The sequence below is a fragment of the Fulvivirga imtechensis AK7 genome, from assembly GCF_000331535.1.
Taxonomy (GTDB): Bacteria; Bacteroidota; Bacteroidia; order Cytophagales; family Cyclobacteriaceae; genus Fulvivirga; species Fulvivirga imtechensis.
Window position 1 is genome coordinate 1 of the sequence record NZ_AMZN01000068.1, and the last position, 57,671, is coordinate 57,671.

A 57,671-nucleotide genomic window follows, 5' to 3' on the forward strand; every position below is an offset into this window, starting at 1 on the left:
CCAATATTGCATCCCTACCGGGATGCTTAAGTTAACGGCTATGGTGGCGGGCCCGGGACAGGCGCGATGACGGCTAGAGTTTTCTTACAAACACTGATTAATTGTCATCCCAATCGAAGTAGTCATCTTCGTTGAGTTCAATGGTTTCGGATTCTTCTTTGCCCTTGTTTTTAAATGCTTCTTTTAATTCTTTTACCTCTTTTTTCAAATCACTGATCACCTTTTCTTTAACGCTTTCTTTGTCATAGAGTACTCGATAGTCGGAGGTTGTCCCTATTATTTTCAGGTATAACATCGTGCGCCCGCGGGCATCTTCTTGGATGGCCCCAAAGGCTTCATCTTTATCAATCTTTCTCCGGCTGCGAAGGGGAGCCACCACTTTGTAATCTATCCTTTGATCAAAAGTATGGGTACCGCTGATCCTGATATCTGTAACGTTACTGCTAACCTCCATTTCGGGCAGGTAGATGGTGCGGTTCTTTATGTGTATGTCATTTTTAAGCTCTGAGAACTGCAGGCGGTCCAGTTTGTCTTCGTCCAGGTACCGTGCTAACTGCTGCATAGGTTCGAAATTGTTCAACTGCCCTCCTTTAATGGTAGTGCTGATGCTGCTGGTGAGCGTATTGGCATAGAGGTGCAGGTTGTCGTTGAAGGTCATTTCGGCATCTACACTCGCGTATATCTTTCCTTTCAGGTGCCTGCCTTCAAGGAATGTCTGGTTAAAATTTTCGAATACATAGAAAATACTGTCGATGTTGATGTTTCTAAGATTAAAGCTGGTGTTCACCCTCACCAGGTCATTTTTACTGGCATCAACCAGACCGCCCAATGCTATTGACCCACCCATAGCATTAAGAGTGATATTGTCAGAAAGGGCAACCTGGTTTTTAACTTTAAGATCTCCTTTTATATTCGAAGGAGTAAACCTTCTGAACTTGAGGCGCTTTACATCGCAATCGAATTTCAGCACCAGTCTCGGTGATATTTTAAAGGAGTACTTTGTATTATCATTATTTTCCTCACTGTTGGCGGCAAGCAATTCGTCAAGATCAATAAAATTTGATTTCAGGTCCGATTCGATTCCCACTGGCTCATTCTCAAATAGCAGATAAGCAATTATATTTTTAAAGAAGCCATTAAGCAAAAAATCGCTTTTTCCAAGCTCTCCCGATACATCGCTCAGCGCCAGGTCGTTGTTGTTGAATAGTAAATTGCCATGCAGGTTTTCAAGAGGAAGTGGGAAGTCAGTAAGTGCCAGAGAGATGTTTTCCAGGTCTATCTCACCGGAGGTTTTTATTTTTTGCGAGCCAGCTCTTGTTTTCAGGTCTTTCAGGTAACCTTCAAAATTAATGTTCGCATCGAATATACCCTTGCCGGATCTGATACTTTCTGCCTTGTAAAATTTAAACAAGGAATTGATATCCACCTTGCCTTCGAAGTCACACTTTACATAGGGTTCATCAAAGTTTTTGAGCAGGAGGTTGCCAGTGAACTTATTCTTTTCAAGCTGCCCTCGTACATTTACCAGTTTTAAAGTAGCGCCAGCAAGCCGTGACATGTCACTGACGCTAAAGGAACCCTCCAGGTCAGCATGTGTTATCTTCGCTTGCGCATCGGGGTGATACAGTTCACTGTCTATAAGGCCGAAATTGATATTTAGAGCAGGCGCTTTATTTTGGCTGATCTCTCCCTTCATGATCAGGTCAAAATACACATCACCTTTGCTTCGGTATTTTTTGAATTTTTCAGCGGTATTTTCCGGAAGTATGGAAAGCAATGTTTGGATATCAGTGTTTTTACCTTCCACATTGAGCTCTATCAGTTGCCGGTCATCAAACTCATAGCTTCCGTACACAATAAATTCAGAGGCTTTTACATCAAGTGTGGAGGAATTAATGGTGAGATGCTTCGTTAGATCATCGTATACCAAGTTGGATCTGGCATTCAGCTCTTTATCCTTTGCCCATGTACTGTTGCTGACCATTAGGTATCGCAGGAACATATCTCCATTTGATTTAATGTCATAGATTTTGCCTACTGCCTGCAGCTTTGCCATTGTAGATGAAGTAAACAGCTCAAGGTTAACACTCTTCAACTCGTTGGAATAAGTAAAGGTGACATCTTTCAAGGTAATTTTAGAAAGCTCCAGCTTAACTTTCTGTGCTCCGGTAGTGTCTGTTGCCTTGAAGATATCGTAGTTGATGTTGCCATTCTTGTCCATCTTCAAATGGCACCTGGCATTTTTAAGATGGATTTGCTGAATGGTATAGTTGCCTTTGAATACCGCAATGGGGTTAAATGTGAACTCCATTGTTTCGGCTTCCAGTAAAGGATAGGAGCTATTGGCAAAGCTTTCCTCTACATATACACCATCAAATAACAGGGTGACATTTGGGAAATTACTTAAAGATGAGACCGATATTTTATCGACATGGATCGGGGTGTTGATATTTTTATTGGCCTCGCGGATGAAGTGATCGATGAGCTGGTCGCGGTAAAGAAAAGTAGCGAGCACACTGGCGGTAATGACCACAGCCACTGTCAACGCTAAGTAAATAAGCGTTTTCTTTGCTATACGTTTTACGCTCAAAGGTGAAAAAATTTATATCTGCACAAACCCAACCGAAAGCTACATGTTTACTGCTTAAACATCAAACGAAAAGGTGCCACATAAATTTTAATGTTTTTATAGTTAAAATGTTTGCACAAAAAAAAATCTGTATTACATTTGCATTCCCATTCGCGAGACGCGCGATTAATTTAAAGGGAATCAAATTAAAACAGGGGCTCTTAGCTCAGTTGGTCACTGACGAAGCATAGCTTGTCAGTATGCTGACCGCAAGCGTCAGCATCAGAGCATCCCGATTATCATCGGGAGGGTCGGTTTAACGAAGTAAAGAGAACAAAATTAGAATAGGGGCTCTTAGCTCAGTTGGTTCAGAGCACCTGCCTTACAAGCAGGGGGTCGCTGGTTCGAATCCAGCAGGGCCCACAACCCCAAAAAAACCCGGCTTTGGTCGGGTTTTTTCATTTTATGTATTGTCACTTCTACATACTATATTCCCCCGTCCATAGACAAATACTACGTTGGTCATACCTGTGATGAACTTGTTGAAGGTTTGCGCAAGCACAACTCCGGTCACCAGGGTTTTACGGGTAAAGCTTAGACAGTCACGTAAGAATAAGCTTTAGATTTTCTGTATTTTCAGAATAACATTCTAAATTTATGTTCTTTAAACTAAATGTACATGGCAGAAGCCTTGGTCATAAATGCTGATAAGTGCAAAAAGCAGAAGAAGATCTTAAGAAGGTTTGTTTTTAAATGGAAAAGCAATGAGTGTGGTCCAGCCTGATGTGGCAACTATATTAAAAGATACGCCTACGGTTTTCTCCGAATTGCTAGCTAGCAGCTATTCAGAGAGTGTTAATAAGGAGCTAAAAAAAGATCGCGGCCAATTTTTCACACCACGGCAGTTAGCGACTTTTATGGCATCATTAGCGTCAATCAAACCGAACATAGATTTGATTAGAATTCTTGATCCAGGTTGTGGAACTTTGACATTGACCTGTGCTCTTGTTCAGAGAATTGTGGAGTTAAATCCTAGTATCAGAGCCATAGAGGTTGATGCTTATGATACAGATCCATCTTTATGTACCTTGATTGATGATGTGATTAGTGTGGCGGACCAATGGGGAAGAAAGCAGGATGTCGAGATTAATATCCGATACATACAAGAAGATTTTATTCTGGCCAATCGAGCGGCAATTCAAAATAATGATCAAAATGGGCGTTATGACATTGTTATTTCTAATCCCCCATATTTTAAAATAGGGAAACAAGATGCTCGTTTGGAAGTTTTTAAGGACGCTTTACACGGACAACAGAATATCTACGGGCTTTTCCTTCTTGCTTCGCTAAAGCTATTAAAAGAAGGCGGTGAACTGATATATTTAATCCCTAGAAGTTTTACCTCCGGCTTATATTTCCAAAGTTTTCGAGAACAATTTTTGTCCTTTGCAACGCTAGAACATATTCACATCTTTGGTTCAAGAGCTGAGAGTTTCAAAAAAGATAATGTACTTCAAGAAAATATTATCCTAAAAGCTTTAAAGCAGAAATCGGATGCTTCTCGGGTAGTTCGTATTTCTCATTCTGCCGGAGTCAACGAGGCTAGGGTGGATGAGGCTCGTCAGTACGATGAAGCCACTCTCATCCAAGATCATGGTCAGTCCAACATCATTCATTTACCAATTAATGATCTCGAAGAGTTTGCAATTAAAGTTTTTAGGCAATGGCATAACACCCTCGAATGTTATGGAATGAAAGTATCCACCGGGCCGGTTGTTCCTTTTCGTTCAGCTGCACTTTTAGCTTCCAAAAGAAGCCCTGGAAGCAAGCTTGTGCCTCTTATTTGGATGCATAACTGCTTAAAGATGAAGCTAGATTTATCTGTTATAAAGAAGGATAAACAGCAATGGATTTTAGATAATAGAAAGTCAAATTCAAAGACACTGGAAAACAAAAATTATGTACTCCTGAGACGATTCAGTTCCAAAGATGATGAATACAAGCTTGTTGCGACTCCAATATTTGCCAATGGACTTGGGTATTCACGTATTGGTATTGAAAATCACTTAAACTACCTGCATAAACCGGATGGCGAACTGGAAAGGGTCGAGGCTCTAGGCCTTTCTGTTTTGTACAATAGCACGTTATTTGAAGCTTACTTCAGATCATTTAGCGGTAACACTCAAATAAGTGCAACTGAATTAAACAAAACCCCAATGCCACCCCTCGAATTGATAGTGGAAATTGGTAAGGAATATCAGAGATTATCCTTAGAAGGGATTGAGGGTATAGACGATATTGTCGAAAGAGTACTGAACCTAAAACGCTACAAAGACGCTAGATGGATAAAATAGAACAGGCACAACAGATTCTTTTTGACCTTGGTTTACCAGAGGCTCAACGGGGCAAAATTGCAGCGCTAACTTTTTTGGCGTTGTGCGGGATAAGGAAAAATTCATCTTGGAAAGATGCGAAAAGACAGAGTCTAACTCTTTCTAAAGGCATAATGGATTTTGTTAATGAGAATTACGATCAAGATTACAAACCCAATACGAGAGAATCATTCAGGAAGAGTGCGCTCAACCCCTTTGTAGAACAACAAGTCATTGATCTTAATCCAGATAATCCTAATCTGCCTCCACAGAGTTCAAAGACACACTATGCAATCAAGAAACTGACATTAGAAACGGTTAGATCATACGGTTCAAGAAATTGGCAAGAGGCGAAAGAGAGGTTCAAACGGCTCCAGTTTGTTGAGAATATTGAAGAAACAGCGTTAGTCACTCATATCAACATCCTTAACTATAAATCAATTGAAAACATGGAACTTGAACTTGGAAGGTTCAATGTTTTGATCGGGGCAAATGGCTCTGGTAAGTCTAACATTCTTGAGGCCATAGCTATGCTAGGTGCTTCGAAAGGGAATGATCTTGACCTCGATGGATTGATGAGTCGCGGGGTAAGAGTCGCTAAACCAACGTTAACGTTGAGTTCTTTTTTAGGAAAGCAACTCAAAAAGCAAATTTGCATTGATGCAGAATTTACGGATGAAGGAACGCGACACCTAGTTAAATCCACCTTTCAAAGCACCAACCTGAACGACTTATATTCAAAATGGATCGAAAAGGAAACGGAAGAACATATACCGGAAGTAATATTGGATTATGTTCATAAAATAACAAATACACGTGAAAAACTGGAGTCAGATAAATTGATTGATGAGCTTAATTCTTTGATCACCCAACGCGGAGTAAATGCATCTAACAAGTATACAGAAATTCTTGCTAAGTTTCTAATTTATAATCTTTCGACACAGACGCTACGAGGATTAGATGCTTCAAGCAGAAAAGTACCACTGGGGATCTATGGTGAAGGGTTGGATGTATTAATCAGCAATTTCAACAGTTATGAGACCACTAAACTTCTGAAGTGCAAACTCTTCTTTAACTGGCTTGATAAGATTGCATTTGATAAACAGGATGAATTCAAGTTGTCTGGTTATAAATTAGGGAAGAGCACATCAACTCTATATTTTCATGATAGGTATATGCAGAAAAGCAATAACCTCTTTTCGGCTGAAAATGCTAACGAAGGGATTTTGCATGTGATATTTTATTTAGCATTGTTCATTAGTAATAAAACCCCCGATTTTTTTGCTATCGACAACATTGAAACTGCTCTCAATCCCAAGCTCTGTCGGGCCTTAATTAAAGAATTAACAAACCTTTCAAAAGAAAGGGGAAAGCAGACAATTATTACAACACACAACCCGGCAATACTTGATGGTCTAAACCTCAACGATGACTCACAACGTTTATTCGAGGTTTACAGAACAGACGAAGGAGCAACTAGAGTAAGAAGGATCAAGTTTAAGAAAGGTGCCCCCGAGAAAAATTTAAAGCTATCTGAAATGTGGATGGAGGGACTTTTAGGAGCCGTTCCACAAAGTTTCTAAAGATGAAGATTGGAATAATTTGTGAAGGACATACAGATAGAGCAGTTATCGCCAATATTCTTAAAGGGCTAAAAGGGATTGATTCGTCCCAAATTGTGCCATTAAGACCAGATAATAGTAAAGACGAAACAGACCTTTCAACCAACCCTATTGACTCGTTTGGGGGATGGCATGCTGTCAAGGAGGAATGTGAGAACCGTCAAAAAATCAGTCGATTTTTAAGTATTGAGGGCCAAGATATTATCATCGTCCAAATTGACTCAGCGGAGTCGGATGACTATGAAGTTTCAAAGCCTGTGAAAGATAACAACTATTCGACAGTGCTCCGACAAAAAATTATTGAGAAGATTAGAGCGTGGCTCAACAATGAATTTCAGGATGACTTAATTTATGCTGTTGCAATAGAAGAAATCGAGGCCTGGGTCTTGACAATCTACGATACCAAAAATTCTGCAAATAGCGCAGACCCTAAAGCAAAATTAAACAGAGTGTTAGCTGGAAGGAGAATCAAATATAACCACGATTGGGAAGGGTTCTTGAGTATCTCTGACCAGTTTTCAAAAAGGAAAAATTTCACAAAAGGCAAGTATCCGAACTATAATCAAAGTTTAGCAGATTTTTGCCAAGATGTGGAAGATAAATTATGAGCCATAGAATATATACCAAGAGCCATGTTTTTAAAATATGATCTACCAATAGCAGTAATTGAAATTATCAAATAACCAACTACCCCTGCACCAAAACCTCATACTCATACAACCTCTCCACCAGTTCTAATGTATCCCTATCACTGAGATCAAATAAGCCAGAGAGGTCTTCGCCCTCCGATTCACAAAGCGCCTGTAGCAGTGGCTCGGAGATCTCAATAGCATTGTAGGTAACTATATCAAGCAGAAAATGTTCTTGCTTGTCTTTGAATGGAATAAATCCCTTGTTGTTGAAGTGAAAAGCTTTCTCAGGCTCAAATTTGACCATTGTGTCTGTTCTGCTCCCTTTTACAATGTATTTCTGCAGGTTAAACCAGCCATCCCATTGTGCCGGATACAGTTGTACATACTTTTCGAGATTCCCATATAGCGTTTTAAGTAACCTGTCGCAATAGTCTTCGCGCTCTTCATTTTCTTCCGGCTTGATTTCCCTAAGAAAGTAAGCCACATATTTGTTGCCCACCCGGGGGATCAGCAATGGCGCAACCGGTGCTTTGGTAAGATAGCTCATGTAGGCCACTCCTTTTCTGGCTTTAAGTTCGCGATTTAGGAAATTTACATTCTGAAGGTTTTTATTATCCTCTGTAATACCATCTGTGCCTGCATTTCCATCCTGAAAAATGACGATCGAATAGCCATCTTTAACTGCCCTTATTATTTCAAAAAGTATCTTAGGGTTTTTTGCATCCAGTATCTCCATGCCATAAGGAAACTGATACTGAGCAGCCAGTATGTCGAAGTTTTGCTGATACTGAGCTTGAGAGCTTAGAATAAAACCTGTAATGGTCAATGTTTTGAATTTGATGCCATTTTTGATAAGTAGTGCATTGATCAGTCGGTAAGAGCCGAAGTGAAAAGTGACGAATATCCTGGGCGGCCTGTCACGATCAAGAGGATTGCTTCCTTCAAAGCATGTTTCGAGGCTCTCTACTATGCCAATGTCAGCTTCTTCGTAGTGGCAGCATAATGTGTTGTGATAAGCATCCATCAGGAGTTTGTCATACTGTGCCTTCGGCAGGTCAGGCATTATGTTGCTCACATTGGCATAGCAGTGTGCTTTCAAGGCTTGCATGGCCGGATCGGTAGGTAATTTTCTGGAAGTAGCCCTGAGCTCTTCCTCTACTGATGATAATTTCATATGCTTTTGGTTTAGAGTAGAAGACAGGGATGCAGAGAGGCATCCCCGCCATTATTTAGCGATCAACCGCCCGCTTTCGCAGAGCAGCACGCATTTTTCTCAAAATCAGGAGCCGGTTCATAGTTATGACGCTTCCACACTGAACCCAGGTCTTGAATACTGAATCTTTGCAAAACTGTCTTTTTCATAATAATTGGTTTTAGATTAATCCCTACTTCCGTTTTAGGTGTGTTTTCGGTTTATTCCCACCAGTAGTATAAAATTGAGTGTTTCGGGGCTGAGGGTCAATTTTTCAAGGTCTACATAAGGTCTACAGGGGTTTTGGGTTCTATAAAAAAGCCCTACCGGACTAGCCGGTAGGGCTTTTTTATATCACATTGTTTTTCCGCTAAATGCTATTGACAGGCTTTCGCGTATTTGCTTTTTGCTTTGGAGCAAAGTCAGGAAGGCCGAGGGCCTCTTTCATCCGGTTATAGTCCGAAAGGTCTAACCTGCCACTTGTGTTCCAGAAATCTCCGGGAACAATGACAACCCGTGCTATCCACTCATCGGTATCTATCGCGGTGAGGTTGTCCAGCGGAAACTGCGCATCCAAAAACAAGCGCACATCATACTTGGTGAAATCGAAATTATACTGAAGTATGCCATCGCCCGTAATAACTGTCTGAGGAAGTTGCCTCCATATTTCTACATCTTCACCGTCTATATTCTGCACATCCCAAAGTAGATAAACAACAGCTACATCTGAAGCAAGTCCTTCGAAATCAGTTGGATAGGAAAGGATCACCTCATAGTCAGGTGCGGTGAAGTTAATATTTTCGTATTCAAACACATAACCACTTTCTCCGGGAGCGCCTTGCGGTCCCTGTGGTCCTTGCGGCCCGCGGGGTCCGACAGGTCCAGGAGGTCCATCCGGCCCGATATGGCATGCACTGGTTGATAGAACAATAATTAGTGTCTGTAAGAAAACTCTAACTGACGTTTTTTTAGAGACACTACATAAACTAAGGATGGAAGTAAACGTTTTCATAGCCAACAAAATTTGGTGTTAACAACAGATAACCAAATTTTGTTCCAACTTTGGAATAAGATATAAAAATGCCCTTCTTATGTAGAAAAGAGCAGTTTTTATGGGTTATTGAAGCAATTAATTATTGCTGCCAGAGTCAGCTTCCTGTTTTTCCATCTCTTCCTTAAAAGCGTCCTCATCGCCATACTTGTCTTCATATAGAGCATCAAGTTGCTTGGCAAATTGCTGGTTGTATTGCAGCCACTGATCTATCGCACTGAAGTATACATGTGCCACATCTTTTACCCTGCTGCTGGTTTTTATACCTCCGATAGTGAAATCTTTCTTTCCCAGCTTGGCCATTTCTTCTATATTATCCTGGTACAGCGCTTCCGAATAGGCAATAGGTCCTCTGACTACCCTGGTCAGGTAGAGATTTCGGTGGTAGACACCTTCCGACTTATCCGATAAAATGGAAAAACGGGTGGCAAAATCAAAATTATTCTCTTTAGGCAAGGCATCCACCTTAAGTTCATCATTTAGCGCCTTAATGATATTGCTGGCAAACACGTCCGATTCTTCCAGATCATGGGTTACGAGCAGACGTAGCATCTCAAACCGTTGGTCAAGCCCATCCTGACCGTCAATTTCAATTCCGAGAAAAGACCCGGGAATAAAAACCATACTGTAATTTTCTGTTACCGGAGGCAGATACAGGTCTCCATATCGTTTTCCTCCTTCACTAGCATTGTAGTGGACCACAAGCGTAATGTTTGGTTTATACTCATTGATCTTCTTTGCCCTGGCCACGAAATCCATATTGCGGAATACATCATGGAACAACATAAAATCCGGAGCCTGTCCCGACATCAGGTATTCAAATTTTTCTCTGTTATACCAGTCTTCTTTATACCCGTGAATGATATCTTTCTTGTAATCCGTTTGTAGCCATTCATTGTAATTAATGCCCATGGCGCTTTTGCCATACTCATGGGTCAGCATCACATGGGCGCCTTTTTTCTCCAGCATTTCTTTCAACACCAGGCAGGTGGTATATGCCAGGTTGGATTCAAAAAACTCTATGTGTTGCTTTTGGTTGAAGTGTTTACCTTCAGCCCTGACATAGCGTTGTTCCAGCCGGGCTTCTTCAAAGTTAGAGGCAATATGACCCGGGTCTAGTGCCACCTTCAGTCCTTTGTACTCTGTTACCGGGTACTTTGCAGGGTTAACATGGGTATTATTGATGCCATAAAAGTAATGGGATCCTTTTCGGGAAAGGATATCGATGATCTCTTCTGTTTTCTTCTTATCCAGCATTTCAACGAAATGAGGCATTTCTCTCCAGTACAAAATAAACTCAGGCTTATTTACTTTTTGACTGGTAGGGTAAATGTAAAGGCCCTTGTCGTTTACAATTACATTGTCGAGGCATTCAGCCTCTTTACATAAAAATTGCAGGTTACGAGTTACTCTGTCTTTATAAAACTGTTTTACCGGGATCGGTTCTATTTTTTGTGCAACTAGTTTGTCTGAGCAAACAAAAAATATCAATCCTAAAAAAAGGGCGCTATACAACGGATTTTTCATGATGAGGTAGTTTAAAAAAATAAACATTTAAAATTTTTGCCGCATATCAAAGATATTGGTTTAAAACATCATTAGAAATACCTTTTCACCAACTTATTTTCCAAAATCAAAGGCATCATATGACAAGTAAACTGCAATGCTCAGATATATCAGAATAAATGATATCAATACAATGTCTTTTTGGCTAAAGCTCAATTGCCGCCTTACGCCTGTTGACCCATATTCCGGCTGTGTGTTGAGCACTGCTATATCCAGGATCATTTTAGGTACCGCCAGATGTTCCCGGATAAACATAGGCATGTTCATGCTTCCCTCGGCTTCATAACCAATAGCATCTACACCAAAGTACCACGACAGAAACAGTGCCCGCTGCAAGTGAAAGCCCTGACTTACGATCAGTACATTTTTCAAGCCAAACAATCTTTTTGACCGTACAATGGAATCAAGGGTTCTGAAGCCTGCGAAATCCAGTTTTATCAGATCCTTTGGAACGCCACGCTTCATCAGGCTCAGCATCATATCCCTGGGCTCATTGTAGCCTTCCCGGCTATTATCTCCGCTAATCAAAATAGTAGAAACATAGCCCTGTTCGTATAGTTCCACCACAGCATCTATCCGGTATGTATAATATAAATTCTCACTCTTTCCATCCTGCAGGTATTTATTCGTACCTAGCAGCAATACCGTATACTTTTCTTTTTCTATGTCTTTGGTATCACTGGCGATCCTGATATTAGAGTAAAAATCAACTATCAGATTAGCCATGAAAATAAAAAAAAGTGTTGTGAAAATAAGACTGAGCAACCTTTTGCTTAACCACAGCAAGCCATCCAGGTAAAAGTTTCCCGAATAGAACTTATTGAGCCGGTATAGAAATGATTGATCAATCAGGCTATGCATGATCAAAATTGAAGCTGCCAGAAACAGAAACCCCAGCAGGTTCCAGCTATCTACATGTTGAAAATACTGAAGCAGATCATTAAATACGGATGAAGCAGTTTTAGTGCCTTTATTAAGGTCTGACAACAGTGTGCTGATGTCACTGTAGTAAAAAGGGAGCATAAACAGGACTATCAGGAAAAATAGTACCCCCAGAAAGATTAAAAATTTAAGGCCTTTCATTTGATAACACATTCAGGAAATAAAAGCTTCTGTCGTGTCCGAACCAGCCTGTAGTTTCCATTTTGAATTTAGTTTCGAAATATACTAAATCATGGCTTGCTTCACTAAAAGAAACGTCAAATTGCCAGGGTAAACGGTAAATGTACAGAACTCACCAGTAGCACAGTATTTTTATCATTAAAAAATTGATAGCAGGGAAAAGCCTCCTTTACAAATTTTGCAAAGCTCGTAGCTATCGGTTTCCATATTAAATAGTATCATTATCTTTGGTAGGTATTATTTTAAAGATGTATATGAACAAACTGCTGAACTACCTGCACCAAATGGCCTGGCCTGTATTAATACTCATAACAGTGATCGCTTGCCAGTCACATGTTGAAAAACCGAAGGAAAGTAGCCTCAGTAAATTTGAGGACTCTTTGACCGTTGAAATATATGATCTACAGGACAAAAGAGACAGCCGGGGGCTAATGAGTTACTTTAATAATGAAAACGAGCGCTACAGAAAGGAGGCTGCCCTTGCTTTTGGTTCCGTACAGGATTCCGCGGCCATCCCTATGCTGGCGCTCCTGCTGAATGACCAGTCTCCCAAAGTGCGTAAAGCGGCTGCTTATGCGTTAGGTCAATCCTACGACTCCGGTGCGGTAAAACCCATTGTTCGGGCATTGAGCGCTGAAGATAGCCTGTTTGTGCGCAGGGAGCTGTATGAGGCGTTAGGGAAGGTGATTACACAACCTCAGTTGCCGTTGCTATATCAACAGCCTGACAATAACCCCGAGGAGAAGGAGGGAATGGCCTGGGGTTTGTATAGAGCTGGCCTTAGAAATGTACACGATGCCGCAGCCGTAGAATTAGCAATTTCTTATCTAAATAGCGCTAATAGCTATGATACAAGGCTTGGAGCAGCTCACTTTTTATCAAGAACGCGCGATCTCGATTTAGGAGCCCATGAAAATGTATTGATCACCTCCTCTACTGAAGATCCGTCTGCAAATGTAAGGATGGCTGCTATCATGGCACTTAGAAAAGTACCTTCTTTTCCTGCTCTAAAAACCCTGTCACATTCGGCCTTATCGGATAACGATTATCGTGTAAGGGCGAATAGCTTGCGTGGTTTAGCTACTTTTGATTTCGATGCTATTAAATTTTTTGCATTCAAAGCCCTGAGTGACAGTAATATCAATGTGGCTATTGCTGCTGCAGAACTTATTGATTCCAAAGCTATTCCCGACCCCGAAGTTTTGGAACAGGCCGAGAAACAAAATCATCCGCGCGTGAAAGCGAGTTTATATGGTACGGCCTTGAGATTGGCCGTTGATAAGGATGAGGTTATTAAAAAAATAAGACAGGAATATGAGGAAAGCGAAGACCCTTACTTCAAAGCAGGATTGTTGAGCGCTTTGGGCCATTCAATAAAATCACACGAATTTATCATTACAAAGACCTTCTCGGAAGAACATCCTGCAATAACTACTGCTGGCATTGAGGCACTGATAAACTTGCGGACAGAGGAAGATTTTCCGCCTCAGCTTAAACCTGCTTTTGCCGAGATTTTTGAGCAAGCGATGGAAACAGGCGATATTGCTATGGTGGCTACTACGGCAGGGTTGCTAAGTGATCCGAAGCTTGGCTTTAAGGAGGAATATAGTAGCACCGGGTTTTTATATCAGGCAAAATCGAGACTTTCTCTGCCAAAGGATAATGAAGCCTTACAGGTGCTGAATCGGGCCATAGCTTATTTTGAGGGGAAAGAGAAGATGCCGGAAACTAAAAATGAGTACAACAACCCAATAGATTGGAAGCTGATAAAGTCAATAGAAAAGGATCAGGTGGTGAGGGTGAATACAGAGAAGGGTGATTTCCTGATGCGACTGTTGGTAGAAGATGCACCCGGTTCCGTTGCCAATTTTGTCAGACTATCGCAAGCAGGATATTTCGATAACAAAAATTTTCATCGCGTGGTACCTAATTTTGTGGTCCAAGGAGGCTGCAGCCGTGGCGATGGCTATGGTGGAGAGGACTATAGCATAAGATCTGAGCTTACAAACCTCAGATATCAGGAGGGTTCGGTAGGAATGGCCTCAGCCGGGAAAGATACGGAGGGTACTCAATGGTTTGTTACACATTCGCCAACACCACATTTAGATGGAAGATATACTATATTTGCACAAGTTACCGAAGGTATGGATGTTGTACACCAAATAGAAGTGGGCGACAAGATACTTTCTGTTGAATTATTGAAGTAATAGCCCTTTTTTTAACGAGAAGGACAAAAGAGCGTTAATGGCAAACAAATCTATCCAAAATCAAAAACTGGGAATACTCGGAGGAGGTCAACTGGGGCGAATGCTGATACAGTCAGCCCTGGATCTCAATATTGATATCAATGTGCTTGACCCGGATGAAAATGCCCCCTGCAAACACATATCAGCAGAGTTTACAGCAGGAAAACTCACAGATTTCGATACTGTATATAAGTTCGGAAAATCATGTGATCTGCTGACGATTGAAATAGAAAATGTCAATACTCAGGCGCTTAAAAAGCTTCAGTCTGAAGGAAAGAAGGTATTTCCTCAGCCAGACGTAATTGAGCTGGTGCAGGACAAAAGGACCCAGAAGCGGTTTTATAAGGAGAATAATATTCCCACGGCTGATTTTGTGCTAACGGAAAACAAAGAAGACGTTAGAAAATATACTGATCGCCTGCCTGCCGTGCATAAGCTGGGTAGGGAAGGTTACGATGGTCGCGGGGTGCAGGTAATTAAGGATAAAGAAGCATTGGATAAGGCGTTTGATGCGCCCGGGGTGCTGGAAGATCTGGTCAATTTCAAAAAGGAGATATCGGTCATAGTGGCGCGGAATGAAAACGGAGAAGTGAAAGCTTTTCCGGTAGTAGAACTGGTATTTCATCCTGAGGCTAACCTTGTTGAATACCTTTTTGCACCGGCCGGCATTTCAGAGCGGGTGGCTTTGGAGGCAGAGCGGCTTGCTATAACGGTAATCAATACACTAGGCATGGTAGGATTGCTTGCTGTAGAGATGTTTGTAACACATGATGATCAGGTGCTGGTAAATGAAATCGCTCCACGACCGCATAATAGCGGGCATCAGACAATAGAGGCGAACTACACCTCTCAATACGAACAACACCTGCGCTCGATCTTCAACATGCCTCTGGGCGATACTTCTGCTGTTCTGCCCTCGGCCATGGTGAACCTTTTAGGCGAGGATGGGTATTCTGGCACGGCAAAGTATGAAGGACTTGAGGAAGTGCTCGGGCAGAAGGGTGTACACGTGCATTTGTATGGCAAAAAACTGACGAAGCCGTTCAGAAAAATGGGTCATGTTACCATTGTTGACGAAGATGTTGCCGTGTTAAGGCAGAAAGTAGATTTTGTAAAGAACACATTAAAAGTAATTGCATAATGAGCCAACCAAAAGTAGGCGTGATCATGGGTAGCCAGTCAGACCTTAGGATAATGAAAGAGGCCGCAGAGATACTGGAGCAGCTAAAGGTACCGTTTGAACTCACCATTGTATCTGCGCACCGTACTCCCGAGCGTATGGTAGAATACGCCACCTCTGCAAGATCCCGGGGGTTGAAGGTAATTATTGCCGGTGCTGGTGGTGCAGCACACTTGCCAGGGATGGTGGCTTCGATGACCACCCTTCCGGTGATTGGAGTGCCGGTAAAATCCAGCAATTCTATTGATGGTTGGGACTCGGTACTATCCATTTTGCAGATGCCGGGAGGAATACCAGTGGCTACTGTAGCCCTGGATGGAGCAAAGAATGCAGGTATCCTGGCTGCTGAGATCATCAGTACTTTTGATGACGAAATTGCTTCTAATCTGGAATCGTACAAAAAGGAACTGAAGGACAAAGTGCTTAAAACAGCAGATGCTGTAGAGACAAAGGGGTGGAGGGCTGAAAGCTAGTGGTATAGACCGCTCTGCGAAAAATATTTCTCGGATTTTTCAACAAAAGTGTTTACATTTTCAGTTATGAATCCTTCTCAAAAAGGCTGGCTAAGGGATTTTTTGAAAATCCGGAAGCATATGTTTGTGGAATCTGAAGAATTTAAAAAGACCCGCCAGGGCCAAAATCCTGATCAGTCGTTCTATGGTCTCATACAGCCAACAGGGATTATGTATGGTTATCCGTTTTTTATAGCGGATATAAGCGAACATAACAACTGGAGCGCAATAGACAGGATAAAAGTGATCCTTGCTGATAGTTTTATTAATATTGCTGAGCTATATAATGAAAAGCCAATCACCTCAGAAGAAGAGTTTTGGCAACTGATGCACAATACCATGGATAGCGTCAACCATTTTTACAATGGTGTGTACCCTGAGCTTTCCACACCTACCACGAGCTGGCTTGGCCAAAAGAAGGATGTACTAACCGTTACGGAAACACTTCTTGAAAAGCGGGTAAAGCACACCTTCAAGAGAGCAGGTAACTTTTGGGCAGAATTTTTTCACCATACACAGTTGTTTCTCGATATTTATATTTTTGGTCAGTGGAGCCACACTCAGCCGGACAAAGTGCTGCTTGAATTTTTTAAGGAAGAAAAAGAGGAGCTGAGTTATACGGCAGTAAAAGTAATGGCCGCAGCAGCACATGCCAATGAGCATATTGAAAGTGAAGAGGAGAAACTTTTCGAACATTTTATAGAGAATTCCGGCCTTCCGGCTGAGAAGCGCAGAGTCGCTAACGAGTATTTTGAGCATGGATTAGCCATTCAGGATATTCCTATAGAGGAGACGGACCCATGGGTGATCCGCAAATTCTTTCTGGAATTGGCGATCCTTACGGTCTGGTCTGACAAAAAAATTGAAGATGTAGAATGGACCTTTCTGTCAAATTTTTATTTATCCCTGGGGTTTTCCGAAGAAGATTTTGACAGTAGTATGATTGCGGTTGAAGGGTTTGTATTGCAAAACTGGGATCAATTGGATAACCTGAAAGAAAGAAAAGATCATCTGGTGATTGAGAAGGATTATATCAGTCGTATTTCCAAAACGGCAAACCAGTTTAAAAACAGGATACAAAAAGACATTATGGAGGATAAGAGCTTGCGAGACCTCCTTCGTAAAGGTAGTACCACCGAGCTGAACTCCGATGAGAAGGAGCTGATACGTAGCAAGTTCCTCTTGATATTAAAGACAATACCTACTTTTAGGGTCATCTCTCTTCCCGATGATTTTCTTACCTTTTCGCTTCTGCTACAGGTAATACCCAAAGAGGTTATCAATGAGGTGATTAGAGATGGTTAGAGTTTTCTTAGAGACACTAATTATTTTACGGTTTCGGCTTTAGGTATCAGCAAAGACATGATTACCGAGGCGGTCAATGTCACAATTATCACTGTAAAAGAGACTGTAATCGGGACATGAACATTGATGATCTCCAGCAGCATTTTTGCTCCAATAAAGATCAGGATGAATGAAAGGCCTTTCTGTAATAAATAAAAGCGATCAATAATACCTGCAAGTAAAAAGAACTTCGCCCTTAAACCCAGAACAGCAAATATGTTAGAAGTATAGATAATGAATTCACTTTGGGTAATGGCAAATGCTGCAGGGATTGAATCTACGGCAAATATTAGATCAGTGGTTTCAATTAATAATATAACCAGGAAGAGCGGAGTGAACATTAACCGGCCGTTGCGCTTGAGAATAAAACGGCCCCCGAAGTCACCTTTTGTGATCCGGAGGTACTTCCGGGCAAACTTTAAAACAGGGTTTTTACCCGGATCAATGTCATCGGCATCACCTTCAAAAAAGATCTTAATCCCGGAATAGACAAGAAACACTCCGAATATATAGAGTATCCAATAAAACTGGCCGATTAGATATGCGCCTACAAATATGAAAATTGCCCGGAATACAAGTGCACCAAGAATACCCCAGAAGAGAATATTGTGATAGTATTGTTCTTCTACCCTAAAATATCTCAAAATGAGAAGTATGACGAAAATATTGTCTACCGAAAGGGCATATTCGGTAAGATAAGCCGAGAAAAAAGTAAGTGATTTGGTGGCTCCCCCATCGTATAGGTAGATCAGATAGCCAAAGCTCACGGAGATTATCACCCAAAAGATGGATTGATAAAGAGCCGATTTGGTTGAGATTATGTGCGCCTTCTTATTAAAGACTCCGAGGTCAATTATTAAAAAGAGGACAATAACTACCCCAAACAGAGCGAATAATAGAGTCTCATGTGAGTTGTCAAAAAGCGCTAAAAGCATACCCTGTGATTACTGTACTTTGGGGATCAGTTTTAATGTTAACCAATGGGTAATAAGGTCATTAAATATAAAAATTATTACCAACTATATCCTCGCAAAACTACGAAATTAAATTAAAGCAAAATATTACACAAGTGGTTTATTCACCACTTAGTAAAATAGTAACCAATATAACACATTTTATTGATCACATTGATCACAAACACCCTGAATTAATAAATTTTTTTCTTTAGCCAAAAATCCGGCCGGTAGGTCTATTTCAGGTATCCTGATATTATCCAGGCACTGGGTCTGCCCACAGCTCTCACACTTAAAGTGCACATGCTCATGGTTGTGATTTTCTTTGGAGCACTCGCTGCACAAAGCATACTTTGAAACGCCCTCATCATCAAGTACTTTGTGGATCAATCCTTTATCAAGAAATGTTTTCAAAGTACGGTATACCGTTACTCTGTCAAAGGATCTATCCACTTGTTGTTCAATATCAGAATGGGATAATGCGTGCTCGTGTGTACGCAAAAGCATGAGCACTTCGGACCTACATGGTGTAGACTTCAATTTAAATTGATTAAGCAACTTTTTGTGATCCATAAGCATTAAGTAAGTTGAAACTGCAGTCTTAACAGGTAACTATATATACCCTCTTCGTATTCTGATAGTTCCTCATGTGTTCCGGTTTCTACTATTTCTCCATTTTTAATTACGAAAATATTGTCAACTTTTCTGATAGTAGCAAGTCGGTGAGCAATTATTATAGTGGTTCTGTTTTTCATCAGCTCATCAAGCGCTTGTTGAACCAATACTTCTGATTCTGCATCAAGTGAGCTGGTAGCTTCGTCCAGGATAAGTATGGCCGGATCTTTCAATATAGCACGGGCGATGGCTATACGCTGCCGCTGACCCCCGGAAAGTTTTATACCCCTGTCTCCAACTATAGTTTCGAACCCCTCGGGAAATTTCATAATGAAATCATAAGCATTAGCCTTTTTAGCAGCTTCTTCAATTTCCTGTTGAGTGGCGTTAGGCTTGGCATAGGCAATATTTTCCTTAATTGTTCCTCCAAAAAGGATCACCTCCTGAGGAACGATCCCCACGTTACTCCTGTAGGTAGACAGGTCATAGTTGTTGATATCTTGCCCATCAACACGCAAACGTCCCTGTGAGATAGCGTAAAATCTCATAAGCAACTGGATAATAGTGGATTTTCCGGCTCCGCTTGGCCCTACCAATGCTATTTTCTGACCCGGGTGAATATGAAGCGAAAGACCATTAAGTACACTTACTTTTTTTCTTGCCGGGTATGCAAAAGAAACATTGTCGAATTCAATGTTGCCTTTCAACCTAATGTTTTGCTTATAATCTCCACTAGCCTCACCTTGCTCATGTATTATTTCCAGCACCCTCTCAGAAGCTCCGATCGCCCTTTGCACTTGTCCGTAAATGTCTCCGAGCCCTGCGATCGATCCTCCAATAAAAGTAGTATAGAGCACAAACGATAGCAGATCGCCCACTGTCATAACGCCATCCTGAACCAACACTGCACCGTACCACATTACACCCACAATACCCCCAAACAAAGCAAAGATCACGAAAGAAATGAAGGCTCCCCGGTATTTAGCGGTTTTCAGTGCTATTGCTACTACTTCGTGCAGCGCTTTTCCGTACCGGCTGATCTCAAATTTTTCATTGGTAAATGCTTTTACTGTGTTTACAGATTGCAGGGTTTCTTCTACCACCACATTAGCATCTGCCAGCTTGTCTTGTGTTTTTTTAGAAAGCGTTCTTATAAAACGGCCAAAAAATAAGGCCGCTATTACCAGTACAGGGAAAGTGACCAGCATAAATACCGTTAGCTTTGGGGCAATCACAAAAATAACGGTAGTGCCAATGATCAGCGTGGCGGTTTGCCTGAACAGCTCTGCCAGGGTGACGGAAAAAGTATCCTGAAGCATCGAAACATCGGAAGTGATCCTGCTGATCAGTTCACCTACCCTTCGGCTGTCAAAAAATTTTACCGGTAAAACAACCATTTTACTATATACCGCCAGCCTAATGTCAGCCATAGAACGTTCGCTTACTTGTGCAAAAAGATATACCCGAAGAAACGAAAAGAAGCTTTGGACCAACAGAATACCAATCAAAACAAGGGCGATCTGATTGATGGTCGACAAGTATGGCCAGGGCTCACCTCCTGCTACATCCAGCAGCTTTCCGGCAAAATAGGGGAATGCCAATAGCGTAATACTGCTAAAGAAAAGACAGAGCATGCCGGCAACAAAAAGCCCCTTGTATGGCAGGACGTATTTAAACACGCCCAACAATTTTTTGAAATTGGATCTATTAAATTTCCTTTTCTCCTCGGCTCCCAAAGGATCTCTACCTCTTTTCTTTGCCATTAAAATAGTGTTAAAGTACTAGAATATTGCAGACTGCAAATCTATCCAGATAATGTATCATTGACTAATTTCATATGCACATTGTTTGTCTTCAAGGATCACTACCTGCTCTTAAGCAGTCACCATGCTAAGCCGGAAGCCCGAAAATTCATTTTCATCGAATTGAAAATTTGTCTTTAGGGTCTGTATACTTTCAGCAATTACATTTTTAATCTAACTTTAGGCAGAGCAAAACATCAGTTTGATATGTACGAGATAAAACGCGTTTTAGTAGGCCTTGATCTTTCAGATATGGACAAAACGCTTCTGGCGTATTCCTCATATATGGCAGAGGTTTTCCAGATTGAGACGATCTATTTTTTGCATGTGGCCAAATCATTAGACCTACCAAAAGAGCTTTTGGAAAAATATCCTGATTTGGTGGCTCCCTCTGATGAGGCTATAGCAAAAACAATAGATGTTGAAATTAAAAAACACTTTACCGCCAATTGCGAGTATAAAGTAGAAGTACGGGAAGGGAGCGCAGAAGAGAATATTTTGAGGTGGGCGAAAATAAAGGAGATAGATCTGGTGGTGATGGGCAGAAAAGTACACTCTAAAGGATCCGGGGTTCTTCCTGGTAAGCTTGCGCGAACCGCACCCTGTTCGATATTGTATGTTCCTGAAAATGCCAATAATAAGATATCCAAATTATTGGTACCTGTCGATTTTTCAAAGACATCGTCATTGGCTTTTGAAGAAGCATTGCTGATCAGAAAGTCATCAGGAGCTTCAATTGTTTTACACAATTCCTACGAAGTTCCATCGGGATACCATCTGAGTGGCAAGTCATTTGAGGAATTTGCCGAGATCATGAAAGGCCATGCCTATAAAGATGCTGAGAAATTTTTGCAAAGGGCAAATATCAAAGCAACAGATATTGAGATTGTACTTACTCTCGATGAAGATGATGATCCGGCCGGGCAAGCCTACAAGCTGGCCACCGAGAAGGGCACGGATTTTATCGTAATTGGTTCAAAAGGCAGAACCGGAATGGCGGCAGTCTTGTTAGGCAGTGTCGCTGATAAAATGACTCGCTATGATACTGACATACCGTTGCTGGTGGTGAAAGACAAAAAGGAAAACCTGAACTTTCTGCAGGCATTGCTGCAGATCTAAAGGTCTATTTTGCCTGTTACAGTGAACAGTACACTGTCTTTAAAGATCATCTTTTGCGAACCACGAACAGTATATTGGTGAAGTAAAGGGGCGCCTGTGTGGTCATCGAAAAGGAATTCGAGGTGGCGCTGAGAACGATAAATGGGATTGTTTTCAACATATTTTGCCTCTATCTTTCTCAGGTTAGCAGGCTTATTTAAATAGTAGATCTTTAAAAAGAGAACCTCAGCATCTTTTTCTGATGTATGGTACTCCTTTACTTTCAGGTTACTTCTAATATCATCGTATTCCTTTACGTCATATACACCTCTGAGTACGGGTTTATTGATATTTATCTTTTCAAAGATCTGAAACTCCTGATCCCAGGACACTGAGCCGTCTGGCTTGATAGTGGACTTCTCTTTGTTTCCCTGAATAGTAGCGGTTTTTAATATGCTGGCATGACGTTGCTGCAATATGTTCTTTTGCTGCTGCAAAAGGCTGTCAGTATCATAATAGTACGATACCTTTTTGTCGGGCTTAACATGACAGGCGCCTAAAGCCAAAACAAAAAGTAAAAACAGAATATACTTCATGCTATTAGTATGTCACCGGTCATGTCAGAAGGAACCTCTACTCCCATTAATTTAAGAATGGTAGGGGCGAGATCTCCCAGTTTACCATCTTTGATCTTCCCTTTATAATCCTTATCAACGATAATACAGGGGACAAGGTTAGTCGTGTGTGCAGTATTTGGTGTGCCGTCCGGGTTTATCATAATATCAGAATTTCCGTGGTCCGCTATTATAATGGTCGTATAATTATTTTCAAGGGCTGCTTTAGTTACGGCTTCTGCACACCTGTCCACCGTTTCACAGGCCTTAACGGCAGCTTCGAAAACACCGGTATGGCCCACCATGTCAGGATTGGCAAAGTTGAGACAAATGAAATCAGGCTCTTTGCTTTCCAGCTCAGGGATAATATTGTCACGTATGTCTTCTGCACTCATTTCGGGTTTTAGGTCGTAGGTAGCTACCTTGGGAGAAGGGCAGAGTATTCTCTTTTCTCCCTCAAAGACACCCTCTCTACCACCGGAAAAGAAGAAAGTGACATGCGGATATTTCTCTGTCTCTGCTATTCGGATCTGCTTCTTGTGGTTTCTTTCCAGCACCTCGCCTAAGGTGTTTTTAAGGTTGTCTTTTTCAAAAATTACTTTCACACCGGTGAAGGTATCGTCATAGGTGGTCATAGTTACATAGTGAAGGTCGAGCTTGTGCATATTCTGCTCGTGAAAATCCCTCTGAGTTAGCGCCTGGGTTATCTGCCGTCCGCGATCTGTTCTGAAGTTGAAACAAATTACCACATCGCCATTTTCAATTTTCGCCAGCGGTTCATTGGCCTCATCCACATGGACAATGGGTAGTATAAATTCATCAGTAACATCTTCAATATAGGACTCTCTTACAGCTTTGACCACATCGTTGGCTTTCTTTCCTTCCCCATGCACCAGCAGGTCATACGCCAACTTCACCCGTTCCCACCTGTTGTCCCTGTCCATGGCGTAATAGCGACCAACTACAGAGGCTACTTGTCCGGTTGTTTTTTCTGTATGCTCTACAAGGTCCTTTAGATATCGCTCTCCTGATTTAGGGTCAGTATCTCTACCATCGGTGAAAGCGTGTATAAATACTCTTTCCAGGCCTTTATCCTTGGCCAGAGAGCACAGTCCCTTCAGGTGGTTGATATGTGAATGAACACCTCCGTCAGAAACCAGACCTATAAAATGCACTTTTCTGTTTTCCTTTTTGGCATAGTCAAAAGCCTCTGTAAGTACCGGGTTACTATCAATGGTGTGCTCTTCAAAAGCCTTATTGATTTTCACCAGGTCCTGATATACCACCCTTCCTGCTCCGATGTTCATATGGCCTACTTCAGAATTGCCCATCTGTCCTTCGGGTAGCCCTACTGCCAGCCCTGAAGCTTGCAGTTTACTATTCGGATATGTGGAATACAGGGAATCCACAAAAGGAGTGTTGGCCTTGGCAATGGCCGAGATGTTGGGGTTCTCTCCCAGTCCCCAACCATCCAGGATCATGAGCAATACTTTCTTATTCATAGCAGGACGCATTTTTAATTGCTGCAAAAAACGGCAATTTTAAGAAGCTATTCAAAGGGTTGGTCAAAAACCTTATCGCCACGAAACGTCCTGTTAAAGCCATTTTTATGGAAAAAGGGCTGCCGTAAAGAGATCAATCGTTTGTGAAGAGAATTTAGTTTCTTTAAATTTTTATGGGAAGCGAGAAATATGGATTTATGTTTTGTTAAGAAATACAGCTTTCTTCAAATCCGTGGATCGTATTCCTTTAAAAAAATCTACAAACTCACTATACTTTTCAGGTCCGTATTTTCCTTTATTAAGTTTTAGCTGTCTATAATAAATGAGTTGATTCTCCTTTTTTTCCACCCTCATTTGGTATGTTCCAAATACTGATTCTAGGGTTACATCCTCAGGGATGTATTCGGCATGTAAACTTTCAGGCAGCTTAAAAATAATTGTATCCGAGGTGATCGATGAATATTTAAAATAGATTGGTGCTTTACGATCAACTGTAGTTTTGGGAATAAACTTGTTGACGCTCATCAGGTTTAAGGGGACAAATACTCTTTTTCCACTGATAGAGGCCAATTTGCGAATATGTAGGTCTGATTTAAACTGCACAGAAGGAATTTTGGTTTTCTCCTCTATGAATTCATAGTTTCCTAGTTCATAATTAGTAATAGACAAATTTTGATGTAGCCAATCTTTCCTGTCTCTGTCCGTTAAAGTAAGGTAATAATCCAGGTCGCCATATTCATAGCCCAAACCTTTAAAAGCTTTTATTAATTGAGCGTGAGCATTGCCCTGCTCATCCAGGGTCACATTAAGACTATTTGTAATCATATTGTTTTGATGATCATAAGCAGGTGTTCTCACGATCTTTCCACCGTTTTCGTTGATTACCAGTACATCCCTGTCGCCTGTGAACTTTCCCAAATAACCAAAGGGAACAGATTGGTTTGTGCATTCAAGCCAAATAGTGTCCGCTTCATTAGGTACACATAGAATAATATGATTAAATGTATCGTTTGGGAAATCTTTATAGACGGGATCAGGATTACTTCCAGCGTTTACCCAGGTGTAATAGGAAGGTATACCTGCTGCTTTTAGAAGTGACTGTGTATAATTTGTCAGCGCTTTACAATCTCCGTATCCGGTTTCATCTACCATGCTTGCTGCAAAAGGTTGAAATCCACCAATTCCTAATTGTATGCTTACATAGCGAGTTCGTTTTTGCATGTACAGGTACACTCGTTTAATCTTTTCCTCCCTTGAGGAGGCATTCGCGACTAAATTTTTAACTTCATTGATAGTTTTAACCGGGAGCACGTCCCTTCCCTCGTTTAGCGAAAGCTGCCACTTGGCTAGTCCATCCCAACTGGACATATCTCCATTATAGCCTTCATAGCTAAATTTTGAGGGAGATGCTCTTACAATTGGGGCTATGTCAAGTATCCCCTTGCTAAAAGGCTCCAGCTCTATGGCGTTAAGATTTTCAAAGACCCAATGATAACTGATCAATCCATCAGCAGCAGATTCTTGCATTTTGCCTGATCCTATATTCATTTCCTTAAATCTCGGCTTAAGATCAACAGGCGCTTTTACAACAAATTCTGATTTTTCAATGGCAATTTTTTCTCCGGGTATAACATACCAATCCGGTATACTGTATAGATATTTATACTGAATTTCATATTCATATTCTATTGTATAGGGGTACTGCTTCTGCCTCAGGTCTACTCCCTGGATGCGATTGTCCTCATAGAGAGAAAAACCAGATATATTACTTTCATCAATGATATCACTTTTCTTTAGCTTATAAAGCTCTTCACCATGTTGGTTATATACAAATGCAGAAGTAAATTTAAGCTTTCTCAACTTATCATAGCCAATTCCAACAACGGCATGACCGGCTGCCTTCTCGTTTAGTATTGTAACAACCTGATGAACTTTAAAAGTAGCCTGATCTATTTTTTCTATGGTGAACTCTCCTTTGTCTAAACGATAGACAACATTGGCATTTTCCACTAAATTGATAGGAATGGCACTAACAGGGTATTTAGGATCTTTAGCTGAGAAGGATGAGTACCCCGTACAGAATAATATGATTGCTAATAATACTATCTTCATTTTAACCATTCTTTTTAAGAACCACTTGCTCAGCTTGTTTTGCAATTACCTGAGTGTAAAACTCCCGCAAATATTGATATTCCTCTGCCGAAAATTCAATTTTTTTGATGTTGAACTTAGAGGTTACACTTATATAATCTCCAATTTGTTGAACGTTGTAGATAAAAGCACCCCCATTGTTAGGTAAACCTATTGCAAGCGGATCAGGCTTTTCGTCTATAACATATCCTTCGGGCACTTTAATTCTACAGGTAACCAGTTCTTCGATGGGAGTTCCATAGTTCACAGGATACAATCTCTCGGGTGATTTCAGTGGATTATTGACTATTCTTCCATAAAATATGGGGGTGAGATAAATTATATCACCCATAGTCTCTGCATAAGCATCTAATTCAATATCAATTTTTTCTGTCAGAGCCTCTTCTGCTATATCAATTCCCTCTATTTCATGATTATTGATCACCCATGTAGTATGGGCTTCTGAGAAAGTCTTCTTATATCCATCAACATCTTTTTTATGATCTTCTCTGAATTCAATGGCTTCGTAACCCACGCGAGACAAGCTTATTGCTCCTTTTAGAGATCCTTCCTCGCTTAGCTCAAGACTAGCAAAAACTTGCTTTTTGTTATTTGTGGAAGGATAAAGGTCCACCCATCTGAAGTTCTGAGCTGTCACTACCATTCCCCTGCCATTGAGGCAGTTCTTATCAAGGGTATTAAATGGCAGGTATTTTTTACTGGGGTCAAGCAGGTATTCGTTTTCGCCATCTTTAACAACACAAATGGTGTAGTTGAAATTCGAAGCAATCGCATAGAGCGGATGCAGCATGCCGTTGCTGCGTGTACTCAGTCTGACTGCATTGGATTCAAAACCTGCTTCATTATACATGGCGATAAGCAGCATATTTATATCCTGTGGATAACCTTTTTTCAAATTGAATATTTTTCTTAAACTCTCAGTCTGTACTTCCCGATCTACTTCAAAGTTGTCCCTGACATAGTGGTAAATAGCTTCGATTTTTGCTTTGCTGTCTGTTAAATCCGATGTGATGCGTTCTATTTCATCAGTAAGAAATTTATTTTTAGTCAGCTTTTTCCCAAACGACTCACTCTCAGCATAATTTTTACTTAATTCTTCATAGCTGTAGGGCATGTATCTTTTGGTCAGCGTACCAGGAATATTGATATTACTAAGCTCGAATTGAATTTTTGAGATATAGTCATCCTTTGTGGTCATGTAGGGTTCTTCTTTGAATGCTGGTACATTCTTAGCTACAAATTTTTGTACGGTCATGTTAAATGTACTGGACCCATAATGTCCGACTTTAGTTGAGATATCATGATCGCTAAGTATAACATAACCTGACATGATTTTCTTATAATCGAAGTACTCCGGCAGAGAGACTATATACTCGCTATGTAAAACCGGAACTGAAGTTTGAAAATACCAGGGATTCAGGCTCATCCAACTTCCATAGTTAACCTGATAGGTGTATTCAATAATTGTTCCTTCCTTGACATCCGGAAGGCTAAAACGTTTTTGCTTTACATTATCATTTACCTTTTCCTCATAAATATCTTTTTTAGACAATTTTGATTCCACAATTTTACCGTTTACCAGATTATATGTTGCAGCTTTTAATCTTTCAACACGATCATCAGTAGCATAGGGAATTTTTACAGTTGCTCTATCAAATTCGGAGCTGTTGAATATTTTAATACGTATATGGTGCTCCAAAACAATTTGAAAGTTGTGATCAAATGTGGTTTTTCCAAAGTCAAGAAGAATTAATGCTCCCGCAGATGAATCTAATGGATTCTTCATCATCTCAAGATTTTCGGTGCTTATTTCTCCGAATTTAAATGGACTTTTTTGCGCTTCAGCCAATTTTACTACACAAAGCAATAGTAAAAAGGAGCAAAACTTTAATGATTTCATGATACTTAAATAATAAAAAATTTAATAATTTCACAATATAAGATCTTTTTTATAATAGTCATAATTTACTGTATCAAAACAGCTAAAACCTCTGCTATTTTGTTCAAGTAGATATTTCTATATTTGAACCCCAATGGCCAAAACAAAAACAATTTACTTCTGTCAAAATTGTGGTTACGAATCTGCCAAATGGCTGGGAAAATGCCCGTCCTGTGCCATGTGGAATACTTTTGTAGAGGAACTAGCAAAAAGACCTTCTGCGTCAGATAAGAATGATTGGCGTAGCACCAGCGGAGGAGGAAAAAGGGCTTCTGCTCCAAAAAAAATAGAAGAGATAGCACATGAAAAAGAGCAACGGATCAACTCCAAAAACGGAGAGCTTAACCGAGTATTAGGTGGTGGAATAGTGCCAGGTTCTGTAGTACTCATTGCGGGTGAACCGGGGATAGGCAAATCAACGCTAATGCTTCAGATTGCCTTATCCGTGAATCATAAGGTGCTGTATGTCTCGGGAGAGGAGAGCGAACAACAGATAAAAATGCGGGCCGACAGGATGAGCCAGTTGCATGCTGCGGAATGCTATATACTGGCTGAGACTTCAACGCAGGAAATTTTTCAACAGGTGGAGAAATTGAACCCTGACCTCCTTATTGTTGATTCGGTGCAAACACTGTATTCGAGTAATATCGAATCTGCTGCCGGCAGTGTGTCGCAGGTAAAGCAGTGTACTGCTGAGCTGATAAAATATGCGAAAGAAACAGCTACTCCGGTATTTCTTGTTGGCCACATTACAAAGGAAGGAGCAATAGCCGGTCCTAAAGTGTTGGAGCATATGGTTGATACAGTGTTGCAATTTGAAGGCGACAGGCATCTTACTTACAGGATATTAAGAACTACAAAAAATCGCTTCGGCTCCACTTCAGAGTTAGGAATTTATGAGATGATGGGCAATGGACTAAGGGAGGTGAGCAACCCGTCAGAGATCCTGATCTCTCAGAAGGACTCGGAACTCAGTGGAGTAACCATAGGAGCTACTGTTGAAGGTAATAGGCCATTGCTGATAGAGATCCAATCTTTGGTAAGCACAGCGGCATATGGAACACCGCAGCGCAGTTCGACCGGATATGATGCCCGCAGGCTGAACATGCTACTGGCAGTACTCGAAAAACGATGTGGTTTCAGGCTGGGCTTACAGGATGTATTCCTAAATATGGCCGGAGGAATAAAGGTGGAGGATCCGGCGATAGATCTGGCAGTATGCAGCGCAGTCATTTCTTCTTTGGAAGAGATCTCTGTTTCGGATAAAGCTTGTTTCGCCGCGGAAGTAGGTCTTGGCGGAGAGCTTCGAGCTGTCAATAGATTGGATAGCAGGATCGCCGAGTCGGAAAAATTGGGATTTAAAGAGATATATGTGTCCAAATTTGGCATGAAGGGCATAGAACCAGGTAACTATAAGATCGCCATAAAGCCTTTCGCGCGACTTACCGATGTATTCGGGGACCTGTTTGGGTAAACTGTTTTAAAGCTAAACTGTTACGGTTATAATGGAACAATTTTTTGCAGAATACGGAATCGGATCAGAAACTTTCAGGATCATCATTTTACCCTTACTAATCTTTATAGCACGGATTTTAGATGTGTCGATAAATACCATCCGGATCATTTTCGTGATGAGCGGAAGGAAGTTCGTTTCTACTATTTTGGGTTTTTTCGAATCATTGATATGGCTATTGGCCATTGGTCAGATATTTCAGCATATTGACAATGTTTATTCTTACATCGCGTATCCCGCGGGGTTTGCCATGGGCATATTGGTTGGGATGCTTATTGAAGAACGATTGGCTCTTGGGAAAGTGGTGGTGAGGATCATCTCCTCGGAAGATCTTTCAGGGCTTTTGAGTGTATTGCAAAAGCAAAATGTAAGATATACAATGGTGTCGGCAGAAAGTGATAGCGGAGAAGAGAAGCTGCTTTTTACAGTGCTGATGCGCGATAATCTGCCTCTTTTTATAGAAGAGATCCAACGACACGCGCCAAAAGCGTTTTATACAATAGAATCTGTAAAAAGCGCCAGTGAAGCCGGGATTTTGGCGGAACAGCCCAGCCGTAGAGGTATTGGCGCGTGGTTGACTTCGGTGAGAAGGAAGTAGAACGGCTTGTTAAGCCGCTTAAATAGCTAGCCGGCTTTAAAAAGAGAGGTTTTTAGGTTATTTTTGGATACGAATACAATTTAATCGGTTCTACTATATCGAACTCAAGTTAAATTACATCGCCAGGCTGTGAATTTTTTGTGCGTCTCCATTATATCCTGTTTTTATTAGGTTACGAAAAATGCTCCTCCTGGTGGTTGCAGATGAGGCAAATTCCTCCTGTAAAATATTTTTTTCTTCATCTTCTCATCCCCTCCACCCCCTGCAGCCCACCCGTATGAATAGTGAGAATTTTGGTCTTCGGGGCAAACTCGCCACTTCTGATCATGTCATAAATGCCAAACATCATTTTTCCCGTGTAAATCGGGTCAAGGGGGATCTGGTGTTTTTTGTAAATTTCATCTATAAATCCAAACAGCACCGGACTTACCTTTGCATAACCACCGAAATGGTAGGATGTCTTGATGTCCCAATTGGTCAGTGGGTGTTTTTCATAAAGTTGCAATAGCTTTTGAACATCATGTTTTAGAAAGTCGCCCTTCAAAGCCGAAAAGCCCATGACTCTGCCCCTGCCGTTCATGCCTGAAATGATGCCGGCAATGGTTCCTCCTGTACCTACCGGGGTACAGACGTAATCAAATTGCCGCACTTCTTCATTTACTATTTCTGAGGCGCCTTTGATGGCCAAAAGGTTGGTCCCGCCTTCGGGGAGTAGATAAAATCGTCCATACTTTTCTGTTAAAGGGCCAATTACTTCAGTATCATGCTTTCTCCTGTAAGTAGACCGGTCCATATAGTGAAGATGCATGCCTTGCTGAGAAGCGAATGACAGTGTTGGGTTGAGCGGCAAATGCTCTTCGCCACGTATGATACCAATGGACTTAAAGCCATACTCTTTCGCAGCAGCGGCTGTGGCATAAATGTGATTGGAATAGGCGCCTCCAAATGTTAATAAAGTGGAAAAGTTCTGCTGCCTGGCATACTCCAGGTTGTACTTAAGCTTTCTCCACTTATTTCCCGATATGTATGGGTGTATTTTATCCTCCCTTTTAATGAAGAGCCTGACCTCTTTTTCGGTAGTTATTTCATCATAGACCTCTTCTATGACAGGCTCTTCGTATATCTTCAGCATCTATTTTCTCATTTGCATATAATCCAACGTAAGGTTGAGCATGGCCTTTACACCCGTAAGCATACCACTTTCATCGATATAAAAGTCAGGCGTGTGATGGCCTCCTAATGTCATTGACTTCTTCTCCGCGTCTAAGGGCTGACCACCAACAAAGAAATAGAGCCCCGGGATCTCTTTCTGGAAATATGAAAAGTCCTCAGCTCCGGTGATAGCATTTACAAGGTTAACATTTTCCTTACCTGCTGATCGTTCCAGGCTGGGAAGCATTTTTGAGGTCAGCTCAGGGTCATTGTATGTAACGGGCACCATTTTTTGAATGTGTACTTCAGCCGTTGCACCGTTGCTCTCGGCTATTTTGGTGGCCGTGAGCTTAATTTTCTCATGAATTCGGTCTTGCATACCTGTGTCGAGTGTGCGAATGGTGCCGGTCATTTCCACTTCTTCGGGTATGATGTTGAAACGAACTCCACCTTTTATTTCCCCAACGGTGATCACAGCAGCTTCTTTGGTTAGCTCTGTTTGCCTGCTGACAATGGTCTGAAGGCCATAAATGATTTGTGAGGCTGTTACCACCGGATCTACTCCAGCCCACGGAGTGGAGCCGTGCGCCTGGCTGCCTTTGACTTTAATGGTGAATCTATCGGAAGCGGCCATTGCTCCTCCGGGCTTATAGTTGATTTGCCCTATAGGTGTGCCTGCACTTATGTGTAAGCCGAATATGACCTCGGGTTTTGGATTTTCCAGTACCCCCTCCTTTATCATCAGGTCCGCTCCCCCTTCTTCACCCGGAGGCGCTCCTTCCTCAGCAGGCTGGAAGATAAACTTCACGGTACCCGGTATGTCTTTTTTCATCGAAGTCAGCACTTCCGCTACTCCCATGAGCATTGCGATGTGTGTGTCATGGCCGCATGCATGCATTACCCCGGTTTTTATACCATTATACTCCGTTACTACTTTAGAGGCAAAAGGTACTGACACCCGCTCAGTTACAGGCAAAGCATCTATATCTGCTCTTAGTGCTACAACAGGACCTTTTTTGCCGCCTTTTAAGAGACCAACCACACCAGTTTTGGCTACACCAGTTTGCACTTCAAGGCCAAGAGACTTCAGATGCCCGGCTATTTTGGCCGCAGTCTCTACTTCACGATTTGAAAGCTCGGGATGCTCGTGAAAATATCTTCGCCATTCTATTACTTTATTTTCAATTTCTTTAGCCATTTTTTCTGCCTTTTCGTTCAGGCCGTTCTGGCCTGATGCTGAGAGTGCGATCAATGCCAGAAATAGTGAATAGATGTATTTCATAGGTATAAATTTTATTTTTGAGACATTAGTATTGAGTATTGTGATGGCTCGAAGACGACAAGAGTTTTCTTAAAGACACTAGTCTAGTTACTCAGCTAAAAGTAAAAACTTATTTATACTGATCATAAAAAATGATTCAGATAATATATTTCTATGATGCTCTTTGTGGATGGTGTTATAGCTTTAGCTCTGTATGAAAAGCACAAGTAAACAGGAGATCGATCAGTTTTAAACAAGTTGCAAAGGTTGTTTAATGAACTAAGGCAGCATCCCACTACTGGGACAGGGCAACCGGAAAAGTTAAAGCATGATCTTGCAGGCTTATATTCCCGAAGGATTAACAGAAAGCACCGTCTGGTCCATTAACAAACAGGTTGTAACAGTGTATGTGGTAAGTGCCTGGTCGCATTATGAGGATAAATGACTTGCCACGCACCTTGTCCCGCATGGCTATCATGGCTATCGGGAAGCCTGCCCCGATTGCCAACACAGGGGCCTCCCCAATGCGCGCACATCAGGCACACACGAAACCGCGTGCGCTAGCGGGGGGAGGCCAAACCTTATCATTTTCTACTCATACTTCCTTAAAAAATACTTGAATATCTACGCTTACACATTTTTTAGCCATGTCTGAGCAGAAAATAACTGTAACTTACCCGATAGTTCACACTTGACCCGACACTAGAACTTACCCAGTTTAAATGATATATTGGCTGTCCAGCTAGTAAGGTCCTTGTCCTCCACCTGGTTATTTTTTAGATCAGTTCCCTGCACAAAGCGATACCCTCCACCTATTGCAAACCTGAAAAACCTGGTAACATTGACCTCGATTTGCAACGAAGGCTCTGCTACAAAATAAACAGATCTCTCTACCGTAGCTCCGCGATCATCTATAGTGTTGGCAACGTGGTGATCTACTACTTCAATACCCCCTGCACCCAGTAATAACGGAAGGGTGATATGTATTACTTCTTTGGGAGCTATTATATATCCAAAAACCAATCCTCCATATCCACTGTACAGATCAAGCTTTCTGCCAGGGATGATACCGTTGAAATCATTTCTGGTAGTCATACCATATCCTCCAATACCCAAAATAATATGTTTGTTGAGGATTACCCCACCATGGCCGCCAAGGAATAATGCCTTTTCTTCATTGAAATCGGTAAGTTTAGTGTCAAAAGAGGCAAAACCTTTTATTTCCGTATCCTTGCCAAATACCGTTTTAATATCATCATCAGCATCTTGCGCAACGGATTGCATATTAAAGGCTACAACGGCCAAAATCAACGAAAGTGAAATGTTTTTCATATTCTATAAAATCTTTAAAATACATATTTAACGGCTATAGCAGTATCCCAAAACCTTAAGTTGGCATATCTCATGCCCGCAAAATCAAGATAGGGTTTAAAATCGAGGCTAATAGTAATTGGAACGGCCAGCCAGCGGTATTCCACCCCAACCATGGCATTTACTCCCATCGTAAAAAAGGCCTCACGGTTAGTTTCATATTCCAGTTCTCCGGGCACCGTGGGTGAAAGTATTAGCCTCCTATCGTCCATAAACTTATAACCAATATGGGCGCCTGCTCCGTAATACAGGTAAAAATTGTCATTAAAGCTTACCTGCAAAGGTTGGTGTTTGAGATAAAGGGTAGTGAGTTGAAGGCCATCATCTCTCCCGCTTACCAGGAACTCAACAGCTTCCTCACCTTTAAAAAATTGTTTGTAAGTTAGGGCCGAGGTGTACCCTAATCTTAAGCCCGAGGAGTGCCTATACTGCGCGGCCAGCATGTGGGCGGCAAATAGCAGCACTGTTAAAGCCAAAATTTTTTTCATTTATATGTATTTTAGTTTTACGATATTGGTATTGACATGGCTCAAAGACCGAGTCGGAAACCGAAGTGCACAATTTATAGTCACAAATCTCCCATTGGTGCATTTTCTCTTTATCTGTTAACGGAATGTTGCATGCTTGAGAGGTCAATGGAGACTTCTCCCCCGGACGAATTAATTTGTAAGTATCCCGGATAGTTGTTTTTGGTGCCTATTGTTCCAGTCAGGCGTACATACTTCTTTTTCTCATCAACATAGCTTTTATCCAGACGGGTATTATCGGTTGGTATAGATAATGTTGCCCCAGGAGCCGTGATATTCACATCGACATAGCTGTTAGGTTGGAAATCAAGCGCCACATCGGCATATTTTGCTTCTATATTGATCTTTGAAAAACTGAATTGGACCAGCATCACCTGTATTTCTCCATAGTTTAAATTAATATCCATGGTCTTACCCAGCTCTTCTAATGTAATCTGAGAAAACATTCCCTTTCCACGAAGGTGGCTTACCCGGTTAATATAAAATCTCTTGTCGCTCCGGGAGTCTATCCGCAGGTTGTCCGCCTCTTTTATCACCACCTCAGATGAGCTGCTGTTTACATCTACATCGCCAAGCTTTAAGATCTCTCCCTTTACTGCCTTAAATAATACCCGTCCTGCTGTTATTTCTTTTATTCTCACGTCTCCATAACCGGCCTCTATTTTTGCAGGGGCCAGAAATTTATTAGCCCTCAAATTGCCGTGCATCACGCTGATGTCACTTTTCCCTTTGAGCTCCTGTAGATAAACGTCACCGAATTTATTGTCGAGGTCCAGGTTCATTGATACAGGCATGTATACTTCATAGTCGATTTCCAGCTTGTTTTTACTAAGTAATGTTTTTGAGTAGTCACTGATGTTATTCCATACCTCCTTGAAGAATCCAGACTTGCGATCGAGAATGGTTTCAATGGTCAGGTAAGGGTTTGTCTTTCTAAAATCTATATCCACGCGAGCCAGCATTTTTTCAGCATCGTTATAGTCTTTGCCATAGGCAGTGATCTTTATGCTCACCTTTACAGAATCCTTTTCCCAGGTATTGACCACTACCTGACCATACTTGTTGATGATTTCGAGGTAGCCATTTTTAGGCATAATAAAATCGCGATCAATGGTCTTTGTAAGCCTGGTATCATCGTTATCCGGCCCTGCTACTGCATAAAGGCAGCATGTATAGAATATGAAGCTAAATATTAACTTCCTGTTGTTGTTCCTTTTGATCATGATGTTTGATTTCAGTCAATATTTGCTCAAGAATATTTAGCTTGATCCGGTAGTTGCTGATCATTGCGCTAATCACTTCCTCACTGTCTACATTATCTTTCAGGTCTTTCTTTAGATCCTGATAGGCGCTGTCGAGTGTTTGCAGGTTTTTCATTACTTCTTCATCCACATCGGCATTACTGGCCCTGATGACCCTGAGCTTTTCATCCACTAGTTGTGAATAGTAATATTCTGTCTCCGCCAGTTCAGGAGAAATATCATGAAGCGCATACCCCTCTTTTTCATATCCTTTGTTATACGACCAAATCACTATACCAAGAGAGCACAACAAGAGCAGCGATGCGGCTATTTTCATTACCGATCTCCACAACGAATGACGTTCCTTTTGTCTTACACCCTCTTCGATACCCTGCCATAGCTGGTCAAGGTCCGGTTCATGCAGATCAAACGCTGACCTTCTTTTTTCTACTTCTTCCTTAAGCCTGTCGTTCATGTATTCTTCTGTTTACGTCCAGAATTTTTCTTATTTTACTTTTGGCTTTACTATACTGCGCCTTTGACGCAGATTCAGTAATACCCAGGATCTGACCTATCTCTTTGTGATCATAACCTTCAAAAAGGTACAGGTTCAGCACCGTTTTACACCCATCGGAAATTTGATCTATAGCTTCAAGTATCCGCCTCGATTCATACTGTGCATAATCCTGATCGCTGTCAACATCTTCCTGAAAATTGTCGCTATCAGCAATATCCACAGTAGCCAGCCTTTTCTTTTTTAAATGATTCAGGCAGTGATTGATGACAATACGCTTGACCCAGGCGCTAAAGGTCGCTTCGTTTTTCAAAGAGCGGATCATTGTAAAGGCGGTAATAAAAGCCTCTTGTAGTACATCTTTCGCGTCTTCATCATTACCCGTCATTCTGCGGCAAATGTTATACATAGCCCGGGCATAAAGCTTATAGAGCTCATTTTGCGCCTGCTTATCCCCACGCTGGCTACGCTGCACCAGATATTTATGAATAGTCTGTTGTCCGGGCTCCACCTTTTCTGTTTGTTATGGTAATGACAAGCGTTTTTATATTAGGTTTCCTTTCTTGATAAGAAAAATAAAAAAAAACCGTTTTACAGGTTGCGATGTTGTAATGCAAATCTATAGGCGATGCTCATGAAATGGAGAAATATTTTTATCAACATGTTGGCATTAATTCTTTTTTTAAGTTTCATCACCCCGTCAGTGGCACAAAAGCTCGTTTACAGGGTGGAATATAAAGATGACTCCATTGGATATTTGATTGCAGAAAGAAAAAATGTCGGCTCGAAAACTATCTACCAACTTGAGAGCCGCACCAACATTAATATGCTCTTCAGTTTTAATCACTATGCTTACTATAGGTCAGAATACGAAAATGACATGCTGGTGGATGCCCGAACCGAAAGTTTTCTTAACGACAAAGGAAATACCACCACCAGCACCACGTATGAAAATGGAACCTATCTAATAAAAAAGGATAAAACTACCTCGAAGCAGTCGGCCCCCATCTACGAAAGCATAGCTGCTTTGTATTTCAACAGGCCCAGAAATTCAAGGATCTTTTCAGAAAGACACGGTTCCTTTTTTGCTATAAGCAAGGTAAATGAACGGCAATTTGAACTCATTAAACCCGATAACCGCAGAAATATTTATTATTTTGACGGGGACCAATGCGATAAAGCCACACTGAATTTGCCACTGGCTACAGTTTACCTTGTAAGAATTTCTAATTAATTCATTTATTTTTCTATATATCATTTACAATATCGTATCTTTCAAGTTTGACGAGTTTTTATTTTGTAATTCAATGGAGAAAGAAAAGCTAAGTGTAGAACATGTATTGGCGATGGACCTGCCTGAGATTATTGTGTATGCAGCCCCTGTGATGTTTGCCCTGGTGGCGCTGGAGTGGATAGTAAGTGCTTATCAAAAGCGTGAACTTTATGACAAAAGAGATACCCTGGCCGCTACGGTCATAGGTCTTGTAAATGTAGGTATAAGCGCTGCGATCAAAGTTATTACTTTTGGTATCATTCTCTTTTTTTATAACCTGGTGCCCTGGACTATCCCACACACCTGGTGGGCTTATGTGCTGTGTTTTATCTGGATCGATTTTTGGCGATACTGGGCACATAGAATAGCTCATGAAAACCGTTTTTGGTGGGCTACCCATGTTACTCATCATAATTCGGAAAAATACAATTGGTCTGTTTCCTTTAGGTTGGGATGGACGCAGCATATTAAGATCATATTCTTTATTCCGGTGGCGTTAACAGGTTTTCACCCTGTTGTATTCTTCATATGCCATCAAATAGCAGTTTTATACCAGTTCTGGATACATACAGAGTACATTAGAAAGCTGCCCAAGCCGATAGAATTTTTCTTTACCACGCCATCTCATCACAGAGTGCATCATGCAAGGAATGAGAAGTATCTCGATAAAAATTACGGATCTACATTTATTATTTGGGACCGGATGTTTGGTACTTTTCAGCCTGAGGAAGAGCAGGCCGACTACGGGATTACCACCCCGGTAAATTCTTACAATCCGGTAATCTTGTGCTTTCATGAATGGATGGACATTGTTAAAGATATTAAGCATTCCAAATCATTGAAGGAGGCCTGGATGGTGACTTTTAGCCGGCCAAGCAAACTTGCGCAGAAGAAGGAGGCTCTTCAGAAAAATATTGATGCGGGAATTTTGGAGCCTCGGGCCAAATCAGCATAGATTTGTTATAAACAAACATTTAAAAAACATGAATCCGTTCCACCTGGCCTTTCCGGTAGCCGACCTGCAAACTACCAGAAAATTTTATACAGAAGTATTGGGTTGCGAAACAGGACGTAGCTCCGATAAATGGATAGATTTTAATTTTTTCGGGCATCAGGTAGTAGCACACCTGAAGCCCGAGGAGGCGGGCTCAGACCACACTAATGAAGTAGATGGAGATCAGGTGCCTGTAAAGCATTTTGGTGTTATACTGGAAATGGGCGAATGGGAACAACTGGCGGAAAAATTAAAAGCACATCAGATCAGTTTCATTATTGAACCACATATTCGCTTTAAAGGAGAAGTGGGCGAACAGGCGACTATGTTCTTTCTTGATCCCAGTGGCAATGCTCTGGAATTCAAAGCCTTCAAAGATAAAAGTCAGATCTTTGCCCACTGATCTAAGAGGTGATGTATCAGAAGCTAATTGTTAAAAGCTCCTGCTAATTAGTGTCTCTAAGAAAACGCCAATGTCTGCGTTACGCCAGCCCCAAAAATGCTTTTCCCGACAACTGTAACAACTGTACGGGAATCCGCTTTTTGGAACTTCATTTCTTAAAGCCACTTAGCGTTTTCTTACAAACACTAATTAAATCCGGCTAGATTTTCAATAATTTAATTTTTCCACGTTATTTGAATAATACTACTTATGCCGTTGCTGCTAGGCGTATGCTTTCTTAAAGCATTTTTTGGTTTGAAGTGGAGTACTATTAATTATTTTGACAATGCCCAAATTCTACTTTTTGCTACTGGCCCTTTTCTGTTTTTCTGAGTCTGTACAGGCTCAGGAGGAAGTGAATGTAGCTCAAATACTCGACTCTTTGCAATATGGAGCAGAGCTTCCTTCGGAAATTTTGCAGACAAAATCATTGGTATTGGTGAAGGTGCCGCCCAAAAGCACACAGCCATACCTTAGGGGTAGTTGGAAGAAGTTGGCCGAGCAGGCACAGCCAGGGTTTAAAAGAGCGGGCATAGACGCAGTGGTATACTACTATGTAGAAGATATTTATAGTGGTAAAGAGCCTTATCTTTCGTTTATGGAAGATTTCAAAAAACGAGGTTTGGAAAATATTATTTTCCTGGTGCAGGAAGCGGCAAACTACAGGATCGTACTCACCAAAATGAACGATGGAGACCCATTGATAAAATCAGGCCAGCAGGCCTGGCAAACTCAGCATGCTGATCTGGCGATGGCGCTGAACAACCTGTACAAAGCAGCAGCTAATTCTGCACAGGCAAGAGAAAACCTGCTTATCCTGGAAGTTCCGGAATTTGGCACGATGACCAGTCCGATTAAAGGCAGAAGAGGAGAGTATTATGACCTGAATTTTTCTTCCGAAAGGCTTGCCATAGTACCTTTTGCTGATACTGCTCAGATTAACCAGGTGATGGCAGATTATCCGTACAAATACGGCTTTGTAGATGCAAACAAAGGGGATACAAAACTCCGTTCTGATGGCTATCAATATATTTTGTATTACGTACACACCACCGGCAAAGAAGTAAAGGAAATGCTGGGTTATAATACCACTGACACCGAAACGGCTTATGTGTCTGAGGTAGTAAAAGATGGCCAGGTTCGTGTAAATTCGTATAGTATTGATATCCCGGTTTATAAGTTCTATATCAAACATATCTATTCAGGCAATGTTTTTTTAGGCAAGAAGTGGGATGCAGCCCCTACCTGGCAGCAGGCATTGACCAACTATATTGATAACCTTAGGAACGAACTGGTGAGGAAGTGATAGCTGAGCGCGGAGAGGAGGTTTGTAACTTTTATTTTCCGACTTGTTGTATCTCAATTTAAGGGACGATATCAGTCAGCCATAACAGATTAATCTGTGAGGCGATATCATGCGTTTGAGCAAAACCGCCCTACCCACTGCTTTTTCCGATAATTGTTATTTATGGACTGATCATTTGTCTATTGCCTTTGCTTACTTGCCGATTGCCGACTGAGCATTACCTGGCTACCAGCTAAAATAAAAATAGAGAATAGAAACCCAGGAAAGGAAACAGGTAGAATTGCCAGGATCCAGATCAGTTTCTTATGGTATCTATGAGAGCTGCCAGAATTAGCCATAAATGGAAATACTATAAAAACAGGATAATGATTAATCTCCCGGCATTGCTGGTAAAAGAATATTCATAATAATGAAATTTTTATTTGTGAATTTCCGTTTCCATGGCTGCTGAGGAACAACAATTGCGGTTACCCTTCGTAATTATACATAATCTATAATTAAGGATATTATTACAAGGATAGGATAAAGTGGTCAATAATGCTTTTTGTTTTAAGGGATAATAATCTGTGAATTAGTAGGTTATGTCACTTTTTTAAAAGTTGGCACAGCAATTGATGCTTTTGTCTTTGAAAGGAACATAAAATAATTTTTTAATCTATAAATGTGACGATTATGCGAAAAGTGGTACTTGTACTTTTGGGTTTAGGGGTAGTATGCGGAGAAGCCATGGCACTTATGGCTGCAGCAACTTTCAAAACGGCTGACGGGCAGAAAATACAGGTCACCATCGACAAAAAGGTGGTAAATTCTGTGCCAAAACAGTTCGTGAAAGTTGAAGGAAAAGGTGGTGTACATCAGGTGAAGATCAAAGTTTTTAATGGGCCGGAATTATTCGTAGCAAGCGAACAGTTAAGCATACGCGCCGGGTACAGAAGTGAGTTCACTGTTTTTATTAACGATTCCAAAACATTGGAAGTAAGACAAACAAGGGCCACAAAAATTTATCACTATCAATACAAAAATCCTGACAAGTTTTACAACCGAAGAAATTATGCCCTTTTGAAAGAGAGAAAGCCTTTAAAAAAACATACTCCTCATGATGACTTCGATATGTTAATGCCCGGCAAAGTGGGTGTTAGAGAAAGGGAGTTGTTGGCTTAATTCTCTGATTTATCTTTTTGATTTGGATCCCTTTCCAGGAGCTGACCGGCAAGGGATTCGGCTTTTTGTTCCTCTTCATGAGTTTCTTTGATCACCTTTTCCAATTCATCTTTAGTGATCCACCCATTTTCAAAGGCATGCTTTGCAGCTTCCGCGGTATTGGTTACCAATAGCATTTCTACATCATGCTCTTTTAGCTCGCTGGCAATTCTGTTGATCTTCTTGTCTTTATTCGATGATGACACATCGCGGATATAAATGGCCTTAACCCTTCCTGGGAATTCTTTGGTAATTTCGGCATACAACAGACTATCATGTTGTCCGCTATCACCAATAAGAATGAATGACAGGTCAGCAAACGTGACCATCAGATGCCGGATTTTCTCTAGCTTGTGTATGTGAGTGCCTCCGCCTGATTTAATAAGCTTCCAAAGGTTCACTTTCAGGTCCTGAAGAAGAAAAGGCCCTTTTGGTATGCTTCTTACTTTGCAAAAATCATCGAGGAAGTCGTATAGATTCCATTCACTGCTACTGACATAGAATATCGGGTTGGTTACATCAGCCTCAGGGCCATTTTGCAGAGCGTGATAAAAAGCGGCTACTCCGGTAAAGGGAAGCCGGGTTTTTGAGTTTTTTGTGAGGATCAGGCGTAGCTTTCTAAAAACTTGTGTTGCATGAGAGATCAGTATGGTGTCATCTACATCTGAAATGATACCATAGGACGAACCTCCATGATGAATATATACCTCATCCTCGATCTCCAGTTCTTCCTGCTCTTCAACAATTTTATCCAACACTTTATACCGTACTTTGTGCCAACCGGCCTGGCTTAGTGGTTGCTTAAACCTAAATGTAGTTTCAAAGTATCCCCGGGGGTCTGTAACCATTACTTTATCATGACCAAAAAGGTTTACTTCCACGCGTATGTCAGGGATGGGGCTACTCACATAGCGGCTGATCATTGCCCGGATATTTTTCCTGCGCTTATCATCATGAAATGCTTCATATAAAACGCGATCATCCAATACGTGCCCCCGGATGTGTACAATCTTTTGGGTACCGTATCCTCGGTAAGGCAGGATCACAGGAGGAGACAGCAATCCCAGGCTCTTCTTGAGGCGAAGAGAAAGCTTTTTGATCGGTTTACGAATAAACTTTTTAATGCTCCTACAGTTTTATTCTATAACTTGTAATGGTATCCCAATGTTCCTTTTTAGCTATCTATGAATAAGATACTTTTTGTTATCAATCCTATTTCCGGAGGACGAGACAAAACCGGCTTGCACCAGGAGATCTATTCTTTTTGTAAAAATAATCATCTGCAAGGCGAGATAATGGAAACGACAGGTAAAAATGACTTTGATCGCATTCATAAAAAGATGGAACAGGTTGCCCCGGATACTGTAGTAGCCTGTGGTGGTGATGGTACTATTAACATGGTGGCACAGGCACTTCTCAAAAAGAGTATTACACTAGGCATTATACCACTTGGCTCGGCCAACGGATTGGCTGCTGAGTTACTTATACCCCGCGATATAAAAAAAGCCCTTGACATCATTAAAGAGAATAATGTGCTCCCTATAGATATCGTACAAATAAACGGAAAATACATCTCGCTTCACTTGAGTGATGTTGGCTTTAATGCCAAACTCATTAAGCATTTTGACCAGGGCAGGGTGAGGGGTAAGCTGGGCTACCTGACGCATTTCTTTAAAACGCTCCATAAAAAGAGCCCTCGCAGATATACTTTTAACCTCAAGGGAAATAAATTTAGAAGAAGAGCCGAAATGGTAGTATTCGCCAATGCCTCCAGATATGGAACAGGAGCGGTTGTAAATCCTGAAGGGATTATCAATGATGGCAAATTTGAAGTTTGCATTTTTAAACCTTATCCCTGGTATGCCATATTTCGCCTTACCTTTGATTTCTTTACCGGCAGAATGAAAAAGTCTCCCTATGTGAAGATCTTCTCAACAACGGAGATCACCGTTAAAGCCCATAAGGCAGTGCCCTTACAGATAGATGGTGAGGTAATAGGTGATTTCAAAACAGTATACGTAAAAATGCTCCAAAAACAGCTACCCGTTATCGTGTCCCCTTATTTTAAAATAACGTGAGTTTGATATAAAGGTCATGAGTAATGAGTAGAAGAATGGCAATGCGAACTACAAAATGTGATACTCCAGTCTCAATACTCAATACTAATATCTCAATCAATGCCATTAAGTTAGGGGTATCCAACAACTTCAGTTGATTTTGTGGATAAATGACATTACACCATCATTAACCACAGAAGAAGCAGAGGAGGAACAGGAATCATAGATCACTACGTCATCCTTCAGGATCCCCTGATCCTCGGCAGAAGTTGAAACCCGGACACTGCCGGTAGCGAGGAGATCCCGGATCTTCACCGCGTTACGTCCGGGATGACGGTAGTGGGGGAGTTGATATGCATACCTTTAATCGGTTCTACTATATCGAACTCACATTAAAATAAAAAGGCCATGAACCAGTCATGACCTTTATTTTAGGTTTAGGTGTTAGATCTTAGAAAGGATATTGATTTTTAGCGATCACATGATCTGCCACCCTTCTTCTGGCGTTCTTAAGGTTGTGTGGCTCCATTTTGGTGAACCTCTTTAGCCCCATAAGCATCATACGCTGCTCATCTCCTTCTGCGAATGCATATATAGCTTCTTTACCGGCAGCAGCGGCCTTTTCTATAGCTTCATACAGGTAAATTCGCATCATATCCGTCTCAATGCTTACTGCTTCAGCATCTTTTTGACCTGCCTGTTTCTCTACTCTAAGCAAACATGACTCGGCCACATAGCCTTCTATTAACATATCGGCCAGGTTCATTAGTATTTCCTGCTCATCGCTAAGCTTTTGCATAAGTTTTTGCACTGCAGCACCGGCTACCATCAAACCTGCCTTTTTCAGATTGCGGAGCGCCTTTTTCTCTTTGGCAAATAGCTCTTCACCATCCGATGCTCCAAAGTCAGGAATAGACATGAGCTCTTTTTGAACAGCCATAGCGGGGCTCATCAGGTCCAGATGGCCTTTCATAGCACGCTTCAGCAGCATGTCAATACACAACATCCTGTTGATCTCGTTGGTGCCTTCAAAGATCCTGTTGATGCGTGCATCTCTGTAAGCCCTGTCCATCGGACCCTCGGCTGAGAATCCCATACCTCCGTAGATCTGGACGCCCTCATCGGCAACGAAATCCAGTACTTCAGAGCCATTGACTTTAAGGATCGCACATTCAATAGCAAACTCCTCAACAGACTTCAATCTGGCCTGTGCAGGATCCGTGCCCTGGCCAATTAACGAATCGTAAGCATCGTCAATATTTTGACCGGCTCTGTAGTGAGCAGATTCAGAGGCATAAACTTTAGCCGCCATTTCTGCTATTTTATGTTTGATAGCGCCAAAGTTTGAAATGGAAGTTCCAAACTGCTTTCTTTCGTTAGCATAGTTTACAGCATTGTTAATAATAGCTTTGCTGCCTCCAATAGCGGCAATACCGAGCTTGATGCGACCGATATTCAGGATGTTAACTGCTATTTTGAAGCCATTTTCCCTATCAGAAAGAAGATTTTCAACAGGTACCTTCGTGTCATTGAAGAAGATCTGTCTGGTAGAAGACCCTTTGATACCCATCTTCTTTTCCTCTTCATTCATGGTAATGCCACCAAAATCTTTCTCAACAATGAATGCAGAAAGATTTTTATCATCATCAATTTTGGCAAATACAATGAAAATATCTGCAAAACCACCATTGGTTATCCACATTTTCTGGCCATTGATAAGGTAATGCTTACCATCATCTGTTAGCTTGGCCTTTGTCTTTCCTGAGTTCGCATCTGATCCCGAATCAGGTTCTGTCAAACAGTAAGATGCTTTCCACTCACCCGTAGCTAGCTTTGGAAGGTACTTGGCCTTTTGATCCTCATTGCCATAATACAAGATGGGCAATGTACCAATACCTGTATGGGCTGAAATTGCAACAGCAAAAGAATGGCCTGCGCCTAATATTTCCGCTACCAGCATGGAAGTATTGAAGTCCATACCGAACCCTCCATACTGTTCGGGTACGGATGTGCCAAGAAGGCCCAGCTCTCCTGCTTTATCTAATAACGAAGGCATTAGCTCAGGGTGCTTCATAGAATCAATTTCATCCAAACGGGGATTGATCTCCTGCTCCAGGAAGTCTTTACATGTCTGAGCGATCATTTTTTGCTCTTCACTCCACTCTTCAGGTGTAAATATTTCATTGGCTTCTGTCTCACGGATCAGAAATTCCCCTCCTTTAATAGCCGACTTAGTTCCGGCCGGTATCTCCTTTGATTGGTCTGTTGCTGTAGTACTCATAGTATTTAGTCTTTAGTAGTGAGTCTATAGTCTCACCAGTGTTGTTAATGTTTAATGCTTTTAAGTTATATCGAGTAGTCACTGGTCTCTAGTCACTGGTCGCTAATCACAAGCAACCAGTGACAAGTAACTAGTGACCAGATAGCTATTTCAAAAACTCATAAATCCCTGCCACACCCTGTCCGCCACCGACACAGGCTGTTACCATTCCATATTTGCTGCCTTTTCTTCTTCTCATTTCATTCAATAGAGTGATCGAGAGTCGTGCTCCGGTGCTTCCCAGGGGGTGACCCAGTGCGATGGCTCCGCCATTCACATTTATCTTGGACCCATCCAGGTCAAGATCCCGGATAACGGACAATGACTGTGCGGCAAAGGCTTCGTTAAGCTCTATCAGGTCAATATCCTTCATCTTTAATCCGGCTCTGTCCAGGGCTTTGGGAATGGCGTAAGTCGGGCCTACACCCATGATACGCGGCTCTACTCCGGCCACGGCATAGCTCACCAGTCGAGCTACAGGTTCCAGCCCGAGTTCCTTGACCTTTCTTTCTGACATTACTACCACGAAAGCAGCTCCGTCATTAGTAGGGGAAGAGTTTCCGGCAGTAACTGAACCTCCTGCAGCAAATACAGGCTTCAACTTCGCAAGCGCCTCCATACTTGTTTCCGGCCTGGGACCCTCATCGGTATCTACCACATACTCACGGGTCTTTTTCTTGTTGTCCTCTACGAAAGTTTCCTTTACTGTAATAGGCAGTATCTCCTCTTTGAACTTTCCTTCTTTCTGCGCTGCTACTGCACGCATATGTGAGTTGTAGGCAAATTCATCCTGATCCTCACGAGATATTTTCCATTGCTGAGATATTTGCTCAGCGGTCAGGCCCATACTGGTGTAGTAGTCAGGATGCTCAGAGGTAATGTTGTAGTTCAATGCTGTTTTAAAGCCCATAACCGGTACCATAGACATAGATTCTGTCCCTCCGGCTATCACCACATCGGCCATACCGGCATTGATCTTAGCGGAGGCGAGGTGAATAGCTTCAAGGCCGGATCCACAGTACCGGTTGATCACCATACCGGGAGTATCCACACCCAGTGCCATGAGAGAGATCATACGACCCATCTGCATGCCCTGTTCGGCTTCCTGCACAGCATTACCTACTATCACATCATCTACCATGCTGTTTTCGAGGCCATCGATCGAGGCCATCAAATGCTTAATTATATCCACCGCCAGGTCATCAGGGCGAGTGAATCGAAACCCACCTTTTTTTGCCCTTCCTACGGCTGTTCTAAATCCTTTTACTATATATGCGTCCATTTTTGTCTTGCGTTTTGTTCTTTTGAAATAGTGTACTTTTCAATGTCATTGGTCAATTGCCACTAGTCACTGGTGACCAGTAACCAATGACTAATTTCTAAGTGCTTTCCCCGTAGTCAATATCGACTGTATCCTTTCCAGTGTTTTCTTTTCGCCGGTTAGGGATAAGAATGCTTCTCTTTCCAGGTCAAGGAGGTATTGTTCTGATACTTCCTGGGCATAAGAGAGGTCTCCTCCGCACATGACGTAGGCAATCTTATTTGCGATCTTCACATCATGGTCAGAGATGTAGTTACCCATGCGCATGCCGTTGACACCCGCCATGAATAAAGCCATACCGGTTTTACCCTGGACTTTGATATTTGTGGCTTGTATTGGCTGGGTATAACCAGCATTGGCCAGTTCAAGCACTGTGGCTTTGGCATCGGCAATCTGTCGGTCTTTATTGATGGTGATCCTGTCCTGTGGGCGGATGATGTTCATACCAATGGCCTCGTGAGCCGAGGTAGCTACTTTCGCAGTAGCAATGTTCATAAAGGCATTTTGCAGTGCATTTAGCTCTACATCGCCTTCTTCAAGAGCATCGGAAACACGCTTGGTCAGCTCTTTGGTACCACCGCCTCCGGGGATCAGACCTACACCAACTTCTACGAGACCGATATAGGTTTCGGCAGCAGCCTGAACCACATCGGCATGCATTGTCATCTCACAACCTCCTCCCAGGGTTAGTCCATGAGGGGCTACTACAACCGGTACAGATGAATAGCGTACCCGCATCATGGTGTTCTGGAAGTGCCGGATCATGAAATCCACTTCATCATATTCCTGCTCAATAGCGTACATAAACACCATGCCCAGGTTAGCTCCGGCAGAGAATTGCGCTCCCTGGTTGCCGATAACCAGGCCACGATAATCTTTTTCAGCCATATCTATAGCCCTGTTGATGCCTTCTACTACCTCTCCTCCAAGCGTGTTCATCTTAGTATGGAACTCCACGTTCAATACACCATCACCAAGGTCGAAGATGGTAGAGCCGGCATTGCTCCATAATACTTTGCTCTTCCTGATATTATCAAGGATGATGTATTCATCAGCCCCGGGAACAGGCTTATAAGATTTGGAATCAATGTCGTAGTAATTTCTTACTCCGTCTTTGGCGGTATAGAAAGATTCGATACCTGCATCCAGCATATCATACACCCATTGGTTAGGCTTATAGCCCATTTCCTCCATTTTCTCCACCGTTTTCTTCACCCCAAGCACATCCCAGGTCTCAAAAGGACCTACTTCCCAGCCAAATCCCGCACAAATGGCATCATCTATCTTATACAGCTCATCGGCTATTTCAGGAATGCGGTTGGAAACATATTTAAAGAGAGCATAGAATGAGTCGCGGTAAAACTCACCCGCCTTGTCCTTACCGGCAAATAGCGGCTTAAACCGCTCCTTTAGATTGTCTATCGGTTTGGTAGCTTCCAGTGTGCCGAATTTTACCTTTTGCTGGGGCTTGTATTCCAGTGTTTTAAGATCCAGGGTAAGTATCTGTGTTTTACCCTTTTCATCCTTTGTCTTTTTATAAAAACCCTGTCCGGTTTTATCTCCCAGCCATTTGTTTTCTTCGAGCTTGGCGACAACATCCGGCAATTTAAAGGTGTCCCGACCCTCGTCATTGGGCAGGCCCTGGTATAAGCCATTAGCTACTTTTATTAAGGTGTCCAAACCAACAACATCTGATGTCCTGAAAGTGGCTGACTTTGGCCTTCCGATCACCGGACCGGTCAATTTATCTATTTCATCAACGTTCAGGTCCAGCTTCTGCATCGAATCGATAACTTTCAGTATAGCGTAAATGCCTACTCTGTTTGCTATAAATGCTGGAGTATCTTTACACAATACAGTAGTTTTTCCCAAGTACAGATCTCCGTAGTGCATTAGGAAGTCAGTAATCTCAGGATCGGTTTTGGGGGTTGGGATAATCTCCAACAGCTTTAAGTAGCGGGGAGGATTGAAGAAGTGCGTGCCGCAGAAATGTCTCTGGAAATCTTCACTCCTTCCGTCAAGCATCAGGTGAATGGGAATACCCGAGGTATTAGAAGTAATGAGCGTGCCCGGCTTTCTGTATTTCTCTACCTGCTCGAACACCTTCTTTTTGATGTCCAGGTTTTCCACAACTACCTCTATCACCCAGTCGTAATCTTTGATCTTCTCCATATCGTCATCAAAATTCCCCAGCGAGATACGGCTGGCGAACTTATTGTCATATAGAGGAGCGGGGTTTGACTTAACAGCGGACTCGAATGCCTGGGTGACGATCCTGTTCCTTACCGCTTTACTGTCCATTGTCAATCCCTTCTTTTTCTCATCCTCGCTTAACTCTCTGGGAACGATATCTAACAACAGCACTTTTACTCCAATGTTCGCGAAGTGACAAGCTATACGAGATCCCATGATCCCTGAACCTAGCACTGCTACTTTGTTAATTCTTCTGGTCATTGTTGTTTTATGGTTTTTCGTTTTCGTAAATGTTACTTTTTTCTATAATTCGGTTGATATCCCCGATCACCTCAAAAAAGATCTTGAGTTTGTCTTCAGGGATGTGCTCTCGTACGGCTTCATTAAAAGCCAACACAGTTTTTCTGGAAAAGCCCTTTCTCTCCTTTCCCTTCTCTGTAAGAAATATGCGCACCGAACGTTTATCATTGGCATCCGGCTGGCGGTAGATAAGGCCTTTGTCTTCCATGTTTTTTAGCACACGGGTAAGACTCCTTGCCTCCAGCCCCATAAGCGGAGCTATTTTAGTGGCGGGGGTTCCCTCTTTTGAAGAAATATTGAGCAGAACGAACCCAATAGATGTGGTGATATCCTGCTTAACGGCCTGCTGATTGTACATGCGTGATATAGCATGCCATGCCGTTTTAATATTGTGATCAATGGTTTCTTCTCTTTTCATTTATTTGTATCTTAATATCAATTACAAAAGCTTATTTTAGAAAAACTGAAAAACACCATATATAGCCTCCGCAATTGACGGATAACAAATATAGTAAAATTTGTTATGCATGCATACTAATTGTGAATAAAATTTAGCCTTGCTCAAAAGTCGGCCTTGTAGCGTTTAAATGGGAAAATATTCCGGTCATGCAACCATCTGGGGAGAACTACGTCTTAATACATAAGAGACCAATGTATTAGGGAATTATGCATTCAAAGGAACTTCTTAAGGGCACGCTACAGACGATTATCCTGAAACTTCTGGCTGATCAGGGCAAAATGTATGGCTATGAAATAACTCAACGGGTGAAGGAGTTGTCTGGGGGTGAAATGCTGCTGACAGAAGGAGCCTTGTACCCTACACTTCATAAGCTGGAAGCTGAAAAGCTGTTGACAACAGAGAAGGTGACGATGGGAAAGCGGGTGAGAAAGTACTATAAGCTTACTGAAGCCGGTCAATCCTCAGCCGCAGAAAAGATGGATGAGTTTACCAATTTCATTCAAATGATGCACCGGGTATTACAAATTGATCCAGCCTTTTAGTTATGGAGCTCTCTACTGATCAGATTGATTATATCCAAAAGGATATTAACTACCGTGGGATCGTTTACGATCAATTGGAGGAAGAACTGCTGGATCACATCTGCACATTGGTTGAGAAAAAGATGGAAGATGGCGCTAGATTCATCGATGCCTATGACCAGGTGATAGAAAGATTCGGCTCCGAACAACAAATACAACACATTCAAAGTCAAACACTCATTTTATCGAATAACAACACAAAGATCATGTTAAGGAATTATTTCAAAATCGCGTTGCGGAATTTATCGAGGCATAAATTCTATTCGTTTATCAACGTAGCCGGCCTGGCCGTGGGGCTGGCCTGCTGCCTGGTAATAACGCTTTTTGTCATGGATGAACTCAGCTATGACGACTACCACACAAAAAAAGATCGCATCTATCGCTTAACCAGTCATGGTGCGTATGGTGGCAATCAATATGTTTTTCCGGTGGCTCCGGCCCCACTTGCTCCGGCTCTTATTACTGACCTGCCCGAAGTAGAAAAAGTAGTGAGATTCCGCAGTAGAGGCAGCTATCTGGTCACCACCCCTCAAATGACGGAGAGCTACAAAGAGCATAAGTTGATTTTTGCCGATAAAGATTTCTTTCAGGTGTTCTCTGTTCCCATGCTAAAAGGAAACCCCGAAACTGCATTAAAAGACCGGATGAGTCTGGCCATTAGCCGTTCTATTGCTCAAAAATATTTTGCAAACGAAGATCCGGTTGGAAAAACCATGATCCTTGACGGGGCCCAGGAGTATCACGTGACGGCTGTCTATGAAGATATGCCGGCAAACGGCCATTTACAATTCAATTTTTTGATGTCGATGGCGTCTCTGGAAGAAAGCAAAAATACCGAGTGGTTAAGTAACAACTTCTATACCTACGTATTATTAAGAGAGGGTACTTCTCAAAGTGATTTTTATCAAAAAATGAATGCTATGGCTGCGGGCTACATTGAGCCTCAATTGATAGCCTTCATAGGCAAAACGATGAAGGAGTTTGAAGAAGGGGGAAACAAAATAGACTTCAAAGTTCAGCCGCTTAATGACATTTATCTTCATTCGGATTTCATTTTCGATATTGGCCCTATTGGAGATATAAGCTACATATATATGTTCTCGGCCATTGCCATTTTTATTTTGGTAATTGCTTGTATCAACTTTATGAACCTGTCGACAGCACGTTCTTCTAATCGTGCTAAGGAGGTCGGGGTAAGAAAGGTATTAGGCTCATTCCGATCTCATTTGGTCAGGCAATTTCTCACCGAAACGATTCTGCTGTGTTTAATTGCGTTTGCTTTGGCAATCGCCTTGGCGTCCATCGCTTTGCCTTTTTTCAATGAGCTTGCCGGGAAGAATATGGCTCTGCCTGTTGATAGTTTAACATTTTATGCAATCATATTGGGGTGTGCTTTATTTATAGGGATACTCGCGGGGTTATATCCGGCATTTTTCCTTAGCGCTTTTAAACCTATTAATGTGCTGAAGGGTAAGCTTGCGTTGGGCACGGGCAGTAGCTTTATCCGAAGCGGGTTAGTGGTATTTCAGTTTTTCATTAGCATTTTATTGATCATAGCTACGGCTACCGTTTATAAGCAGCTTAACTACATACAAAGCAAAAAGCTTGGCTATGATAAAGAGCAGGTGCTTTTGGTAAATGATGCTTATATGCTTGGTACTAAAATGGCTGCTTTTAAGGAAGAATTATCACAGTTGCCCAATGTAGCAAATGTCTCCATTTCCGGATATATGCCTGTGCAGGGCTACAACCGAAGTGATATGAGCTTTTGGGAGCAGGGCCTGGAGCCCACCGAAGATAACATGGTCAATATGCAAATATGGGATGTGGATGAAGGTTACATATCTACCTTGGGCATGGAAGTGGTGCTGGGAAGAAACTTCAATAAAGACATAGCCTCTGACTCAAATGCAGTGATACTAAATGAAGCAGCCTTCAAAGCTTATGGCTTTGAGGAAGGCAAGGAAAATTTTATTCAGACTTTTTTCTACGATTATGCCACAGGACAAACTCGGCCGGACAAGCTCATCACCTATCGTGTGATAGGGGTGGTGAAGGATTTTCATTTTGAATCAATGAAGGAAAATATTGGACGTCTGGGGATGAGACTTCGACCTAGTGTGAGTACATTGGCTATTAGATTCAGTACCAGCGATATCCAAACAGTGATCTCATCTACGGAGGATGTCTGGAAGAAATTTACGGCTGAACTGCCTTTCAACTATACATTTTTAGATAGTGATTTCGGTAATATGTACCGTGCTGAGCAGCGCCTGGCAAGCGTGTTCACTATTTTTGCCGGATTGGCCATACTTATAGGTTGTCTCGGCTTATTTGCTCTGGCCTCATTTATGGCGGAACAGCGTACAAAGGAGATCGGTATCCGAAAGGTACTGGGTGCGTCTGTAGGCAAAATCGTTTTTATGCTTTCCAAGGAATTCAGCAGGCTTATCATTATTGCGTTTATTATAGCCGCTCCCATTGCCTGGTGGGCATCGTCAACCTGGCTGGATAACTATAGTTATAGGGTAGAAATAGGTGTTGGTCTTTATTTACTGGCGGGAATGATGGCCTTTCTCATCGCGTGGCTAACGGTTGGCTACCACTCCGTGAAGGCTGCACAGGCCAACCCTGTGGATTCTTTGAGAAGTGAATAGTTTAATTAAACAGTAAAAGATTTTTCGGATTTTAGTGATCCGGAAAATCATTCGTATTACAGTGTTTAAAGCCCTGCATCAGAAGCTTAAAAATGAAGGTTTTTTTGACAAAACCTTGATTGATAAAATTGACCCCCTCTTTCACTCATTGGAGACGAAGAAGGGAGAGGTTCTTTTGCGGCAGGGGGAAACGGCACGTTATTTATACTTTATTAACAAGGGCTGTCTGCGTGTATTTTGTGTACAGGATGATGGTAAAGAGTCGACTCGTTTTTTTGCTTTTGAGAACCGGTTTGCCACTGCATTCCCCAGCTTTATTAGCCAACAACCTTCTTCGGCATTTATTGATACGGTGGAGAAATCTTCCTTATTGAAGATACATTATGATGATTTCCAATCTTTACTTCGGACCATTCCGGAGTGGGAAAGGCTGTATCGGCAGGATCTGGAGAGGGATTATATTGAAAGCATTCAGCGCATTGAAAGTTTTGTGACCATGAATGCGGGGGAGCGGTACAGGCGAATTCTGAAAAATGAACCTCATCTTATACAACGGCTGCCCAATAAAATATTGGCCAACTACATGGGTATCTCGCAAGAAACCCTAAGCAGGTTAAAGTCCAAAGACTAAAGGCATAGTGATGCTCCATTTTTTTGATATTTGTCAATGTTTGGTAGAGGAAGAGATGCTATCTATGCATTAAAATTCTATGCCGTTATGTTTCGTATTTTATTTATTGCTTCTGTTGTTTATATAGCTTTACCACAAGTATTTGCCCAAAGCGATCCAGCAGCACCCTTAAATATCGGTCAGGCGACACTGACGTTAATTGACAGTGCCAGAAAGAGGCCTGTTAAAACTGAAATATGGTATCCCACTGAAGCGTCTTTAGATGACGAAACCCGAGAGTACGGTCCATTTTTCCGAACACCTACTATACGCAATGCTGATCCTGTAGATGGAAAGCATCCGCTGATCATGATGTCGCACGGCACAGGAGGAGGAAGGCTTACTATGGAGTGGCTGGCCGCTGGTTTGGTGAAAGAAGGCTTTATTGTAGCCGCTGTAGATCATTGGGGTAATACATTTGATAATATAGTACCTGAAAACTTTTTGAAACATTGGGAGCGACCAAAAGATATCAGCTTTGCGCTAACAGCCCTGCTTGATCATGAAACTTTCGGGGCTCTTGTTGATACAGCGAAAATAGGTGCAATTGGGTTTTCATTGGGAGGATACACTGTAGTGGCCCTTGCCGGAGGGGATCTGGATTTTAATGCATTGTTTCAGTTTGTTAAAACGCCTGAAGGACACAAGGAAGCTTCAATTCCTGAGCTTCCTGAGCTGACTACCCTTCTACAAGATGAAAATTTTATATCAAACTTAATGGAAGGCTATCAGCCTGTCGCGCTTAGCGACAGTCGGATTGATGCTGTGATGGCCCTGTCACCGGCATTGGGGCAGGGATTTAGTGATGAGAGTCAGATGGAAAATATAACTGTACCGGTGTTTATTATTGGTGCACGGGCTGACAATATAGCTCCTGTAAAAACAAATGCCAGGCATTATCACGAGCTTATAGATCATTCGCGTTTTTTTCTATTCGAAGGGGCAGTTGGTCATTATGTGTTTCTAAATGAGGCGAAGGAAGCGATAAAATCAGAAGCACCTATTTACTTTCGTGATCATGAGTCGGTAAGCAGAAAGGAAATTCATAATGAGACTATTGAATTAGCAACGGGCTTCTTTCATGACGTTTTTCACAAAAAGTAATACTTTCATCCTCTTGGGTTTATCTGCCTGAATCCAAATATTTGGATTATAAAGTTTTTGTCTCTATTTTCGACACCTTTATTAGATTAACAGACTAAAAAAGTACTAATATGGCAGTAAGAGGTGGTTTTTCCAGTAAACTTGGTTTTGTGGCTGCGGCAGCCGGGTCAGCGGTTGGCCTGGGGAATATTTGGCAGTTTCCCTACGTAGCGGGTCAAAATGGAGGCGCTGCATTTCTGCTGGTGTATGTTGGTTGGATATTTCTGATAGGCTTACCTATTATGATCGGAGAAATAGCTGTCGGTAGAAATACTGCTGCCAACCCTTACGGTGCGTACAACAAGCTTGGGGGAAAATCATGGGCTCTTGTAGGTTTATTCGGTATTATTTGTGGTGTAATGATACTTTCCTTCTATAATGTTGTAGCAGGATGGGCTTTCGGTTATTTTGTGCACCTAAGCTTTGGGGGCCTCCTTAAAGAAACGGATTTTGCCGGATATTTTTATAATTACACTGCCGACTATAGTGACAACCTGATTTATAGTATTGCCTTTATGATCATCACTGCCTTTATTGTATATCGCGGTGTACAGAAAGGTATAGAGGGTACTTCTAAGATATTAATGCCTACTCTTTTTGGTATTCTTATTCTGATTATTATTTACGGACTTACGCTGCCTAATGCTATGGATGGGGTAAGCTTTTACCTGCTTCCTGACTTTAGTCTCATTAACGGAGCTACAATATATTCTGCACTAGGTCAGGCATTTTTCTCGCTGAGTCTTGGTATGGGTGCTTTGATTACTTACGGCTCTTATATTAGCAAAAGTGACAACATTGTAAACTCTGCCACTTTAGTGACTGTGGCGGATACTATGGTGGCCTTCCTGGCTGGCTTGATGATATTCCCTTTGGTGTTTTCACAAGGGCAGTCGCCAAGTGAGGGACCGGGACTTGTATTTATCGCGCTGCTCGGTGTTTTCCAAACGATGCCTCCTCTCGTTGCTAAGCTGGTAGGTGGTGGATTTTTTCTCCTACTTTGCTTTGCTGCATTAACCTCTACTATTTCTCTTTTGGAGGTGCCGGTAGCTTTTCTGGTAGATGAGAAAAAATGGAGCCGTAAAAAGGCTGTTGCGGTTATGGCTTCGCTGATCTTTATAATTGGCCTGCCAAGTATGCTGTCATATGGTGCATCAGACCTGTTTACCAATTTTACCTTCTATGAGGGTAAGACAAAGAATTTCATGGATATTGTTCAGGATGTATTTTTCGTAGTCAGTCTACCCTTGGGAGGATTCTTGCTGAGTGTGTTCATTGCCAGACACTGGAAAACGAAAAACATGTCTGACGAGATAGCACAAGGCTATTCATCTTACAGAGGGTCACTTTTAGAAAAGTACTTTAATACTATGATTACTGTCATTTGTCCAATAGTATTGGGTATAATGTTTGTGCTTACACTACTGCAGAAATTTTTTGGGGTTATCATTATCTAATATCGGCTAAGGTTTTCAATTTTTTTTCTTAATTTTTCACTATTAAATACTTCATTATGAAAGTGTAACAGAAGGACTTTGCCCTAACCTAACCTAATGCTAAAACCAACCTCCACTCTCCAAAAATATATTTGGATAGATCAGAAATTTGTTCCTGCTTCAGCAAAATACAATATTGGCGGCTTTGTTGAAATAAAAGGAGATGTCGACATCACGCTTTTCAGAGAGGCTGTTGTGCGCACCCTGATGGGCTCAACATACTACCTCCCGGAGCAACAGGAGAAATTTGCATTGCAGGTATGGGGCTTGCAAGTCAATACCTGAATAGAAAAGAGCTTACAGACAAAGCTTTCGTTTATTATGACAGCCAGAGGCTCTACCGCTCTGGTGACTTGGGCAGGTGGAATATTGATGGGGACTTGATCTTTCTTGGGCGCAAGGACGACCAACTGAGCTTTAGAGGCTACCGGCTGGAAAAAGAAGAAATTGAAAATGCTATTTTAAAATTGCCTGCTCTTGTTCAGGAGTGTATTGTAGATGTTAGGGAGGTGAACCACCAACCCGCCCCCGAAGTACTTTCTTTCATAGCACAAAATTACTGCGGAGTGAAGCGGGTAGCCCTGGCAGTGGATTCTGTTCAGGAGGCATTTGACAAAAGCATACAAAATGGAGCCATTCCGGTACAACTACCTGTAACTACAGAGGATGAACTGGGGCAGGTGGAGGAAGCCTCTATTAAACTTTACGAGCACAATGAGATCACTTTTATCAACAGGCACTCCTATCGGGGACATTTCAAGCCCGGTTATAAACCACTTAAAGATGCGAGTACTACACACTCCGCAGGGCTTTTGTCAATAGACCATATCGCCAGTGAGGTGAGAGTGAATGAAACTGACTATTGGACCAACTACCTGAGTCAAACCATTGGCACACAACTGGTGCAAAGCATAGAGCGTGATGAGCAAAATAAGACGGGAATGATCCTTAAGATCAGCCAGTCAGCAGATAAAAACATGACATTTGTTATGGCTGAAC

General features: G+C 41.8%; 48 protein-coding genes, 1 tRNA gene and 1 pseudogene (1 of these 50 running past the window's edge). 25 read left to right on the forward strand and 25 right to left on the reverse strand.

Annotated features, from left to right (window positions below; all coding sequences use genetic code 11):
• Nucleotides 1–97: 97 nt before the first annotated feature.
• Nucleotides 98–2,590 (reverse strand): AsmA family protein, encoded by a 2,493-nt coding sequence (locus C900_RS19025; protein ID WP_157494082.1) that lies wholly within the window; start codon nucleotides 2,588–2,590, stop codon nucleotides 98–100.
• Nucleotides 2,591–2,917: 327 nt separating this feature from the next.
• Here C900_RS19025 and C900_RS19035 point away from each other — a divergent pair.
• The 4 genes from C900_RS19035 to C900_RS19050 all read left to right on the forward strand — a co-directional run bounded on the left by C900_RS19035 (nucleotide 2,918) and on the right by C900_RS19050 (nucleotide 7,171).
• Nucleotides 2,918–2,992: transfer RNA gene (locus C900_RS19035), tRNA-Val, on the forward strand.
• Nucleotides 2,993–3,333: 341 nt separating this feature from the next.
• A complete protein-coding gene (locus C900_RS19040) occupies nucleotides 3,334–4,923 on the forward strand; it encodes an Eco57I restriction-modification methylase domain-containing protein (protein WP_009581798.1) in 1,590 nt (529 codons plus the stop codon).
• Nucleotides 4,911–6,524 (forward strand): AAA family ATPase, encoded by a 1,614-nt coding sequence (locus C900_RS19045; RefSeq protein ID WP_009581799.1) that lies wholly within the window; start codon nucleotides 4,911–4,913, stop codon nucleotides 6,522–6,524. The genes C900_RS19040 and C900_RS19045 overlap by 13 nt, the downstream gene beginning before the upstream one ends.
• 2 nt (nucleotides 6,525–6,526) lie before the next feature.
• Nucleotides 6,527–7,171 (forward strand): hypothetical protein, encoded by a 645-nt coding sequence (locus C900_RS19050; protein WP_040497121.1) that lies wholly within the window; start codon nucleotides 6,527–6,529, stop codon nucleotides 7,169–7,171.
• Between the two features lie 79 nt (nucleotides 7,172–7,250).
• Here C900_RS19050 and C900_RS19055 read toward each other — a convergent pair whose 3' ends face one another.
• The 5 genes from C900_RS19055 to C900_RS28690 form a co-directional block, all read right to left on the reverse strand.
• Entirely contained in the window at nucleotides 7,251–8,369 is a 1,119-nt protein-coding gene (locus C900_RS19055) for an LpxL/LpxP family acyltransferase (RefSeq protein WP_009581801.1), read from the reverse strand.
• A gap of 62 nt (nucleotides 8,370–8,431) precedes the next feature.
• Nucleotides 8,432–8,557 carry a hypothetical protein gene (locus C900_RS30875; RefSeq protein WP_009581802.1) on the reverse strand — a complete coding sequence of 42 codons (126 nt, stop codon included), beginning with the start codon at nucleotides 8,555–8,557 and terminating at the stop codon, nucleotides 8,432–8,434.
• A gap of 200 nt (nucleotides 8,558–8,757) precedes the next feature.
• Nucleotides 8,758–9,399, reverse strand: coding sequence for a hypothetical protein (locus tag C900_RS19060; RefSeq protein WP_051052910.1), 642 nt, complete (start codon nucleotides 9,397–9,399; stop codon nucleotides 8,758–8,760).
• A 117-nt stretch (nucleotides 9,400–9,516) separates the two neighbouring features.
• Complete coding sequence (locus C900_RS19065) at nucleotides 9,517–10,965, reverse strand: N-acetylmuramoyl-L-alanine amidase (RefSeq protein ID WP_157494083.1); 1,449 nt, start codon at nucleotides 10,963–10,965, stop codon at nucleotides 9,517–9,519.
• Between the two features lie 93 nt (nucleotides 10,966–11,058).
• Nucleotides 11,059–12,087 carry a SanA/YdcF family protein gene (locus C900_RS28690; protein ID WP_009581805.1) on the reverse strand — a complete coding sequence of 343 codons (1,029 nt, stop codon included), beginning with the start codon at nucleotides 12,085–12,087 and terminating at the stop codon, nucleotides 11,059–11,061.
• Nucleotides 12,088–12,380: 293 nt separating this feature from the next.
• Between C900_RS28690 and C900_RS29440 the strand changes: the two genes are divergently transcribed.
• The 4 genes from C900_RS29440 (at nucleotide 12,381) to C900_RS19090 (ending at nucleotide 17,369) form a co-directional block, all read left to right on the forward strand.
• Nucleotides 12,381–14,333, forward strand: a complete 1,953-nt coding sequence (locus C900_RS29440) for a peptidylprolyl isomerase (protein ID WP_009581806.1) — start codon at nucleotides 12,381–12,383, stop codon at nucleotides 14,331–14,333.
• Between the two features lie 37 nt (nucleotides 14,334–14,370).
• A complete protein-coding gene (gene purK / locus C900_RS19080) occupies nucleotides 14,371–15,513 on the forward strand; it encodes a 5-(carboxyamino)imidazole ribonucleotide synthase (RefSeq protein ID WP_009581807.1) in 1,143 nt (380 codons plus the stop codon).
• Entirely contained in the window at nucleotides 15,513–16,025 is a 513-nt protein-coding gene (purE, locus tag C900_RS19085; protein ID WP_009581808.1) for a 5-(carboxyamino)imidazole ribonucleotide mutase, read from the forward strand. The genes purK and purE overlap by 1 nt, the downstream gene beginning before the upstream one ends.
• Nucleotides 16,026–16,145: 120 nt before the next feature.
• Nucleotides 16,146–17,369 (forward strand): hypothetical protein, encoded by a 1,224-nt coding sequence (locus tag C900_RS19090; protein ID WP_157494084.1) that lies wholly within the window; start codon nucleotides 16,146–16,148, stop codon nucleotides 17,367–17,369.
• Between the two features lie 20 nt (nucleotides 17,370–17,389).
• Here C900_RS19090 and C900_RS19095 read toward each other — a convergent pair whose 3' ends face one another.
• The 3 genes from C900_RS19095 to C900_RS19105 form a co-directional block, all read right to left on the reverse strand.
• The gene (locus tag C900_RS19095) at nucleotides 17,390–18,343 is read right to left on the reverse strand and encodes a TerC/Alx family metal homeostasis membrane protein (RefSeq protein WP_009581810.1); all 954 of its coding nucleotides are present in this window, start codon (nucleotides 18,341–18,343) and stop codon (nucleotides 17,390–17,392) included.
• Nucleotides 18,344–18,523: 180 nt separating this feature from the next.
• A complete protein-coding gene (locus C900_RS19100) occupies nucleotides 18,524–18,934 on the reverse strand; it encodes a Fur family transcriptional regulator (protein WP_221408149.1) in 411 nt (136 codons plus the stop codon).
• Between the two features lie 5 nt (nucleotides 18,935–18,939).
• Nucleotides 18,940–20,739, reverse strand: a complete 1,800-nt coding sequence (locus tag C900_RS19105; protein WP_009581812.1) for an ABC transporter ATP-binding protein — start codon at nucleotides 20,737–20,739, stop codon at nucleotides 18,940–18,942.
• A 246-nt stretch (nucleotides 20,740–20,985) separates the two neighbouring features.
• On the opposite strand from C900_RS19105, the gene C900_RS19110 reads away from it, so the two are divergent.
• Nucleotides 20,986–21,897 carry a universal stress protein gene (locus C900_RS19110; protein ID WP_009581813.1) on the forward strand — a complete coding sequence of 304 codons (912 nt, stop codon included), beginning with the start codon at nucleotides 20,986–20,988 and terminating at the stop codon, nucleotides 21,895–21,897.
• On the opposite strand, the gene C900_RS19115 is transcribed toward C900_RS19110, so the two are convergent.
• The 4 genes from C900_RS19115 to C900_RS19130 form a co-directional block, all read right to left on the reverse strand.
• Complete coding sequence (locus tag C900_RS19115; protein WP_009581814.1) at nucleotides 21,894–22,472, reverse strand: hypothetical protein; 579 nt, start codon at nucleotides 22,470–22,472, stop codon at nucleotides 21,894–21,896. The two genes, C900_RS19110 and C900_RS19115, sit on opposite strands and share 4 nt — an antisense overlap.
• Nucleotides 22,469–23,992, reverse strand: coding sequence for a 2,3-bisphosphoglycerate-independent phosphoglycerate mutase (gene gpmI, locus C900_RS19120; RefSeq protein ID WP_040497123.1), 1,524 nt, complete (start codon nucleotides 23,990–23,992; stop codon nucleotides 22,469–22,471). Before gpmI ends, C900_RS19115 begins: the two co-directional genes overlap by 4 nt.
• Nucleotides 23,993–24,187: 195 nt before the next feature.
• Nucleotides 24,188–26,104: a DUF3857 domain-containing protein gene (locus tag C900_RS19125; RefSeq protein ID WP_185113979.1), complete on the reverse strand. Its 1,917-nt coding sequence runs from the start codon at nucleotides 26,102–26,104 to the stop codon at nucleotides 24,188–24,190.
• Between the two features lies 1 nt (nucleotide 26,105).
• On the reverse strand, nucleotides 26,106–28,043 hold the full coding sequence (locus C900_RS19130; protein ID WP_009581817.1) for a transglutaminase family protein: 1,938 nt from the start codon (nucleotides 28,041–28,043) through the stop codon (nucleotides 26,106–26,108).
• Between the two features lie 133 nt (nucleotides 28,044–28,176).
• Between C900_RS19130 and radA the strand changes: the two genes are divergently transcribed.
• Entirely contained in the window at nucleotides 28,177–29,556 is a 1,380-nt protein-coding gene (gene radA, locus C900_RS19135) for a DNA repair protein RadA (protein ID WP_009581818.1), read from the forward strand.
• Between the two features lie 31 nt (nucleotides 29,557–29,587).
• Complete coding sequence (locus C900_RS19140) at nucleotides 29,588–30,193, forward strand: DUF2179 domain-containing protein (RefSeq protein ID WP_009581819.1); 606 nt, start codon at nucleotides 29,588–29,590, stop codon at nucleotides 30,191–30,193.
• Nucleotides 30,194–30,431: 238 nt separating this feature from the next.
• On the opposite strand, the gene C900_RS19145 is transcribed toward C900_RS19140, so the two are convergent.
• Together C900_RS19145 and C900_RS19150 are read right to left on the reverse strand one after the other, a co-directional pair.
• Entirely contained in the window at nucleotides 30,432–31,325 is an 894-nt protein-coding gene (locus C900_RS19145; RefSeq protein WP_009581820.1) for a 1-aminocyclopropane-1-carboxylate deaminase/D-cysteine desulfhydrase, read from the reverse strand.
• Nucleotides 31,326–32,627, reverse strand: coding sequence for an amidohydrolase (locus C900_RS19150; RefSeq protein WP_009581821.1), 1,302 nt, complete (start codon nucleotides 32,625–32,627; stop codon nucleotides 31,326–31,328).
• A 228-nt stretch (nucleotides 32,628–32,855) separates the two neighbouring features.
• Here C900_RS19150 and C900_RS30410 point away from each other — a divergent pair.
• Nucleotides 32,856–32,993, forward strand: a pseudogene (locus C900_RS30410) (Txe/YoeB family addiction module toxin); the annotation flags it as partial.
• Nucleotides 32,994–33,308: 315 nt separating this feature from the next.
• On the opposite strand, the gene C900_RS19155 reads toward C900_RS30410, so the two are convergent.
• The 5 genes from C900_RS19155 to C900_RS19175 all read right to left on the reverse strand — a co-directional run bounded on the left by C900_RS19155 (nucleotide 33,309) and on the right by C900_RS19175 (nucleotide 36,770).
• The gene (locus tag C900_RS19155) at nucleotides 33,309–33,938 is read right to left on the reverse strand and encodes a hypothetical protein (RefSeq protein WP_040497124.1); all 630 of its coding nucleotides are present in this window, start codon (nucleotides 33,936–33,938) and stop codon (nucleotides 33,309–33,311) included.
• Nucleotides 33,939–33,952: 14 nt separating this feature from the next.
• On the reverse strand, nucleotides 33,953–34,465 hold the full coding sequence (locus C900_RS19160; protein ID WP_040497125.1) for a hypothetical protein: 513 nt from the start codon (nucleotides 34,463–34,465) through the stop codon (nucleotides 33,953–33,955).
• Nucleotides 34,466–34,575: 110 nt separating this feature from the next.
• The gene (locus C900_RS19165) at nucleotides 34,576–35,727 is read right to left on the reverse strand and encodes a DUF4097 family beta strand repeat-containing protein (protein ID WP_009581826.1); all 1,152 of its coding nucleotides are present in this window, start codon (nucleotides 35,725–35,727) and stop codon (nucleotides 34,576–34,578) included.
• A complete protein-coding gene (locus C900_RS19170) occupies nucleotides 35,690–36,220 on the reverse strand; it encodes a hypothetical protein (RefSeq protein ID WP_009581827.1) in 531 nt (176 codons plus the stop codon). Before C900_RS19170 ends, C900_RS19165 begins: the two co-directional genes overlap by 38 nt.
• Complete coding sequence (locus C900_RS19175; protein WP_009581828.1) at nucleotides 36,204–36,770, reverse strand: RNA polymerase sigma factor; 567 nt, start codon at nucleotides 36,768–36,770, stop codon at nucleotides 36,204–36,206. Before C900_RS19175 ends, C900_RS19170 begins: the two co-directional genes overlap by 17 nt.
• A gap of 123 nt (nucleotides 36,771–36,893) precedes the next feature.
• Between C900_RS19175 and C900_RS19180 the strand changes: the two genes are divergently transcribed.
• From C900_RS19180 to C900_RS19200, 5 genes are all read left to right on the forward strand, one after another.
• Entirely contained in the window at nucleotides 36,894–37,493 is a 600-nt protein-coding gene (locus C900_RS19180) for a DUF6134 family protein (protein WP_009581829.1), read from the forward strand.
• A 73-nt stretch (nucleotides 37,494–37,566) separates the two neighbouring features.
• The gene (locus C900_RS19185; RefSeq protein WP_009581830.1) at nucleotides 37,567–38,487 is read left to right on the forward strand and encodes a sterol desaturase family protein; all 921 of its coding nucleotides are present in this window, start codon (nucleotides 37,567–37,569) and stop codon (nucleotides 38,485–38,487) included.
• Between the two features lie 28 nt (nucleotides 38,488–38,515).
• The gene (locus C900_RS19190) at nucleotides 38,516–38,929 is read left to right on the forward strand and encodes a VOC family protein (protein WP_009581831.1); all 414 of its coding nucleotides are present in this window, start codon (nucleotides 38,516–38,518) and stop codon (nucleotides 38,927–38,929) included.
• A 325-nt stretch (nucleotides 38,930–39,254) separates the two neighbouring features.
• On the forward strand, nucleotides 39,255–40,274 hold the full coding sequence (locus tag C900_RS19195; protein WP_009581833.1) for a hypothetical protein: 1,020 nt from the start codon (nucleotides 39,255–39,257) through the stop codon (nucleotides 40,272–40,274).
• Between the two features lie 672 nt (nucleotides 40,275–40,946).
• On the forward strand, nucleotides 40,947–41,435 hold the full coding sequence (locus C900_RS19200) for a hypothetical protein (protein WP_009581834.1): 489 nt from the start codon (nucleotides 40,947–40,949) through the stop codon (nucleotides 41,433–41,435).
• On the opposite strand, the gene C900_RS19205 is transcribed toward C900_RS19200, so the two are convergent.
• Nucleotides 41,432–42,535: an App1 family protein phosphatidate phosphatase gene (locus C900_RS19205; RefSeq protein WP_009581835.1), complete on the reverse strand. Its 1,104-nt coding sequence runs from the start codon at nucleotides 42,533–42,535 to the stop codon at nucleotides 41,432–41,434. The genes C900_RS19200 and C900_RS19205 overlap by 4 nt on opposite strands.
• Nucleotides 42,536–42,658: 123 nt before the next feature.
• Between C900_RS19205 and C900_RS19210 the strand changes: the two genes are divergently transcribed.
• Nucleotides 42,659–43,552 carry a diacylglycerol/lipid kinase family protein gene (locus C900_RS19210; RefSeq protein WP_009581836.1) on the forward strand — a complete coding sequence of 298 codons (894 nt, stop codon included), beginning with the start codon at nucleotides 42,659–42,661 and terminating at the stop codon, nucleotides 43,550–43,552.
• 430 nt (nucleotides 43,553–43,982) lie between these two features.
• On the opposite strand, the gene C900_RS19215 is transcribed toward C900_RS19210, so the two are convergent.
• From C900_RS19215 to C900_RS19230, 4 genes are all read right to left on the reverse strand, one after another.
• Nucleotides 43,983–45,812 carry an acyl-CoA dehydrogenase family protein gene (locus tag C900_RS19215; protein WP_009581838.1) on the reverse strand — a complete coding sequence of 610 codons (1,830 nt, stop codon included), beginning with the start codon at nucleotides 45,810–45,812 and terminating at the stop codon, nucleotides 43,983–43,985.
• Between the two features lie 145 nt (nucleotides 45,813–45,957).
• Nucleotides 45,958–47,133: a thiolase family protein gene (locus tag C900_RS19220; protein ID WP_009581839.1), complete on the reverse strand. Its 1,176-nt coding sequence runs from the start codon at nucleotides 47,131–47,133 to the stop codon at nucleotides 45,958–45,960.
• A gap of 90 nt (nucleotides 47,134–47,223) precedes the next feature.
• The gene (locus C900_RS19225; RefSeq protein ID WP_009581840.1) at nucleotides 47,224–49,626 is read right to left on the reverse strand and encodes a 3-hydroxyacyl-CoA dehydrogenase/enoyl-CoA hydratase family protein; all 2,403 of its coding nucleotides are present in this window, start codon (nucleotides 49,624–49,626) and stop codon (nucleotides 47,224–47,226) included.
• 7 nt (nucleotides 49,627–49,633) lie between these two features.
• Complete coding sequence (locus C900_RS19230) at nucleotides 49,634–50,083, reverse strand: MarR family winged helix-turn-helix transcriptional regulator (protein WP_009581841.1); 450 nt, start codon at nucleotides 50,081–50,083, stop codon at nucleotides 49,634–49,636.
• 248 nt (nucleotides 50,084–50,331) lie between these two features.
• Between C900_RS19230 and C900_RS19235 the strand changes: the two genes are divergently transcribed.
• From C900_RS19235 to C900_RS30685, 7 genes are all read left to right on the forward strand, one after another.
• On the forward strand, nucleotides 50,332–50,667 hold the full coding sequence (locus C900_RS19235) for a PadR family transcriptional regulator (RefSeq protein ID WP_009581842.1): 336 nt from the start codon (nucleotides 50,332–50,334) through the stop codon (nucleotides 50,665–50,667).
• 2 nt (nucleotides 50,668–50,669) lie between these two features.
• Nucleotides 50,670–53,363 (forward strand): ABC transporter permease, encoded by a 2,694-nt coding sequence (locus C900_RS19240; RefSeq protein ID WP_009581843.1) that lies wholly within the window; start codon nucleotides 50,670–50,672, stop codon nucleotides 53,361–53,363.
• 34 nt (nucleotides 53,364–53,397) lie between these two features.
• On the forward strand, nucleotides 53,398–53,994 hold the full coding sequence (locus C900_RS19245; RefSeq protein ID WP_157494085.1) for a Crp/Fnr family transcriptional regulator: 597 nt from the start codon (nucleotides 53,398–53,400) through the stop codon (nucleotides 53,992–53,994).
• An 87-nt stretch (nucleotides 53,995–54,081) separates the two neighbouring features.
• The gene (locus tag C900_RS19250; RefSeq protein WP_157494086.1) at nucleotides 54,082–55,137 is read left to right on the forward strand and encodes an alpha/beta hydrolase family protein; all 1,056 of its coding nucleotides are present in this window, start codon (nucleotides 54,082–54,084) and stop codon (nucleotides 55,135–55,137) included.
• A 110-nt stretch (nucleotides 55,138–55,247) separates the two neighbouring features.
• On the forward strand, nucleotides 55,248–56,633 hold the full coding sequence (locus C900_RS19255; protein ID WP_009581846.1) for a sodium-dependent transporter: 1,386 nt from the start codon (nucleotides 55,248–55,250) through the stop codon (nucleotides 56,631–56,633).
• A 96-nt stretch (nucleotides 56,634–56,729) separates the two neighbouring features.
• Entirely contained in the window at nucleotides 56,730–56,957 is a 228-nt protein-coding gene (locus tag C900_RS19260; protein WP_009581847.1) for a hypothetical protein, read from the forward strand.
• A protein-coding gene (locus C900_RS30685; protein WP_009581848.1) for a VOC family protein crosses the window boundary here: on the forward strand, nucleotides 56,933–57,671 show its 5' portion. 410 nt of this gene lie beyond the right edge of the window; only the first 739 of its 1,149 coding nucleotides appear in the window; its start codon is at nucleotides 56,933–56,935; its stop codon lies beyond the right edge, outside the window. Before C900_RS19260 ends, C900_RS30685 begins: the two co-directional genes overlap by 25 nt.

Coding starts and splice junctions, on each gene's coding strand:
- C900_RS19040 (WP_009581798.1), top strand. CDS start 3,334: ATGAGTGTGGTCCAGCCTGATGTGGCAACTATATTAAAAGATACGCCT.
- C900_RS19045 (WP_009581799.1), top strand. CDS start 4,911: ATGGATAAAATAGAACAGGCACAACAGATTCTTTTTGACCTTGGTTTA.
- C900_RS19050 (WP_040497121.1), top strand. CDS start 6,527: ATGAAGATTGGAATAATTTGTGAAGGACATACAGATAGAGCAGTTATC.
- C900_RS19055 (WP_009581801.1), bottom strand. CDS start 8,369: ATGAAATTATCATCAGTAGAGGAAGAGCTCAGGGCTACTTCCAGAAAA.
- C900_RS30875 (WP_009581802.1), bottom strand. CDS start 8,557: ATGAAAAAGACAGTTTTGCAAAGATTCAGTATTCAAGACCTGGGTTCA.
- C900_RS19060 (WP_051052910.1), bottom strand. CDS start 9,399: ATGAAAACGTTTACTTCCATCCTTAGTTTATGTAGTGTCTCTAAAAAA.
- C900_RS19065 (WP_157494083.1), bottom strand. CDS start 10,965: ATGAAAAATCCGTTGTATAGCGCCCTTTTTTTAGGATTGATATTTTTT.
- C900_RS28690 (WP_009581805.1), bottom strand. CDS start 12,087: ATGAAAGGCCTTAAATTTTTAATCTTTCTGGGGGTACTATTTTTCCTG.
- C900_RS29440 (WP_009581806.1), top strand. CDS start 12,381: ATGAACAAACTGCTGAACTACCTGCACCAAATGGCCTGGCCTGTATTA.
- purK (WP_009581807.1), top strand. CDS start 14,371: ATGGCAAACAAATCTATCCAAAATCAAAAACTGGGAATACTCGGAGGA.
- purE (WP_009581808.1), top strand. CDS start 15,513: ATGAGCCAACCAAAAGTAGGCGTGATCATGGGTAGCCAGTCAGACCTT.
- C900_RS19090 (WP_157494084.1), top strand. CDS start 16,146: ATGTTTGTGGAATCTGAAGAATTTAAAAAGACCCGCCAGGGCCAAAAT.
- C900_RS19095 (WP_009581810.1), bottom strand. CDS start 18,343: ATGCTTTTAGCGCTTTTTGACAACTCACATGAGACTCTATTATTCGCT.
- C900_RS19100 (WP_221408149.1), bottom strand. CDS start 18,934: ATGGATCACAAAAAGTTGCTTAATCAATTTAAATTGAAGTCTACACCA.
- C900_RS19105 (WP_009581812.1), bottom strand. CDS start 20,739: ATGGCAAAGAAAAGAGGTAGAGATCCTTTGGGAGCCGAGGAGAAAAGG.
- C900_RS19110 (WP_009581813.1), top strand. CDS start 20,986: ATGTACGAGATAAAACGCGTTTTAGTAGGCCTTGATCTTTCAGATATG.
- C900_RS19115 (WP_009581814.1), bottom strand. CDS start 22,472: ATGAAGTATATTCTGTTTTTACTTTTTGTTTTGGCTTTAGGCGCCTGT.
- gpmI (WP_040497123.1), bottom strand. CDS start 23,992: ATGAATAAGAAAGTATTGCTCATGATCCTGGATGGTTGGGGACTGGGA.
- C900_RS19125 (WP_185113979.1), bottom strand. CDS start 26,104: ATGAAGATAGTATTATTAGCAATCATATTATTCTGTACGGGGTACTCA.
- C900_RS19130 (WP_009581817.1), bottom strand. CDS start 28,043: ATGAAATCATTAAAGTTTTGCTCCTTTTTACTATTGCTTTGTGTAGTA.
- radA (WP_009581818.1), top strand. CDS start 28,177: ATGGCCAAAACAAAAACAATTTACTTCTGTCAAAATTGTGGTTACGAA.
- C900_RS19140 (WP_009581819.1), top strand. CDS start 29,588: ATGGAACAATTTTTTGCAGAATACGGAATCGGATCAGAAACTTTCAGG.
- C900_RS19145 (WP_009581820.1), bottom strand. CDS start 31,325: ATGCTGAAGATATACGAAGAGCCTGTCATAGAAGAGGTCTATGATGAA.
- C900_RS19150 (WP_009581821.1), bottom strand. CDS start 32,627: ATGAAATACATCTATTCACTATTTCTGGCATTGATCGCACTCTCAGCA.
- C900_RS19155 (WP_040497124.1), bottom strand. CDS start 33,938: ATGAAAAACATTTCACTTTCGTTGATTTTGGCCGTTGTAGCCTTTAAT.
- C900_RS19160 (WP_040497125.1), bottom strand. CDS start 34,465: ATGAAAAAAATTTTGGCTTTAACAGTGCTGCTATTTGCCGCCCACATG.
- C900_RS19165 (WP_009581826.1), bottom strand. CDS start 35,727: ATGATCAAAAGGAACAACAACAGGAAGTTAATATTTAGCTTCATATTC.
- C900_RS19170 (WP_009581827.1), bottom strand. CDS start 36,220: ATGAACGACAGGCTTAAGGAAGAAGTAGAAAAAAGAAGGTCAGCGTTT.
- C900_RS19180 (WP_009581829.1), top strand. CDS start 36,894: ATGAAATGGAGAAATATTTTTATCAACATGTTGGCATTAATTCTTTTT.
- C900_RS19185 (WP_009581830.1), top strand. CDS start 37,567: ATGGAGAAAGAAAAGCTAAGTGTAGAACATGTATTGGCGATGGACCTG.
- C900_RS19190 (WP_009581831.1), top strand. CDS start 38,516: ATGAATCCGTTCCACCTGGCCTTTCCGGTAGCCGACCTGCAAACTACC.
- C900_RS19195 (WP_009581833.1), top strand. CDS start 39,255: ATGCCCAAATTCTACTTTTTGCTACTGGCCCTTTTCTGTTTTTCTGAG.
- C900_RS19200 (WP_009581834.1), top strand. CDS start 40,947: ATGCGAAAAGTGGTACTTGTACTTTTGGGTTTAGGGGTAGTATGCGGA.
- C900_RS19210 (WP_009581836.1), top strand. CDS start 42,659: ATGAATAAGATACTTTTTGTTATCAATCCTATTTCCGGAGGACGAGAC.
- C900_RS19215 (WP_009581838.1), bottom strand. CDS start 45,812: ATGAGTACTACAGCAACAGACCAATCAAAGGAGATACCGGCCGGAACT.
- C900_RS19220 (WP_009581839.1), bottom strand. CDS start 47,133: ATGGACGCATATATAGTAAAAGGATTTAGAACAGCCGTAGGAAGGGCA.
- C900_RS19225 (WP_009581840.1), bottom strand. CDS start 49,626: ATGACCAGAAGAATTAACAAAGTAGCAGTGCTAGGTTCAGGGATCATG.
- C900_RS19230 (WP_009581841.1), bottom strand. CDS start 50,083: ATGAAAAGAGAAGAAACCATTGATCACAATATTAAAACGGCATGGCAT.
- C900_RS19235 (WP_009581842.1), top strand. CDS start 50,332: ATGCATTCAAAGGAACTTCTTAAGGGCACGCTACAGACGATTATCCTG.
- C900_RS19240 (WP_009581843.1), top strand. CDS start 50,670: ATGGAGCTCTCTACTGATCAGATTGATTATATCCAAAAGGATATTAAC.
- C900_RS19250 (WP_157494086.1), top strand. CDS start 54,082: ATGTTTCGTATTTTATTTATTGCTTCTGTTGTTTATATAGCTTTACCA.
- C900_RS19255 (WP_009581846.1), top strand. CDS start 55,248: ATGGCAGTAAGAGGTGGTTTTTCCAGTAAACTTGGTTTTGTGGCTGCG.
- C900_RS19260 (WP_009581847.1), top strand. CDS start 56,730: ATGCTAAAACCAACCTCCACTCTCCAAAAATATATTTGGATAGATCAG.